The 57,671-nt window shown below is 72.7% G+C and carries 48 protein-coding genes, 3 rRNA genes and 6 pseudogenes (2 of these 57 cut by a window edge); 38 read left to right on the forward strand and 19 right to left on the reverse strand.

What is annotated here, in order from left to right:
- From infB to rrf, 18 genes and pseudogenes are all read left to right on the forward strand, one after another.
- Positions 1 to 1,408 carry the 3' portion of a translation initiation factor IF-2 gene (infB, locus tag JKP76_RS20825; protein ID WP_242471255.1) on the forward strand. 428 nt of this gene lie to the left of the window's left edge, so only the last 1,408 of its 1,836 coding nucleotides appear in the window; its start codon lies beyond the left edge, outside the window; the stop codon is at positions 1,406 to 1,408.
- A gap of 22 nt (positions 1,409 to 1,430) precedes the next feature.
- A complete protein-coding gene (locus tag JKP76_RS10220) occupies positions 1,431 to 1,733 on the forward strand; it encodes a DUF503 domain-containing protein (protein ID WP_309229830.1) in 303 nt (100 codons plus the stop codon).
- A 48-nt stretch (positions 1,734 to 1,781) separates the two neighbouring features.
- A complete protein-coding gene (gene rbfA / locus JKP76_RS10225) occupies positions 1,782 to 2,339 on the forward strand; it encodes a 30S ribosome-binding factor RbfA (protein ID WP_242471256.1) in 558 nt (185 codons plus the stop codon).
- Entirely contained in the window at positions 2,336 to 2,578 is a 243-nt protein-coding gene (locus tag JKP76_RS10230; RefSeq protein WP_200490737.1) for a hypothetical protein, read from the forward strand. The genes rbfA and JKP76_RS10230 overlap by 4 nt, the downstream gene beginning before the upstream one ends.
- Before the next feature lie 3 nt (positions 2,579 to 2,581).
- Positions 2,582 to 3,589, forward strand: coding sequence for a bifunctional oligoribonuclease/PAP phosphatase NrnA (locus JKP76_RS10235; RefSeq protein WP_200490738.1), 1,008 nt, complete (start codon positions 2,582 to 2,584; stop codon positions 3,587 to 3,589).
- A gap of 8 nt (positions 3,590 to 3,597) precedes the next feature.
- On the forward strand, positions 3,598 to 4,872 hold the full coding sequence (locus tag JKP76_RS10240; RefSeq protein ID WP_242471257.1) for an MATE family efflux transporter: 1,275 nt from the start codon (positions 3,598 to 3,600) through the stop codon (positions 4,870 to 4,872).
- A 33-nt stretch (positions 4,873 to 4,905) separates the two neighbouring features.
- Positions 4,906 to 5,835, forward strand: coding sequence for a tRNA pseudouridine(55) synthase TruB (truB, locus tag JKP76_RS10245; RefSeq protein WP_200490739.1), 930 nt, complete (start codon positions 4,906 to 4,908; stop codon positions 5,833 to 5,835).
- Between the two features lie 29 nt (positions 5,836 to 5,864).
- A complete protein-coding gene (locus JKP76_RS10250) occupies positions 5,865 to 6,203 on the forward strand; it encodes an antibiotic biosynthesis monooxygenase (RefSeq protein WP_200490740.1) in 339 nt (112 codons plus the stop codon).
- Positions 6,204 to 6,313: 110 nt separating this feature from the next.
- Positions 6,314 to 7,453: a branched-chain amino acid aminotransferase gene (locus tag JKP76_RS10255; protein ID WP_200490741.1), complete on the forward strand. Its 1,140-nt coding sequence runs from the start codon at positions 6,314 to 6,316 to the stop codon at positions 7,451 to 7,453.
- Positions 7,454 to 7,481: 28 nt separating this feature from the next.
- Positions 7,482 to 8,441 (forward strand): bifunctional riboflavin kinase/FAD synthetase, encoded by a 960-nt coding sequence (locus tag JKP76_RS10260; protein ID WP_200490742.1) that lies wholly within the window; start codon positions 7,482 to 7,484, stop codon positions 8,439 to 8,441.
- Positions 8,442 to 8,532: 91 nt separating this feature from the next.
- Positions 8,533 to 8,803 (forward strand): annotated as a pseudogene (gene rpsO, locus JKP76_RS10265) (30S ribosomal protein S15).
- Between the two features lie 308 nt (positions 8,804 to 9,111).
- Complete coding sequence (locus JKP76_RS10270) at positions 9,112 to 11,373, forward strand: polyribonucleotide nucleotidyltransferase (RefSeq protein WP_200490743.1); 2,262 nt, start codon at positions 9,112 to 9,114, stop codon at positions 11,371 to 11,373.
- Positions 11,370 to 12,737: a pitrilysin family protein gene (locus JKP76_RS10275; RefSeq protein WP_200490744.1), complete on the forward strand. Its 1,368-nt coding sequence runs from the start codon at positions 11,370 to 11,372 to the stop codon at positions 12,735 to 12,737. The genes JKP76_RS10270 and JKP76_RS10275 overlap by 4 nt, the downstream gene beginning before the upstream one ends.
- Positions 12,737 to 13,108: a VanZ family protein gene (locus JKP76_RS10280; RefSeq protein ID WP_200490745.1), complete on the forward strand. Its 372-nt coding sequence runs from the start codon at positions 12,737 to 12,739 to the stop codon at positions 13,106 to 13,108. Before JKP76_RS10275 ends, JKP76_RS10280 begins: the two co-directional genes overlap by 1 nt.
- Positions 13,109 to 13,157: 49 nt before the next feature.
- On the forward strand, positions 13,158 to 13,955 hold the full coding sequence (gene dapB / locus JKP76_RS10285; RefSeq protein ID WP_200490746.1) for a 4-hydroxy-tetrahydrodipicolinate reductase: 798 nt from the start codon (positions 13,158 to 13,160) through the stop codon (positions 13,953 to 13,955).
- Between the two features lie 336 nt (positions 13,956 to 14,291).
- A 16S ribosomal RNA gene (locus tag JKP76_RS10290) occupies positions 14,292 to 15,810 on the forward strand.
- 421 nt (positions 15,811 to 16,231) lie between these two features.
- Positions 16,232 to 19,350, forward strand: a 23S ribosomal RNA gene (locus JKP76_RS10295).
- A 113-nt stretch (positions 19,351 to 19,463) separates the two neighbouring features.
- Positions 19,464 to 19,580, forward strand: a 5S ribosomal RNA gene (rrf, locus tag JKP76_RS10300).
- The 16S, 23S and 5S rRNA genes sit together here, the layout of an rRNA operon.
- 175 nt (positions 19,581 to 19,755) lie before the next feature.
- On the opposite strand, the gene JKP76_RS10305 is transcribed toward rrf, so the two are convergent.
- Both JKP76_RS10305 and JKP76_RS10310 read right to left on the reverse strand, forming a co-directional pair.
- Positions 19,756 to 20,415, reverse strand: coding sequence for a DUF2461 domain-containing protein (locus JKP76_RS10305; protein WP_200490747.1), 660 nt, complete (start codon positions 20,413 to 20,415; stop codon positions 19,756 to 19,758).
- Positions 20,412 to 21,017 carry a GNAT family N-acetyltransferase gene (locus JKP76_RS10310; protein WP_200490748.1) on the reverse strand — a complete coding sequence of 202 codons (606 nt, stop codon included), beginning with the start codon at positions 21,015 to 21,017 and terminating at the stop codon, positions 20,412 to 20,414. The genes JKP76_RS10305 and JKP76_RS10310 overlap by 4 nt, the downstream gene beginning before the upstream one ends.
- A 63-nt stretch (positions 21,018 to 21,080) precedes the next feature.
- Here JKP76_RS10310 and JKP76_RS10315 point away from each other — a divergent pair, with 63 nt between their 5' ends.
- Positions 21,081 to 22,313, forward strand: coding sequence for a winged helix-turn-helix domain-containing protein (locus tag JKP76_RS10315; RefSeq protein WP_200490749.1), 1,233 nt, complete (start codon positions 21,081 to 21,083; stop codon positions 22,311 to 22,313).
- Here the strand turns inward: JKP76_RS10315 and JKP76_RS10320 are convergent.
- Complete coding sequence (locus JKP76_RS10320) at positions 22,267 to 22,683, reverse strand: YkvA family protein (RefSeq protein ID WP_309229827.1); 417 nt, start codon at positions 22,681 to 22,683, stop codon at positions 22,267 to 22,269. The two genes, JKP76_RS10315 and JKP76_RS10320, sit on opposite strands and share 47 nt — an antisense overlap.
- Before the next feature lie 40 nt (positions 22,684 to 22,723).
- On the opposite strand from JKP76_RS10320, the gene thyX reads away from it, so the two are divergent.
- The 6 genes and pseudogenes from thyX to JKP76_RS10345 all read left to right on the forward strand — a co-directional run bounded on the left by thyX (position 22,724) and on the right by JKP76_RS10345 (position 27,503).
- Positions 22,724 to 23,476: an FAD-dependent thymidylate synthase gene (gene thyX, locus JKP76_RS10325; RefSeq protein ID WP_200490751.1), complete on the forward strand. Its 753-nt coding sequence runs from the start codon at positions 22,724 to 22,726 to the stop codon at positions 23,474 to 23,476.
- Between the two features lie 63 nt (positions 23,477 to 23,539).
- Positions 23,540 to 24,346: a thymidylate synthase gene (locus JKP76_RS10330; protein WP_200490752.1), complete on the forward strand. Its 807-nt coding sequence runs from the start codon at positions 23,540 to 23,542 to the stop codon at positions 24,344 to 24,346.
- A 22-nt stretch (positions 24,347 to 24,368) separates the two neighbouring features.
- Positions 24,369 to 24,509: pseudogene (locus JKP76_RS22345) on the forward strand (dihydrofolate reductase); the annotation flags it as partial.
- Positions 24,510 to 24,603: 94 nt separating this feature from the next.
- Positions 24,604 to 24,885: a dihydrofolate reductase gene (locus JKP76_RS22350; RefSeq protein WP_309232906.1), complete on the forward strand. Its 282-nt coding sequence runs from the start codon at positions 24,604 to 24,606 to the stop codon at positions 24,883 to 24,885.
- 10 nt (positions 24,886 to 24,895) lie between these two features.
- Positions 24,896 to 25,792, forward strand: a complete 897-nt coding sequence (gene dapA, locus JKP76_RS10340; RefSeq protein ID WP_200490753.1) for a 4-hydroxy-tetrahydrodipicolinate synthase — start codon at positions 24,896 to 24,898, stop codon at positions 25,790 to 25,792.
- Between the two features lie 10 nt (positions 25,793 to 25,802).
- Positions 25,803 to 27,503, forward strand: a complete 1,701-nt coding sequence (locus tag JKP76_RS10345; RefSeq protein ID WP_200490754.1) for a ribonuclease J — start codon at positions 25,803 to 25,805, stop codon at positions 27,501 to 27,503.
- On the opposite strand, the gene JKP76_RS10350 is transcribed toward JKP76_RS10345, so the two are convergent.
- The gene (locus tag JKP76_RS10350) at positions 27,478 to 28,008 is read right to left on the reverse strand and encodes a GNAT family N-acetyltransferase (RefSeq protein ID WP_309232907.1); all 531 of its coding nucleotides are present in this window, start codon (positions 28,006 to 28,008) and stop codon (positions 27,478 to 27,480) included. The two genes, JKP76_RS10345 and JKP76_RS10350, sit on opposite strands and share 26 nt — an antisense overlap.
- Positions 28,005 to 29,582: a S9 family peptidase gene (locus JKP76_RS10355; protein ID WP_309232908.1), complete on the reverse strand. Its 1,578-nt coding sequence runs from the start codon at positions 29,580 to 29,582 to the stop codon at positions 28,005 to 28,007. The genes JKP76_RS10350 and JKP76_RS10355 overlap by 4 nt, the downstream gene beginning before the upstream one ends.
- Before the next feature lie 23 nt (positions 29,583 to 29,605).
- Between JKP76_RS10355 and JKP76_RS20830 the strand changes: the two genes are divergently transcribed.
- From JKP76_RS20830 to JKP76_RS10385, 6 genes are all read left to right on the forward strand, one after another.
- A complete protein-coding gene (locus JKP76_RS20830) occupies positions 29,606 to 29,959 on the forward strand; it encodes a hypothetical protein (protein WP_242471258.1) in 354 nt (117 codons plus the stop codon).
- Positions 29,960 to 30,032: 73 nt separating this feature from the next.
- Entirely contained in the window at positions 30,033 to 32,522 is a 2,490-nt protein-coding gene (locus JKP76_RS10360; RefSeq protein ID WP_200490755.1) for a DNA translocase FtsK, read from the forward strand.
- Between the two features lie 65 nt (positions 32,523 to 32,587).
- Positions 32,588 to 34,012 carry a 30S ribosomal protein S12 methylthiotransferase RimO gene (gene rimO / locus JKP76_RS10365; protein WP_200490756.1) on the forward strand — a complete coding sequence of 475 codons (1,425 nt, stop codon included), beginning with the start codon at positions 32,588 to 32,590 and terminating at the stop codon, positions 34,010 to 34,012.
- A 4-nt stretch (positions 34,013 to 34,016) separates the two neighbouring features.
- Positions 34,017 to 35,174 carry a CDP-diacylglycerol--glycerol-3-phosphate 3-phosphatidyltransferase gene (gene pgsA / locus JKP76_RS20835; RefSeq protein WP_309232909.1) on the forward strand — a complete coding sequence of 386 codons (1,158 nt, stop codon included), beginning with the start codon at positions 34,017 to 34,019 and terminating at the stop codon, positions 35,172 to 35,174.
- Between the two features lie 153 nt (positions 35,175 to 35,327).
- Entirely contained in the window at positions 35,328 to 35,744 is a 417-nt protein-coding gene (locus JKP76_RS10380) for a helix-turn-helix domain-containing protein (protein ID WP_200490757.1), read from the forward strand.
- Positions 35,745 to 35,772: 28 nt separating this feature from the next.
- A complete protein-coding gene (locus JKP76_RS10385; protein ID WP_200490758.1) occupies positions 35,773 to 36,291 on the forward strand; it encodes a TetR family transcriptional regulator in 519 nt (172 codons plus the stop codon).
- Here JKP76_RS10385 and JKP76_RS20840 read toward each other — a convergent pair.
- Together JKP76_RS20840 and JKP76_RS10395 are read right to left on the reverse strand one after the other, a co-directional pair.
- Positions 36,264 to 36,749 carry an N-acetyltransferase gene (locus tag JKP76_RS20840; protein ID WP_200490759.1) on the reverse strand — a complete coding sequence of 162 codons (486 nt, stop codon included), beginning with the start codon at positions 36,747 to 36,749 and terminating at the stop codon, positions 36,264 to 36,266. The genes JKP76_RS10385 and JKP76_RS20840 overlap by 28 nt on opposite strands.
- Positions 36,746 to 37,759 carry a PfkB family carbohydrate kinase gene (locus tag JKP76_RS10395; protein ID WP_200490760.1) on the reverse strand — a complete coding sequence of 338 codons (1,014 nt, stop codon included), beginning with the start codon at positions 37,757 to 37,759 and terminating at the stop codon, positions 36,746 to 36,748. The genes JKP76_RS20840 and JKP76_RS10395 overlap by 4 nt, the downstream gene beginning before the upstream one ends.
- Before the next feature lie 134 nt (positions 37,760 to 37,893).
- On the opposite strand from JKP76_RS10395, the gene JKP76_RS10400 reads away from it, so the two are divergent.
- Positions 37,894 to 38,739, forward strand: a complete 846-nt coding sequence (locus JKP76_RS10400; RefSeq protein WP_200490761.1) for a PspA/IM30 family protein — start codon at positions 37,894 to 37,896, stop codon at positions 38,737 to 38,739.
- Positions 38,740 to 38,805: 66 nt separating this feature from the next.
- Here JKP76_RS10400 and JKP76_RS10405 read toward each other — a convergent pair whose 3' ends face one another.
- Positions 38,806 to 39,663: an Fpg/Nei family DNA glycosylase gene (locus JKP76_RS10405; protein ID WP_200490762.1), complete on the reverse strand. Its 858-nt coding sequence runs from the start codon at positions 39,661 to 39,663 to the stop codon at positions 38,806 to 38,808.
- A 96-nt stretch (positions 39,664 to 39,759) separates the two neighbouring features.
- Here JKP76_RS10405 and JKP76_RS10410 point away from each other — a divergent pair, with 96 nt between their 5' ends.
- Positions 39,760 to 40,344: an antibiotic biosynthesis monooxygenase gene (locus tag JKP76_RS10410; protein WP_309229821.1), complete on the forward strand. Its 585-nt coding sequence runs from the start codon at positions 39,760 to 39,762 to the stop codon at positions 40,342 to 40,344.
- 16 nt (positions 40,345 to 40,360) lie between these two features.
- Here JKP76_RS10410 and JKP76_RS20845 read toward each other — a convergent pair whose 3' ends face one another.
- The 3 genes and pseudogenes from JKP76_RS20845 to JKP76_RS20855 form a co-directional block, all read right to left on the reverse strand.
- Positions 40,361 to 41,566 (reverse strand): hypothetical protein, encoded by a 1,206-nt coding sequence (locus JKP76_RS20845; RefSeq protein ID WP_242471259.1) that lies wholly within the window; start codon positions 41,564 to 41,566, stop codon positions 40,361 to 40,363.
- Positions 41,475 to 43,976, reverse strand: coding sequence for a helicase-related protein (locus JKP76_RS20850; protein WP_242471260.1), 2,502 nt, complete (start codon positions 43,974 to 43,976; stop codon positions 41,475 to 41,477). Before JKP76_RS20850 ends, JKP76_RS20845 begins: the two co-directional genes overlap by 92 nt.
- Before the next feature lie 403 nt (positions 43,977 to 44,379).
- Positions 44,380 to 44,964 (reverse strand): annotated as a pseudogene (locus JKP76_RS20855) (DEAD/DEAH box helicase); the annotation flags it as partial.
- Positions 44,965 to 45,083: 119 nt separating this feature from the next.
- Here JKP76_RS20855 and JKP76_RS10420 point away from each other — a divergent pair.
- The 4 genes and pseudogenes from JKP76_RS10420 to JKP76_RS10435 all read left to right on the forward strand — a co-directional run bounded on the left by JKP76_RS10420 (position 45,084) and on the right by JKP76_RS10435 (position 48,523).
- Positions 45,084 to 46,358, forward strand: coding sequence for an MFS transporter (locus tag JKP76_RS10420; protein WP_200490763.1), 1,275 nt, complete (start codon positions 45,084 to 45,086; stop codon positions 46,356 to 46,358).
- Positions 46,359 to 46,428: 70 nt separating this feature from the next.
- Complete coding sequence (locus JKP76_RS10425; RefSeq protein WP_200490764.1) at positions 46,429 to 46,623, forward strand: DUF3046 domain-containing protein; 195 nt, start codon at positions 46,429 to 46,431, stop codon at positions 46,621 to 46,623.
- Between the two features lie 217 nt (positions 46,624 to 46,840).
- Positions 46,841 to 47,873: pseudogene (gene recA / locus JKP76_RS10430) on the forward strand (recombinase RecA).
- 122 nt (positions 47,874 to 47,995) lie between these two features.
- Positions 47,996 to 48,523, forward strand: coding sequence for a regulatory protein RecX (locus JKP76_RS10435; protein ID WP_242471794.1), 528 nt, complete (start codon positions 47,996 to 47,998; stop codon positions 48,521 to 48,523).
- Between the two features lie 143 nt (positions 48,524 to 48,666).
- On the opposite strand, the pseudogene ctaD reads toward JKP76_RS10435, so the two are convergent.
- The 7 genes and pseudogenes from ctaD to JKP76_RS10470 form a co-directional block, all read right to left on the reverse strand.
- Positions 48,667 to 50,428: pseudogene (gene ctaD / locus JKP76_RS24005) on the reverse strand (cytochrome c oxidase subunit I).
- A 196-nt stretch (positions 50,429 to 50,624) separates the two neighbouring features.
- Complete coding sequence (locus JKP76_RS10445; protein ID WP_200490766.1) at positions 50,625 to 51,128, reverse strand: hypothetical protein; 504 nt, start codon at positions 51,126 to 51,128, stop codon at positions 50,625 to 50,627.
- 58 nt (positions 51,129 to 51,186) lie between these two features.
- Positions 51,187 to 52,044 carry a phosphatase PAP2 family protein gene (locus tag JKP76_RS10450; protein WP_200490767.1) on the reverse strand — a complete coding sequence of 286 codons (858 nt, stop codon included), beginning with the start codon at positions 52,042 to 52,044 and terminating at the stop codon, positions 51,187 to 51,189.
- Between the two features lie 130 nt (positions 52,045 to 52,174).
- Positions 52,175 to 53,068, reverse strand: a complete 894-nt coding sequence (locus JKP76_RS10455) for an amino acid ABC transporter permease (protein ID WP_200490768.1) — start codon at positions 53,066 to 53,068, stop codon at positions 52,175 to 52,177.
- Positions 53,069 to 53,138: 70 nt separating this feature from the next.
- Positions 53,139 to 53,717, reverse strand: a pseudogene (locus JKP76_RS10460) (amino acid ABC transporter permease); the annotation flags it as partial.
- A 67-nt stretch (positions 53,718 to 53,784) separates the two neighbouring features.
- Positions 53,785 to 54,678, reverse strand: a complete 894-nt coding sequence (locus tag JKP76_RS10465; RefSeq protein WP_200490769.1) for a glutamate ABC transporter substrate-binding protein — start codon at positions 54,676 to 54,678, stop codon at positions 53,785 to 53,787.
- Positions 54,679 to 54,695: 17 nt separating this feature from the next.
- The gene (locus JKP76_RS10470; RefSeq protein WP_200490770.1) at positions 54,696 to 55,451 is read right to left on the reverse strand and encodes an amino acid ABC transporter ATP-binding protein; all 756 of its coding nucleotides are present in this window, start codon (positions 55,449 to 55,451) and stop codon (positions 54,696 to 54,698) included.
- Between the two features lie 157 nt (positions 55,452 to 55,608).
- On the opposite strand from JKP76_RS10470, the gene miaB reads away from it, so the two are divergent.
- Entirely contained in the window at positions 55,609 to 57,087 is a 1,479-nt protein-coding gene (gene miaB / locus JKP76_RS10475) for a tRNA (N6-isopentenyl adenosine(37)-C2)-methylthiotransferase MiaB (protein WP_200490771.1), read from the forward strand.
- Positions 57,088 to 57,145: 58 nt separating this feature from the next.
- Here the strand turns inward: miaB and JKP76_RS10480 are convergent, their stop codons facing one another.
- Positions 57,146 to 57,671: the final stretch of a DUF349 domain-containing protein gene (locus tag JKP76_RS10480; protein ID WP_309229819.1), read on the reverse strand. The gene runs 1,058 nt beyond the window's last position; 526 of the gene's 1,584 nt are visible here — the last part of the coding sequence; its start codon lies beyond the right edge, outside the window; its stop codon occupies positions 57,146 to 57,148.

Consider the following 57,671-nt stretch of genomic DNA (forward strand, 5'->3'; position numbering starts at 1 on the left):
GCACATCGGCGCCTACCAGATCGTCACCGAGCTGGAGCACAACGAGCGTCCGATCACCTTCATCGACACCCCGGGTCACGAGTCGTTCACCGCGATGCGTGCCCGTGGCGCGAAGGTCACCGACATCGTCGTGCTGGTGGTCGCGGCCGACGATGGCGTCATGCCGCAGACGGTCGAGGCGCTCAACCACGCCCAGGCCGCCGAGGTGCCGATCGTCGTGGCGGTGAACAAGATCGACAAGGAGGGGGCCAACCCCGCCAAGATCCGCCAGCAGCTCACCGAGTACGGCCTCGTGGCCGAGGAGTACGGCGGCGACACGATGTTCGTCGACGTGTCGGCGACGACCCGTCAGGGTCTCGACGAGCTCCTCACGGCGATCCTGCTGACCGCCGACGCCTCGCTGGACCTGCGCGCGAACACCGAGCAGGACCCGCAGGGTGTCGTCATCGAGGGCAAGCTGGACAAGGGCCGCGGCCCCGTCGCCACGGTGCTCGTCCAGCGCGGCACGCTGCGCCAGGGCGACTCGATCGTGGCCGGCGACGCGTACGGCCGCGTGCGGTCGCTGCTCGACGAGCACGGCAACAAGCTCAAGGAAGCCCTGCCGTCGCGGCCGGTCCAGGTCGTCGGCCTGACGTCGGTGCCCCGCGCCGGCGACACCTTCCTGGTCGTCGAGGAGGACCGGGTGGCCCGGCAGATCGCCGACCGCCGCCAGGCCCGCATCCGCAACGCGCAGAACGCCTCCATGCGCAAGCGGATCAGCCTCGAGGACCTCGACGCCGCGCTCAAGGAGAACCGCCAGCTCAACCTGATCATCAAGGGCGACAACTCGGGCACCGTCGAGGCGCTCGAAGAGGCGCTCATGAAGATCGAGGTCGACGACGAGATCTCGCTCCGGGTCATCCACCGCGGCGTCGGTGGCATCACCAAGAGCGACATCGACCTGGCGCTGGCCGACGACGTCATCGTCCTGGGCTTCAACGTCCGGGCCGAGGGCCAGGCGACCGAGCTGGCCAACCGCGAGGGCGTGGACGTCCGGTACTACACGGTCATCTACCAGGCCATCGACGAGATCGAGGCCGCCCTCAAGGGCATGCTCAAGCCCGAGTACGAGGAGGTCCAGCTCGGGACCGCGGAGGTCCGCGAGGTCTTCCGCGTCCCCAAGATCGGCAACGTCGCCGGTTCGCTGGTCCGCACCGGGACGATCGTCCGCAACTCGAAGGCCCGTCTGCTCCGCGACGGTGCCGTGATCGCCGACAACCTGACGGTGGAGTCCCTCCGCCGGTTCAAAGACGACGCGACCGAGGTCCGCGAGGGCTACGAGTGCGGTATCGGTCTGGGATCGTTCAACGACATCAAGGTCGACGACGTGATCCAGACCTTCGAGATGCGTGAGATCCCGCGCGTCTGATCCGAGCAGCAGCAGGGAGGCGGTGAGCGTGTTCACCGGCACGCTCACCGCCGACCTCCTGCTGGGCGACGTCCACTCGCTCAAGGGCAAGCGCGCCGTGGTGCGGCCGATCGTGGCCGAGCTGCGGCGCCGCTTCTCCGTGGCGGCGGCCGAGGTCGGTGACCAGGACCTGCACCGCAGGGCCCAGGTCGGCCTGGCCACCGTCGCCGCGGACGCCGGCCAGGTCCGCGACGTCCTGGACGCCTGCGAGCGGTTGCTGGCCGAACGACCCGAGGTGACGCTGCTGTCGACCCACCGTCAGCTGATCAGCGACACCGACAGCTGACCCCCGTGCCCGCCCGGCGTCCACCGACGCCCTGACCAAGGAGTCCCGATGGCCGACCCGGCCCGCGCACGCAAGCTGGCGGTGCGCATCCGTCAGATCGTCTCCGCCGCGATCGAGACGCAGATCAAGGACCCCCGGCTGGGCATGGTGACCGTCACCGACGCGCGCGTCACCAGCGACCTGCGCGAGGCGACGGTCTTCTACACCGTCTACGGCGACGAGACGCAGATCGCCGACTCCGCGGCCGCCCTCACCAGCGCCACCGGTGTCCTGCGTTCCACCGTGGGCAAGCAGACCGGCATCAAGTTCGTGCCGACCCTGGCCTTCGTCGCCGACATCGTCCCGGACACCGCGCGCGAGCTCGAGGACGCCCTCGAGCGCGCCCGGCACGCCGATGCCGAGCTGGCCCGCGCCCGCGAGGGCGCGCAGTACGCCGGCGAGGCCGACCCCTACCGCAAGCCCGCGGAGGACGACGAGGACGACGACGAGACCCCCGCCGGCCTCGGCGACGGGGACACCGACCAGGACGCCGACGCGGACACCACCGCGGACACCACCGCGGACACCACCGGGGACCTGCCGGCCGGCACGAGGAGCGCACTGTGACCGAGAACGACCCCGACCCGTACGAGCCCGACGAGGGCCAGGGCACCTCCGTGCTGGGCGGCCGCGCCGTCCCCGCCGATGGTGACCCCACCGACGGCGGCAAGCACGGCGAGATCGGCGAGGCGCCGAGCATCGCCTCCGACGAGCCCGGCGACGGCAGCAGCTACCCCGTGGGCGGTGGCACCGTCACCGAGGAGCAGAACGCCCCGCCGGTCGCCGACCCGGGACCGGACGCCTGATCCATGGCTCCGCTCCCTCCCGACGGCCTCGACGCGGTGTCCCGCTCCGTGGCCGGCGTCCTGACCGAGGCCGCCGAGGCCCGGGCCACCGTCGTCCTCTCCGGGCACGTCAACCCGGACGCCGACGCGCTCGGCAGCACCCTGGCCCTCGCCGAGGGGCTCCGCCGCCGCGGGGCGCGGGTGCTGCCGACCTTCCCGGGCGAGTTCACCCTGCCGGCGTCCCTCGGCTGGCTCCCCGGCGCGGAAGGGCTGGTGCCGTCGTCGGCGCTGCCTGGCTCACCCGACGTCTTCGTCAGCCTGGACGCCGCCTCGCCCGGCCGGCTCGGTGAGGTCGCCGCGCTGCTCGACGGCGCGGGCACCTCGATCGTCGTCGACCACCACGCCAGCAACCCCGGGTTCGGCGGCCTGCGACTGGTCGACCCGGGCGCGCCCGCCACGGTGGCCCTGGTGGCCGACCTGCTCGACGACCTCGGCGTCGCCCTCGACCAGCAGCTGGCCACCTGCCTGTACGCCGGGCTGGCGGCCGACACCGGCTCCTTCCGGTTCGGCAACACCCGGCCGCAGACCCACGAGCTGGCCGCCCGGCTGCTGGCCACCGGCATCGACCACGCCGCGATCAGCCGCCGGCTGTTCGACACCGCGCCGTTCGGCTGGCTGGGTCTGCTCTCGGTCGTGACCGGCCGCGCCGTCCTCGAGCCCGGCGTCGGCGCCGGCCTGGTGTGGACCTGGTCGAGCACCGCGGAGGCCGCCGAGCACGGCCTGCCCGGCGAGCAGCTCGAGGCGCTGGTCGACGTCATCCGATCGGCCGAGGAGGCCGACGTCGCCTGCGTGCTCAAGGGCCAGGAGGACGGCTCGTGGTCGGTCTCGCTGCGCTCGCGCGGCGGCACCGACCTGGCCCGCGTGGCCACGACGCTGGGCGGCGGAGGGCACACCCTGGCCGCCGGCTACACCTCGCACCTCGACCGCGAGGGGACGATCGCGGCGCTGCGCGCCCAGCTCGCCCCCCGCTAGGGGCAGACATGGCCATTTCTGCCCCTCAGCGGTCGGTGCTGTCGCTGGCGCTGCCGGCGCTGGTGGTCCTGGCCGCGGAGCCGCTGTACCTGCTGGTCGACACCGCCGCCGTCGGCAACCTCGGCACGGTCGCGCTCGGCGGGCTCGCCGTCGGCGGTGGGCTGCTCGCCTGGTCCGCGGCGCTGCTGAACTTCCTCGCCTACGGCACGACGGCGCGGGCCGCGCGGCGGGCCGGCGCGGGGGACCGGGCCGGAGCCGTCGCCGAGGGCGTCCAGGCGACCTGGCTGGCCGCGGCGCTCGGCGTGATGGTGCTCGTCTTCTTCCAGCTCGCCGCGGGCCCGTTGACCCGGCTGCTGGCCGGCGGTGCCGGGCCGGTGGCCGAGGCGGGGGAGGAGTGGCTGCGGATCGCCTCGCTGGGCCTCCCGCTGCTGCTCGTGTCGCTGGCCGGCAACGGCTGGCTGCGCGGGGTGCAGGAGCTGCGCCGCCCGGTGCGCTTCGTGCTCGCCGGCAGCCTGCTCAGCCTGGTGCTGTGCCCCCTGCTCGTGCACGTGGTCGGCTGGGGCCTGGTCGGCTCGGCGGTCGCCAACGTGGCCGGTCAGTCGGTCACCGCCGCGTTGTTCCTGCGCGCCCTGGCCCGGGAGGGCGCGGCGTGGCGGCCGCGCCCGGCGTCCGTCCTCGCCCAGCTGGTCATCGGCCGCGACCTGCTGCTGCGCGCCGCGGTCCTCCAGGTCTCCTTCCTCGTGGCCGCCGGCGTCGCGGCGCGCACCGGCACCGCCGAGCTGGGCGCGCACCAGATCGCGCTCCAGCTCTTCTTCTTCCTCGCGCTGGTCCTCGACGCCTACGCGATCGCCGCGCAGACGCTCGTCGGCCACGCCCTCGGGGCCGGCCGACCGGCCGACGCGCGGGCCACCGCCCGCCGCGTCGCGCGGTGGGGGCTGGGCACCGGGGTCGCCGTCGCGGCGGTGCTGCTCGCGCTCCGCGGCGTTCGTCCCGCCGCTGTTCACCGACGACCCCGCCGTCGTCGACCAGGCGCAGCTCGTCTGGTGGTTCCTCGCCGCCATGCAGCCGCTGGCCGGGGTGGTGTTCGCCCTCGACGGCGTGCTCATGGGCGCCGGCGACGTCGGCTACCTGCGGACGCTCACCGTCGGCTCGGCCGTCCTCGGCTTCCTGCCGCTGTCGCTGCTGTCCGCGCCGCTGGGCTGGGGGCTGGCCGGTGTCTGGACCGGCCTGTGCCTGTTCATCGCGCTGCGGCTGGTCGGGGTGCTGGCGCGGGTGGCCGGTGATCGCTGGCTGAGCGCACCTGCGACCGTTACCGCGTGAGCCCCCGCACGCCCGACGCCGACGTCCCGCCCGGTCTCCTGCTGGTCGACAAGCCCGGCGGGATGACCTCCCACGACGTCGTCGCCCGCGCCCGGCGGGTGCTGTCGGTCCGCAAGATCGGCCACGCTGGCACCCTGGACCCGATGGCGACCGGCCTGCTCGTCCTCGGCGTCGGGACGGCGACCCGCCTGCTCGGCCACGTCGGCGGGCACGACAAGACCTACGAGGCGACCATCCGCCTGGGGGCGACGACGGTCACCGACGACCGGGAGGGCGAGGTCCTCACCACGACGTCCGCGGCCGGCGTGGACGACGACGGGGTCCGCGCGGCGCTCGCCGCCCAGACCGGCCCGCTGCAGCAGGTGCCGTCGTCGGTGAGCGCGGTCAAGGTCGCCGGCCGCCGCTCCTACGACCGGGTGCGCGCCGGGGAGGACGTCGTCCTCGAGCCGCGCTCGGTGACCGTCCACCGGCTCGAGGTCCACCGGATCCGCCGGCCCGAGCCCGACCTGGTCGACGTCGACGTCACCGTCGAGTGCACCGCGGGCACCTACATCCGGGCCATCGCCCGCGACGCCGGCGCCGCCCTCGGCGTGGGCGGCCACCTCACCGCCCTGCGGCGGACCGCGTCGGGTCCGTTCGCGGTGGCGCAGGCCGCCCCGGTCGAGGACGCCGGTGCCGCGCTGGCCGCGGGCGGAGGCGCGGGCTTCCTGCCCCTCACCGACGCCGCCCGGCTGGTCTTCCCGGAGCGCCCGCTCACCGCGGCCGAGGCCACCGCCGTCGGGTACGGGCAGCGGGTGCCCGCCACCGGCGCGCCCGGCCTGCACGCCGCGGTGGACCCGGCGGGCCGGCTGGTCGCGCTCGTCGAGGACGCCGGGACGACGGCCCGGGTGGTCGTCGGCTTCCCGCCCTCGCCGGCCGGGGGTTGAGCCGGCTCCGCCCCGGGAACGGGGAGCCCATGAGCGTCGTCAAGATCAACGCGATCACCGTCCCGAAGGACAAGCAGGGCCGGTTCGAGGAGCGCTTCCGCGGCCGCGCGGGCGCCGTCGAGTCCACGCCCGGCTTCGAGTGGTTCGAGCTGCTGCGCCCGCTGGAGGGCACCGACCAGTACCTGGTCTACACCCGGTGGAGCAGTCACGAGGCCTACGAGGCCTGGCAGTCGAGCCAGGACTTCGACCGCGCCCACGACGGCGGCGGCGACACCCTGGCGTCGGCGGCCCCGCACTCCGCGCACGTGTGGACCTACGAGGTGCTCGAGTTCGCCGGCCCGGACGCCAACCAGGAGAACCAGGCCTGATCCCGTCCGGCGGCGGTCGGCGTCCGGCCGCCGCCGGACGCGGGGATAGTGTGGGCGCGGGGCCGGTGCTCGCCGGGCCCGCCGCATCGCACGCACTGCAGGTGGGAGCCATGACCGACACGCTCAACGACAGCCGTACCGACTCGCGGATGTTCACCGAGGGCGTGCCGGTCGTCGTGGAGGACGTGCGGCGCCGCACCCCCACCGAGCGCGCCGGCCTGCTGGAGGACCCGGGCTTCGGCCGGTACTTCACCGACAGCATGTTCGTGGCCCGCTACCGGCTCGGCGAGGGCTGGTACGACGCCCGGCTGACCACCTACGGCCCGCTGCAGATGGACCCGGCGACGGCCGCGCTGCACTACGCGCAGTCGATCTTCGAAGGGCTCAAGGCCTACGCCCAGCCCGACGGCAGCGTCGCCACCTTCCGCCCCGAGGCCAACGCCGCCCGCTTCGCCCGCGGCGCCCGCCGGCTGGCGATGCCCGTCGTCCCCGAGGAGTCCTTCCTCACCGCGGTGGACGCCCTCGTCGACGCCGACCGCGACTGGGTCCCGACCGGCCCGGACCAGACGCTGTACCTGCGCCCCTACATGCTGGCCAGCGAGCCGTTCCTCGGCGTGCGCCCCGCCCACGAGTACCTGTTCATGATCATCGCCAGCCCGGCGGGCGCCTACTTCCCGCGCGGGGTGCACCCGGTCTCGGTCTACCTCTCCGAGGACTACATCCGGGCCGCCCCCGGCGGCACCGGCGACGTGAAGTGCGCCGGCAACTACGCCGCCAGCCTGCTCGCGCAGGAGCAGGCCATCGAGGCCGGCTGCGACCAGGTCGTGTGGCTCGACGCGGTCGAGAAGAAGTACGTCGAGGAGATGGGCGGGATGAACCTGTTCTTCGTCCTCGGCTCCGGCGAGGACGCCGAACTGGTGACCCCCGAGCTGACCGGCACGCTGCTGCCCGGCATCACCCGCGACTCGCTCATCGAGGTCGCCCGCTCGATGGGCCACACCGTCACCGAGCGGAAGTTCTCCGTCGACGAGTGGCGCCAGGGCGTGGCCGACGGCACCGTCACCGAGACCTTCGCCTGCGGCACCGCCGCGGTGATCACGCCGGTCGGCGAGGTCAAGGCGCGCACCGGCGACTTCACCGTGGGCGACGGCACCCCCGGCCCGCTGACCATGCGGCTGCGCGAGTCCCTGCTCGACATCCAGCACGGGCGGGTGGCCGACACCCGCGGCTGGCTGCACCGCGTCGGCTGACCGGCCCGGACCGGAGGACGTCGGACACGTGCAGCGCTGGCGAGGCCTGGAGGCCACCCCGGCCGATCTCGGCCGCACCGTGGTCACCATCGGCATGTACGACGGCGTCCACCGCGGGCACCAGGCGCTGATCGGCGCCGCGGTCGCCCGCGCGCGGGCGATGCGCCGGCCCTGCCTGCTGCTCACCTTCGACCCGCACCCGGCCGAGGTGGTCCGCCCGGGTTCGCACCCGGCGATCCTCACCGCGCTCGACCGCAAGGCCGAGCTGGTGGCCGGGCTCGGCGTCGACGCCATGTGCGTGCTGCCGTTCACCCCGGAGTTCATGCGGCTGGCGCCGGAGACGTTCACCCACACCGTCCTGGTCGAGCACCTGCACGCCGCCCAGGTGGTGGTGGGGGAGAACTTCACCTACGGGCACCGGGCGGCCGGCACCGTCGCCACCCTCACCGCCGAGGGCCGCCGGTTCGGCTTCGCCGTCGAGGGCGTCGAGCTGGCCGAGGACTCCTCCGACTCCGGCGACGTCACCATCTCCTCGACCTACGTCCGCGCCTGCGTGGCGGCCGGCGACATGGTGGCGGCCGCGCGCGCCCTCGGGCGCCCGCACCGGGTCGACGGCGTCGTCGTCCGCGGGGACCGGCGCGGCCGCGACCTCGGCTACCCCACGGCCAACGTCGAGAGCCCGCCGTTCACCGCCATCCCGGCCGACGGCGTGTACGCCGGGCACCTCGTCACCCGCGACCCGCGCGGCGGTGCGAGCCGCGAGCGCTTCCCGGCCGCGATCTCCGTCGGCAGCAACCCGACCTTCCAGGGCAGCCGGCGCACCGTCGAGGCCTACGTCCTGGACTACGACGGCGACCTGTACGGCGAGCACGTGGGCGTCGAGTTCGTCTCCCGGCTCCGCCCGATGGCCGCGTTCCCCGACGTCGACGCCCTGCTGGTGGCCATGGCCAAGGACGTCTCGGACACCCGCGGCATCCTCGGCATGTAACCTGGGGGACCGCCGGGGTGACCCGGCGTGTGTGAAGCCTGCCCTCGTGATTCAGACCGAGGGCCACACCTGACCCGCCCCGGAGGCGACCATGGCGCTCGACAGCGCGCTCAAGAAGCAGATCATGACCGAGTTACGCGACGGTCGAGAACGACACCGGCTCGCCCGAGGTGCAGGTCGCGATGCTGACCCGCCGGATCAGCGACCTCACCGAGCACCTCAAGATGCACAAGCACGACCACCACAGCCGTCGTGGCCTGCTGCTGCTGGTCGGCCGCCGTCGCCGGCTGCTGAACTACCTGGCCAAGACCGACATCAACCGCTACCGGTCGCTGATCGAGCGTCTCGGCCTGCGCCGCTAGCACCACGAGGGGGCCGTTCCCGGAAGACTCCGGGACGGTCCCCTTCCTCGTGCGGCACCCGTCGCACGCAGGAGAACCGGCCAGCCGCCGGACGCGTCCCTCGAGGGCCGGTCCTCGGTAGTGGCCCCCGGGCAGGCTCCTCCACGCGAGGAGTGGCTCCCCGCGCCGCGGGGAATCCGATCCCGAGGGCTTCGATCGAGCACCGGTCGCCCCGGACGCAGGACGGCACCCCCGCCACGGGGAACTGGTCGTCAGAGGAGTCGCAGGTCGGCACGAGGCCGCTGCGACGAAAGAAGAGAGAAGGACACGTGTCCGCACCCACCATCACCGCAGAGTTCGACGCCGAGGACGGCGTCACCACCGCCACCGCGGTCATCGACAACGGCAGCTTCGGCAGCCGGTCGATCACGTTCGAGACCGGCCGCCTCGCCAAGCAGGCCGCCGGCTCCGTCGTCGTCACCATGGGCGACACCATGCTGCTGTCCGCCACCACGGCCGGCCGTCAGCCGAAGGAGCAGTTCGACTTCTTCCCGCTGACCGTCGACGTCGAGGAGCGGATGTACGCCGCCGGGCGCATCCCCGGCTCGTTCTTCCGCCGCGAGGGCCGTCCCTCCGAGGACGCGATCCTCACCTGCCGCCTGATCGACCGCCCGCTGCGCCCGACCTTCGCCAAGGGCCTGCGCAACGAGGTCCAGGTGGTCATCACCGTCATGGCGCTGGACCCCACGCACCTCTACGACGTGGTGGCCATCAACGCCGCCTCGGCGTCCACCCAGCTCTCGGGCCTGCCCTTCTCCGGGCCGGTCGGCGCCACCCGCGTCGCCCTCATCAACGGCCAGTGGGTCGGCTTCCCGACGCACACCGAGCTCGAGGACGCCGTCTTCGACATGGTCGTGGCCGGCCGGGTCCTGCCCGACGGCGACGTCGCGATCATGATGGTCGAGGCCGAGGCCACCGAGAAGACCATCGAGCTCGTCGCCGGTGGCGCCACCGCCCCCACCGAGGAGGTCGTGGCCCAGGGCCTCGAGGCCGCCAAGCCCTTCATCAAGGCGCTGTGCGACGCGCAGTCGGCCATGGCCGAGAAGGCCGCCAAGCCGGTCGCCGACTTCCCCCGCTTCCTGGACTACCAGGACGACGTCTACGCCGCCGTCGAGGCCCAGGCCTCCGAGAAGCTGGCCCAGGCCCAGCAGATCCCCGGCAAGGCCGAGCGCGAGGACGCCACCGACGCCCTCAAGGACGAGGTCAAGGCCGCGCTCGCCGGCCAGTTCGAGGGCCGCGAGAAGGAGATCTCCGGTGCCTTCCGCGCGGTGACCAAGAAGGTCGTGCGCCAGCGCATCCTCCGCGACAAGGTCCGCATCGACGGCCGCGGCCTGACCGACATCCGGCCGCTGTCGGCCGAGGTCGAGGTCATCCCGCGCGTGCACGGCTCGGCGCTGTTCGAGCGCGGCGAGACCCAGATCCTGGGCGTCACCACGCTGAACATGCTCCGCATGGAGCAGCAGCTGGACACGCTGTCGCCGGTGACTCGCAAGCGCTACATGCACAACTACAACTTCCCGCCGTACTCCACCGGTGAGACCGGCCGCGTGGGCTCGCCCAAGCGCCGCGAGATCGGCCACGGCGCGCTCGCCGAGCGGGCGCTGGTCCCGGTGCTGCCGGACCGCGAGGAGTTCCCCTACGCGATCCGCCAGGTCTCCGAGGCGCTGGGCTCCAACGGCTCCACGTCCATGGGTTCGGTCTGCGCCTCGACGCTGGCCCTGCTCAACGCCGGCGTCCCGCTGAAGGCGCCGGTCGCCGGCATCGCGATGGGCCTGGTGTCCGACGAGGTCGACGGCAAGACCGAGTACGTCGCGCTCACCGACATCCTCGGCGCCGAGGACGCGTTCGGTGACATGGACTTCAAGGTCGCCGGCACCCGCGACTTCGTGACCGCGCTCCAGCTGGACACGAAGCTCGACGGCATCCCCTCCGACGTCCTCGCCGGTGCGCTGACCCAGGCCCGCGCGGCCCGGCTGCACATCCTCGACGTGATGAACGAGGCCATCGACGCCCCGGACGAGATGAGCCCGTACGCCCCGCGCGTGACCACGGTGCGCATCCCGGTCGACAAGATCGGCGCGGTCATCGGGCCCAAGGGCCAGATGATCAACGCGATCCAGGACGAGACCGGCGCCGACATCACCATCGAGGACGACGGCACGATCTACGTCGGCGCCTCCGACGGCCCGTCGGCCCAGGCCGCGGTGGACCGCATCAACGCCATCGCCAACCCGACGCTGCCCAAGGTCGGCGAGCGGTTCCTCGGCACGGTCGTCAAGACCACGCCGTTCGGTGCCTTCGTCTCGCTGCTGCCCGGCCGCGACGGCCTGGTGCACATCAGCAAGCTCGGTGGCGGCAAGCGCATCGGCAAGGTCGAGGACGTGGCCAACGTCGGCGACAAGATGCAGGTGGAGATCACCGACATCGACGCCCGCGGCAAGATCAGCCTCGTGCCGGTCGCCGAGGGCGACGCCGGTGCGGCCGCTGAGGCCCCCGTGGCCGAGGCCGCCGACGCTCCCGCGGGTGAGTGACGACGTCCGCTGACGTGATCGGGTCCGGGGCGGGTGCTGCTGCACCCGCCCCGGTTCCCGTCGGGGTGACCCGGCTGCTCGACCTGGACGAGGTCGGCGGCCGGGTGGAGCGCACCACGCTGCCCGGGGGGCTGCGGGTGCTGACCGAGACGATGCCCGGCGTCCTCTCGGCGACCGTCGGGATCTGGGTCGACGTCGGCTCGCGCGACGAGACCCCCGGTGTGGCGGGCGCGTCGCACTTCCTCGAGCACCTGCTGTTCAAGGGGACGACGTCGCGCAGCGCGCTGGAGATCGCGACCGCGATGGACGCCGTCGGCGGCGAGATGAACGCGTTCACCGCCAAGGAGCACACCTGCTTCTACGCGAACGTGCTCGCCAGCGACCTGCCGCTCGCGGTGGGGCTGCTCGCCGACCTGGTGACCGACGCGACCAACACCGCGGCCGACCTCGAGTCCGAGCGCACGGTGGTGCTCGAGGAGATCGCGATGCGCGACGACGAGCCGGCCGACGCGGTGCACGACCTGTTCTCCGAGACGCTGTTCGGCGACGACACCCCGCTCGGCCGCTCGGTGCTCGGCACCGTCGAGTCGATCGAGGGCCTGTCCCGCGACGACGTCGACGGCTGGTACCGGACGCGGTACGCGGCGCCGTCGATGGTCGTCACCGCCGCCGGCCGGGTCGACCACCAGCAGGTGCTCGAACTGGTCTCGGCGGCCTTCGGGGACCGGCTGGGCGGCGACGGCGTGCCCGCACCGCTCCGCCTGGGCGAGCCGGGCGTCGAGCAGCCGGCCCGCCCGACCGGCCTCATCTCGCGGCGCACCGAGCAGACCCACCTGCTGCTGGGCGCTCCCGGCCTCGGCCGCCTGGACGACCGGCGGTACGCCGCCGCCGTCCTCGACGCCGCGGTCGGCGGGGGCATGAGCTCCCGGCTGTTCCAGGAGATCCGCGAGAAGCGGGGCCTGGTCTACAGCGTGGGCTCCGCGCTCGGGCACTACGCCGGGACGGGCACCTTCTCCGTCTACGCGGGCTGCTCCAAGAAGCGGGTGCCCGAGGTGCTGCGGCTCATCCGCGCGGGGCTGGACGGCGTGGCCGCCGACGGGCTCACCGCCGAGGAGGTCGCCCGCGCCCGGGGCCAGCTCAAGGGCGGCATGGTGCTCGGCCTCGAGGACACCGGCTCCCGGATGAGCCGGCTCGGCAAGAGCGAGCTCTCCTACGGGGAGTACCTGCCGGTGCGGGAGGTACTGGCCCGCCTGGACGCCGTGGACGAGCAGCAGGTGCGCGAGGTGGCGACCGAGCTGTTCGGCCGGCCCACCTGCCTGGCGGTCGTGGGGCCCTACCGCGACGCGGACCTCGACGGGCTCTGATGGCGTCCCACCCCGCCCTCGCCGTCCACGGCGCGCTCGCCCGCGGCGTCTTCGCCGTGGTCGTACTGCTCTCCCTGGCGGTGCTGTTCGCCCCCGCCTCCGACGTCCCGACGGCGCCGGCGGGGGTGGACAAGCTGGTCCACCTCGGGCTGTTCGCCGCCCTGGCGCTGAGCGGGCGGTGGGCCGGCATCGCCGCCCGGCCGCTGGCGCCGCTGCTGCTGGTGTACGCGGCGGTGAGCGAGGTGCTCCAGGGCCTGGCCGTGCTCGACCGCAGCGTGTCCCTGGCCGACTGGGTCGCCGACGCCGTGGGCGTGCTGGCCGGCCTGGCGCTGTGGGCGTGGCTCGAGCGCCGGGACGCCGCGCCACGCTGAACCGGGGGAGCGTCTTGCGGTTCTGCGGTCGTCCGGGAAACCTGGCCGCGTGACCACCTCCGCACCCGGCCAGCAGCCCGCCCCTCCGTCCGAGGACACCCCCGTCATCAACGTCGGGGTGCTCGGGGCCCGCGGCCGCATGGGCACCGAGGTCGTCCGGGCCGTCAACGACGCCGAGGACCTCGAGCTCGTCGCGATGGTCGACGAGGGGGACTGGCTGTTCGGCCTGGCCGACGCCGGCACCCAGGTGGTCGTCGACTTCACCCGGCCGGACGTCGTCATGGACAACATCCGGTTCTGCATCGACAACAACATCCACTGCGTCGTCGGGACGACGGGCTTCGACCAGGACCGGCTCACGACGATCGCCGAGTGGCTGGAGCCCAAGCCCGAGGTCGGCGTGATCATCGCGCCGAACTTCGGGATCGGCGCCCTCCTGCTCATGAAGTTCGCGCAGGAGGCGGCGCGCTTCTTCCCCTCCGTGGAGGTCGTCGAGCTGCACCACCCGGGCAAGGTGGACGCCCCCTCCGGGACCGCGGTGCGCACCGCGCGGTTGATCGCCGAGGCCCGCCGTGCCGCCGGCCTGCCCCCGGCGCCCGACGCGACGAGCGAGGGTCTGCCAGGGGCGCGCGGCGCCGATGTCGAGGGCATCCCCGTGCACGCGGTGCGGCTGGCCGGGCTGGTCGCCCACCAGGAGGTGCTCATGGGGACGTCGGGGGAGACCCTCACCCTCCGGCACGACTCCTACGACCGCGCGTCTTTCATGCCCGGCGTGCTGCTCGCGGTGCGCGAGATCGGCCACCGGCCGGGGCTGACCGTGGGGATCGAGCACCTGCTGGGCCTCTGACCGGTGGTGTGACCGGGACCGCTCCCCGGGGGGTTGCGCCGAGCCCCTGGAGGGCGTGTATGGTTCTCCATGCGCCGCGCGGAGCTGAGGCTCCGCCGGACCGGGACCCGCCGCTGGTGGGGGCAACGGAAACCGGCGTAGTGTTGGACATCCAGCCGCAGACGGAGCCCGGAAGGGTCGAGTTTGTGCGCGTCCGCTCTTTGAGAACTCAACAGCGTGCCGAAAGTCAGTGCCAAGTAATACCCCGTGCCGGGGGCTTTGTGTTTCCGGCTGGGATTCCTTTGGTTGATTGATATCGAGAGTGCTAGCTCTCGGTTCTCAGCCGGTTCAAATTCATCTACGGAGAGTTTGATCCTGGCTCAGGACGAACGCTGGCGGCGTGCTTAACACATGCAAGTCGAACGGTGAACCCGCTTCGGTGGGGGATCAGTGGCGAACGGGTGAGTAACACGTGGGCAACCTGCCCTCAGCTCTGGGATAACTCCAAGAAATTGGGGCTAATACCGGATGTGACTGCTGACCGCATGGTCTGGTGGTGGAAAGATTTATCGGCTGAGGATGGGCCCGCGGCCTATCAGCTTGTTGGTGGGGTAGTGGCCTACCAAGGCGACGACGGGTAGCCGGCCTGAGAGGGTGACCGGCCACACTGGGACTGAGACACGGCCCAGACTCCTACGGGAGGCAGCAGTGGGGAATATTGCGCAATGGGCGAAAGCCTGACGCAGCGACGCCGCGTGGGGGATGACGGCCTTCGGGTTGTAAACCTCTTTCAGCAGGGACGAAGCGAAAGTGACGGTACCTGCAGAAGAAGCACCGGCCAACTACGTGCCAGCAGCCGCGGTAATACGTAGGGTGCAAGCGTTGTCCGGAATTATTGGGCGTAAAGAGCTCGTAGGCGGTTTGTTGCGTCGGCTGTGAAAACCTGAGGCTCAACCTCAGGCCTGCAGTCGATACGAGCAGACTAGAGTGTTGCAGGGGAGACTGGAATTCCTGGTGTAGCGGTGAAATGCGCAGATATCAGGAGGAACACCGGTGGCGAAGGCGGGTCTCTGGGCAACAACTGACGCTGAGGAGCGAAAGCGTGGGGAGCGAACAGGATTAGATACCCTGGTAGTCCACGCCGTAAACGTTGGGCGCTAGGTGTGGGGCTCATTCCACGAGTTCCGTGCCGCAGCTAACGCATTAAGCGCCCCGCCTGGGGAGTACGGCCGCAAGGCTAAAACTCAAAGGAATTGACGGGGGCCCGCACAAGCGGCGGAGCATGTTGCTTAATTCGATGCAACGCGAAGAACCTTACCTAGGCTTGACATGCACGGAAATCCTCCAGAGATGGTGGGTCCGTAAGGGCCGTGCACAGGTGGTGCATGGTTGTCGTCAGCTCGTGTCGTGAGATGTTGGGTTAAGTCCCGCAACGAGCGCAACCCTCGTTCTATGTTGCCAGCACGTCATGGTGGGGACTCATAGGAGACTGCCGGGGTCAACTCGGAGGAAGGTGGGGATGACGTCAAATCATCATGCCCCTTATGTCTAGGGCTGCAAACATGCTACAATGGCCGGTACAAAGGGCTGCGATACCGCGAGGTGGAGCGAATCCCAAAAAGCCGGTCTCAGTTCGGATTGGGGTCTGCAACTCGACCCCATGAAGTTGGAGTCGCTAGTAATCGCAGATCAGCAATGCTGCGGTGAATACGTTCCCGGGCCTTGTACACACCGCCCGTCACGTCACGAAAGTCGGTAACGCCCGAAGCCGGTGGCCCAACCCTTGTGGAGGGAGCCGTCGAAGGCGGGATCGGCGATTGGGACGAAGTCGTAACAAGGTAGCCGTACCGGAAGGTGCGGCTGGATCACCTCCTTTCTAAGGAGCAACTCGCCGGCAAGCATCAGCTTGTCGGTGCAGAGCCATGCCAGGCCAGGATGTGCCCTCCAGTTTCGGGGTGCGCGGGGTGTCTGGGTGGTGCTCGAGGGTGGAACGCTGACCAGTTCGGCCGGCAGCTGGTGCTGCTCCTAGTACGGCATCTCTTCGTGTTCTTCGGGACGGGTAGGGGTGTGGGGAACGGGGTGGTGGTGGTGGGTTGGTCGTAGGCACGCTGTTGGGTCCTGAGGGCCGGCCCCTCGTGGGGGTGCCGGGTCTGGCGGGTCGTGTGGAGGGTGTCTGGTCGTACGTTGAGAACTGCACAGTGGACGCGAGCATCTTTTTGACTCTTATTTGCATGAGAGTTCTTGTAGGCCCGCACGACGGGTGTCCTTCCGGGCGCTGTTGTGTGGGATTTTTGTGTGGCCAAGTTGTTAAGGGCACACGGTGGATGCCTGGGCACCAGGAGCCGATGAAGGACGTAGGAGGCTGCGATAAGCCTCGGGGAGCTGTCAACCGAGCGTTGATCCGAGGATTTCCGAATGGGGGAACCCCGCACCAGTCATGTGGTGTGACCCGCGCCTGAACACATAGGGCGTGTGGAGGGAACGTGGGGAAGTGAAACATCTCAGTACCCACAGGAAGAGAAAACAACCGTGATTCCGTGAGTAGTGGCGAGCGAAAGCGGATGAGGCTAAACCGATCGCATGTGATAGCCGGCAGGCGTTGTGTGGTCGGGGTCGTGGGACCGTTCCGAGTGTTCTGCCGAGCACTCAGGGAGTGAGAAAAGCACGTGTTAGTGGAAGGCCTCTGGAAGGGGTCGCCGTAGAGGGTGAGAGCCCCGTACACGAAAACATGTGCTCTCCCGAGCGTGATCCCAAGTAGCACCGAGCCCGTGAAATTCGGTGTGAATCTGGCGGGACCACCCGCTAAGCCTGAATACTCCCTGGTGACCGATAGCGGACAAGTACCGTGAGGGAAAGGTGAAAAGTACCCCGGGAGGGGAGTGAAATAGTACCTGAAACCGTGTGCCTACAAGCCGTGAGAGCCTTAGGATTTCGGTCCGGGGTGATTGCGTGCCTTTTGAAGAATGAGCCTGCGAGTTAGTGGTACGTGGCGAGGTTAACCCGTGGGGGGTAGCCGTAGCGAAAGCGAGTCCGAACAGGGCGATTCAGTCGCGTGCCCTAGACCCGAAGCCGAGTGATCTACCCATGGCCAGGTTGAAGCGCGGGTAAGACCGCGTGGAGGACCGAACCCACTTAGGTTGAAAACTGAGGGGATGAGCTGTGGGTAGGGGTGAAAGGCCAATCAAACTCGGTGATAGCTGGTTCTCCCCGAAATGCATTTAGGTGCAGCGTCACGTGTTTCTTGCCGGAGGTAGAGCACTGGATGGCTAATGGGCCCCACAAGGTTACTGACGTCAACCAAACTCCGAATGCCGGTAAGTGAGAGCGTGGCAGTGAGACTGCGGGCGATAAGGTTCGTAGTCGAGAGGGAAACAGCCCAGATCATCGGCTAAGGCCCCTAAGCGTGTGCTAAGTGGAAAAGGATGTGGAGTCGCAGAGACAACCAGGAGGTTGGCTTAGAAGCAGCCACCCTTGAAAGAGTGCGTAATAGCTCACTGGTCAAGTGATTCCGCGCCGACAATGTAGCGGGGCTCAAGCACACCGCCGAAGCCGTGGCATTCATGCTTTTCCTGTCGGTCCTTGTGTGGGCCGGCCAGGTGTGTGGATGGGTAGGGGAGCGTCGTGTGGCGGTCGAAGCGGCGGAGTGATCCAGCCGTGGACGCCACGCGAGTGAGAATGCAGGCATGAGTAGCGAGAGGGGAGTGAGAAACTCCCCCGCCGGAAGACCAAGGGTTCCTGGGCCAGGCTAATCCGCCCAGGGTGAGTCGGGACCTAAGGCGAGGCCGACAGGCGTAGTCGATGGACAACGGGTTGATATTCCCGTACCCGCGAAGGAACGCCCATGCTGAACCCAGCGATGCTAACCACCCGATCCACCGGTCCTCACTTGTGAGGCGAGTGTGGGGAGGCTGGGACCCGGACTGGTAGTAGGCAAGCGATGGGGTGACGCAGGAAGGTAGTCCTACCGGTGAGTGGTAGTACCGGTGCAAGGGTGTGGCCCGCGGGGTAGGCAAATCCGTCCCGCATACAGGGTGAGACCTGACGCATAGCCGAATGAGGCGAATTGGATGATCCTATGCTGCCGAGAAAAGCCTCTAGCGAGTTCCGAGCGGCCCGTACCCCAAACCAACTCAGGTGGTCAGGTAGAGAATACCAAGGCGATCGAGCGAACTGTGGTTAAGGAACTCGGCAAAATGCCCCCGTAACTTCGGGAGAAGGGGGGCCATCTACTGTCAACCGCCTTGCGCGGGGTAGCGGTGGGTGGCCGCAGAGACCAGTGAGAAGCGACTGTTTACTAAAAACACAGGTCCGTGCGAAGTCGTAAGACGATGTATACGGACTGACGCCTGCCCGGTGCTGGAACGTTAAGGGGACGGGTTAGCCGTAAGGCGAAGCTCAGAACTCAAGCGCCAGTAAACGGCGGTGGTAACTATAACCATCCTAAGGTAGCGAAATTCCTTGTCGGGTAAGTTCCGACCTGCACGAATGGCGTAACGACTTCTCAGCTGTCTCAACCACAGGCTCGGCGAAATTGCACTACGAGTAAAGATGCTCGTTACGCGCGGCAGGACGGAAAGACCCCGGGACCTTTACTATAGCTTGATATTGGTGTTCGGTTCGGCTTGTGTAGGATAGGTGGGAGACTGTGAAGCGGGCACGCCAGTGTTCGTGGAGTCATCGTTGAAATACCACTCTGGTCGAATTGGATGTCTAACTTCGGTCCGTGATCCGGATCAGGGACAGTGTCAGGTGGGTAGTTTAACTGGGGCGGTTGCCTCCCAAAATGTAACGGAGGCGCCCAAAGGTTCCCTCAGCCTGGTTGGCAATCAGGTGTCGAGTGCAAGTGCACAAGGGAGCTTGACTGTGAGACCGACGGGTCGAGCAGGAGCGAAAGCTGGGACTAGTGACCCGGCACCGGCATGTGGAAGCGGTGTCGCTCAACGGATAAAAGGTACCCCGGGGATAACAGGCTGATCTTCCCCAAGAGTCCATATCGACGGGATGGTTTGGCACCTCGATGTCGGCTCGTCGCATCCTGGGGCTGGAGTAGGTCCCAAGGGTTGGGCTGTTCGCCCATTAAAGCGGTACGCGAGCTGGGTTTAGAACGTCGTGAGACAGTTCGGTCCCTATCCGCCGTGCGCGTAAGAGACTTGAGAAGAGCTGTCCCTAGTACGAGAGGACCGGGACGGACGAACCTCTGGTGTGCCAGTTGTACCGCCAGGTGCACTGCTGGTTAGCTACGTTCGGCAGGGATAACCGCTGAAAGCATCTAAGCGGGAAGCTCGCTTCAAGATGAGGTCTCTCACCGGGTCAACCGGGTAAGGCCCCCGCCCAGACCAGCGGGTTGATAGGCCGGAAGTGGAAGCACCGCAAGGTGTGGAGCTGACCGGTACTAATAGGCCGAGGGCTTGACCACACACACCCACTCGGGCTGTCGTGCCAGATCAAGTGTCAACTGACGAAGAGTGCTTCGCGTCCACTGTGCGGTTCTGAACGCACGAACCAGACGATGGTTCAAGTTCACAGAGTTACGGCGGCCATGGCGAGAGGGAAACGCCCGGCAACATTCCGAACCCGGAAGCTAAGCCTCTCAGCGCCGATGGTACTGCCCTGGAGACGGGGTGGGAGAGTAGGACGCCGCCCGGACAACCATTCCCGAAGGGGCCCCAGCATCCGCGCTGGGGCCCCTTTCGGCGTCCCCGAGAAACGCCGCTCGTCCCGGGAGGAGCAGACGTGTGTACTGCGGAAACGAAGCCCTGGCTTTCCGCGGAGAAGCGGGCCGCCTCTCCGCGGACCGGCAGCCGGCTTCTGTAGGGGTAGGTCAGCGGCGGGGTTCCTTCGTGGTGGCGCCGACGTTGTCGGCGAGCCACGCGTTGAGGGTCGCCAGGTCGCGCCACGCGTCGCGCACGCGGTCCAGGGCGGCCGGGGTGTGCAGCCAGTCGGTCGGCGTCCAGTTCCGCGTGGCGTGCAGCGCCTTGTGCTTGAGCAGCTCGATCCGCTCGTCGTCGGCCGAGTAGCCGGCGGGCACGCGGACCAGCCGGTCGCCCTCGATCGCCCAGCCGGCGGCGCGCAGTCGCTCGACCTCCGCCTCCAGCAGCGGGCCCTGCACCGGGTCGGCGACGGCTCGGCGGTAGCGGGCCACCTGGTCGCTCTCCAGCCGCCAGCTCCCCCCGGACACCAGCAGGCCGTCGGCGGAGATCTGCACGTACCAGGAGCCGGCGCCGCGTCCCTCGGGCGTCACGACTGCCCCCTGGTGCGTCTTGTACGGCGTCTTGTCGTGGCTGAACCGGACGTCCCGGTAGGGGCGGAACACCTTCGCGGTCCCGAACTCGGCGCTGAGCTCCTCGAGCAGGGCCAGCACGGGTGCGCGGACGAAGGTGTCGTACTCCGCCTTGTGCGCCGTCCAGAAGGTCTTGCTGTTGTCCGCCTCGAGGCCCTCGTAGAACACCAGCCCCTCGTCGGGGAAGCCTGCGAAGCTCACCTGCGGTCTCCTTCGTCGAGGTCGTCGTCCAGCAGTGCGTGCCAGCGGAGCTCCCGCAACGGCGCAGCCCCGGTGTCCAGCGTCCGTGCCCAGCCGTCGGGTGCCCAGCCGGCGGACTCGAGGAAGGACGCCGAGGTCCGGTCCTGCTCGGGCAGCCAGGTGCGCAGCTCGGCCACCCCCTGTGCCCGGGCCAGGTCGACGACGGCAGCGAGCAGCCGGCTGCCGTGGCCCCGTCGCCCCCAGCGCGGCTCCACCAGGAGGGTCGAGATCTCAGACAGCGGACCGGCGTGCGACCGCTGCTCGTCCTCGTCCTCGTCCAGCTCGGCGGGCGCGACGGCGGCGAACCCCACCACCGTCTCGCCCTCGAGCGCCACCAGCACGAGGTGCCCGGGCGTCGGCGGGGACGCGACGGCGGCCCGCCAGGACTGCGCCGCGGAGTCCTCGTCCCAGGTGTCCAGCACCTCGGGAGGCAGCAGCGTCCGGTAGGCCGTCCGCCAGGCGAGCGCCTGCACGCGGGCGATGTCGGCCGCCTCCGCCGGCCGCGCGGGACGGACCTGCACGTCGGCGGTGCCGGTCAGTCGGGGGAACGGCGGCAGGGTCACGCCCGCGAGCCTAGGCAGCCCCAGGGGCGCGGGCTGTCGGTGGCTGACGGCAGGATCTGCTCCGTGACCGGCCCCGAGCACCTCCCGGCCCCGCTGGCCCGGCGCATCGCGCTCGCCGCCCAGGGCTTCGCGGTGCCGCGCCCGGCCACGCCCGTGGGCACCCGTCAGCTGCGGGCGACGGCGGAGCGGCTGGCCGTGGTGCAGATCGACTCGGTCAACGTGCTGTCGCGCTCGCACTACCTGCCCTTCTTCAGCCGGCTCGGTCCTTATCCGCGGGCCGCGCTGGACGCGTTCACCGCCGGCCGCGGCACGGTGTTCGAGTACTGGGCGCACGAGGCGTCCTTCCTGCCGGTGCGGCTGCACCCCTACCTGCGCTGGCGCATGGCGGCCGCCGACTCGCAGGCGTGGGGCTCCATGACGCGGGTCGCCCGCGAGCGCCCCGAGTACCTGTCCGCCCTGGTCGAGCGGATCCGCCGGGACGGGCCGCTGCGCGCGGCCGAGCTCGGCGAGACCCGCCCCGACCGCCCGGGCAGCATGTGGAACTGGCACGAGGGCAAGGCAGCCCTGGAGTACCTGTTCTTCACCGGGGTCCTCACCACGCGCGGGCGCACCGCCGGGTTCGAGCGCGTCTACGACCTCACCGAACGCGTGATCCCCGCCGCCGTGCTCGCCCAGCCGGTGCCCGAGCGGGCCGACGCCGTCCGCGTGCTGGTGCGCACCGCCGCCCGTGCGCTCGGCGTCGCGACCGAGACCGACCTGCGCGACTACTTCCGGCTCTCCCCGGCGGACGCGCGCACCGCGATCGCGGAGCTCGCCGACGCCGGCGAGCTGCTGCCGGTCGAGGTGGCCGGGTGGGGGCGGCCGGCGTGGCTGGACCCGGCGGCGCGGCGGCCGCGCTGGATCCGGGCGCGGGCGCTGCTGAGCCCCTTCGACTCCCTGGTCTGGGAGCGACCGCGGGTGGAGCGCATCTTCGGCTTCCGCTACCGGCTGGAGATCTACACCCCGGCGCCCAAGCGGGTGCACGGCTACTACGTGCTGCCCTTCCTGCTCGGCGACCGGCTGGTCGCCCGGGTCGACCTCAAGGCCGACCGGCGGGCCGCGGTGCTGCGCGTGCAGGCCGCGCACGCCGAGGACGGCGTCGACCCGGTCGAGGTGGCGCGCGAACTGGCCGCGGAGCTGCGGCTCCTGGCCGACTGGCTCGAGCTCGAGGCCGTGGAGGTGGTCGAGCGCGGGGACCTGGCCGCGGAGCTCAGCCGCGCGGTGCACCCGCTGCCGGCAGCCCGGCCAGCCGTCTGACCAGCGCGAGCCCCGCAGGACTCCCGGCCCAGTGGCGGGCCAGCGCGTCGTCCCCGGCGCGGCGGACCACCGCGCGCAGCGCCCACGCCACGACGACGACGTCGTCGGCGTAGCCGAGGACGGGGACGACGTCGGGGACCAGGTCGATCGGCGAGAGCAGGTACCCGAGCAGCAGCCACAGCCGGACGCGGACCCCGCGGGGGAGCGAGCCGTCCGCGGCCAGCCGGCGGACCAGGCGGACCAGGTCGGGGAGCAGACGCAGCGCCTCGCGCGGCGCCAGGGTGCGGGAGCGCCACAGCAGGAGCAGCAGCAGGAGCCAGAGCAGCACCAGGCCGCCACCCACGGCGACGAGCACCCGCAGCGGCTCCACGCGGCCAGTCTGCCCCCGCCCCGGCCGTACGCTCGGCGGCGTGCCCGACATCGTGCCGCTGAAGGTCCAGGTCGTCGCCCAGACCCAGTTCACCCCGCCGGCCGACGTGCCGTGGGAGACCGACGCCGACGGCGGGCAGGCGCTGGCCGAGTTCGCCGGTCGGGCCTGCTACCAGTCCTGGGACAAGCCCAACCCCGCGACGGCCACGAACGCCGCCTACCTCCGGCACCTGCTGGAGGTCGGCCACCTCTCCGTCCTCGAGCACGCCTCGGTGACCATGTACCTCACCGGGGTCTCCCGGACCCTCACCCACGAGCTGGTGCGGCACCGGCACTTCTCCTACAGCCAGCTCTCGCAGCGGTTCGTCCCCGAGCAGGACGCCGCCGTGGTCGAGCCGGCCGCGATCGCCGCCGACCCGGAGCTGCATGCGCTGTTCGAGGCCGCCACCGGTGCGGCGGCCGAGGCCTACGAGCAGCTGCGGGCCGGGCTGGAGCGGCGGGTCGGGGACGGGCCCGGCGCGGGCCTGAGGCGCAAGCAGGCGCGGCAGGCCGCGCGCTCGGTGCTGCCGGCCGCCACGGAGACGCGGATCGTCGTCACCGGCAACTACCGGGCCTGGCGGCACTTCGTCGCGATGCGCGCCAGCGAGCACGCCGACGTCGAGCTCCGCGCGCTGGCGATCGCCTGCCTGCGCGAGCTGCAGCGGGTGGCCGGCAACGTGTTCGGCGACTTCCGGATCAGCGCGCTGGCCGACGGCACGCACGTCGCGGCCAGCCCGCTCGTCGGCGAGGGCTGAGGCCCGTGGGGCGTCTGCGACGGCCCCGCCCGCCGGTCGGTCCCCGGCCGTAGTCTCGGGTCCGTGGCAGCGGCGATCGACACCCAGTACGAGGACCTCCTGCGGCGGATCCTGGAGCAGGGCACGCCCAAGCAGGACCGCACGGGGACCGGCACCCTGAGCCTGTTCGGGGAGCGGCTCCGGTACGACCTGTCGGAGACCTTCCCCCTGGTGACGACGAAGAAGGTGCACTTCAAGTCGATCGCCGTCGAACTGCTGTGGTTCCTCCGCGGCGAGAGCAACGTGGGCTGGCTGCGCGAGCAGGGCGTGACCATCTGGGACGAGTGGGCGTCGCCCGAGGGCGAGCTGGGCCCCGTCTACGGCGTGCAGTGGCGGTCCTGGCCCGCGCCGGACGGGCAGCAGATCGACCAGATCGCCGCCGTCCTCGACACGCTGCGCTCGGACCCCGATTCCCGCCGCATGGTCGTCTCGGCCTGGAACGTCGGCGCCCTGCCGGAGATGGCGCTGGCGCCCTGCCACGCGCTGTTCCAGTTCTACGTCGCCGACGGCAAGCTCTCCTGCCAGCTGTACCAGCGCAGCGCTGACATGTTCCTCGGCGTCCCGTTCAACATCGCGAGCTACGCGCTGCTCACCCGCATGGTCGCCGCGCAGGTCGGCCTGGAGCCGGGTGACTTCGTCTGGGTCGGCGGCGACTGCCACGTCTACAGCAACCACGTCGCGCAGGTCACCGAGCAGCTCTCCCGCGACCCGCTGCCGTTCCCCACGCTGGAGCTCGCGCCCGTGCCCTCGCTGTTCGACTACACCTACGACCACTTCACCCTCGGCGGCTACCGGCACCACCCCGCGATCCGCGGCGCCGTCGCCGTCTGATCGGCCGCTGCCGGTGATCGGGATGGTGTGGGCCCAGGGGCGGGGCGGGGTGATCGGTGCCGACGGCGGCCTGCCGTGGCACCTGCCCGAGGACCTGGCGCTGTTCCGGCGGCTCACCACGGGGTCGACGGTCGTCATGGGCCGGCGCACGTGGGAGTCGCTGCCCGAGCGCTTCCGCCCCCTCCCCGGCCGGCTCAACGTCGTCCTGACCGGCGATCCGGCGTGGTCGGGCCGACGGGGCGCGGACCGCCGCCTCGGTGGAGCAGGTGCTCGCCGAGCACCCGTCGTGCTGGGTGATCGGCGGGGGAGCGGTGTACGCCGCGTTCCTGCCGCACGCCGGTCGCCTGGTCGTCACCGACGTCGACGTGGCGGTCGAGGGCGACACCTGGGCGCCGCCGCTGGACGAGGGCTGGACCCGCACCGCACGCACCCCCGACCGGGGCTGGGCGGAGTCGACGTCGGGCGGGCTGCGCTACGCGGTGTCGGAGTACGAGCGCGCCGCCGTGGGCGGGCCGGTGCCCGATCGCGCGGATCGGTAGATTCAGACCCATGACCACCGACCCCGCCCGACCGTTCGGGCGCGTGCTCACGGCGATGGTCACGCCGCTGGCCGAGGACGGGTCGATCGACCTCGCCGGCGCGCAGGAGCTGGCCGCGCACCTGGTCGACCGCCAGTCGCACGACGGGCTCGTGGTGACCGGGACGACCGGCGAGGCGCCGACCCTCAGCGACGGCGAGACCAACGCCGTCCTGGAGGCGGTGATCGACGCGGTCGGCGACCGCGCCACGGTCATCGCCGGCGTCGGCACGAACGACACCGCCCACTCGGCGGAGCGGGCGCGGGCCGCGGAGCGGCTGGGCGCCGACGGCCTGCTGGTCGTCACCCCGTACTACAACAAGCCCCCGCAGGCCGGCCTGCTGCGCCACTTCACGACGGTGGCCGACAGCACCGACCTGCCGGTGCTGCTCTACGACATCCCGCACCGCTCGGTGATCCCGATCGAGGTCGAGACGCTCGTCCGCCTCGCCGAGCACCCGCGGATCGTGGCGGTCAAGGACGCCCGCGGCGACTTCGGCGCGCTGGCCTGGACCCGTGCGCGCTCCGACCTGGCGTACTACAGCGGCGACGACATGCTGAACCTGCCGATCCTCGCGATGGGCGGCGTCGGCGTGGTCAGCGTGGTGGGCCACCTGGCCGGGCCACGGCTGGCCGAGCTGGTGGCCGCCGTCGAGGCCGGTGACCTGGCCCGGGCCCGCGCCGTGAACGACAGCCTGCTGCCGGTCTACACCGGCATCTTCCGCACCCAGGGCGCGATCCTGGTCAAGGCGGCGCTCAACGCTCTCGGCCTGCCGGCCGGCCCGCTGCGGCCGCCACTGGTCGAGGCGACCGACGAACAGCTCGCGCAACTGCGCATCGACCTCGCCGACGGAGGCATCGACCTGTGAGTGACACCCGATGAGTGGCGTGGTCACCCAACCGCACCTGGACCTCAAGGCCCCGCCGCCGCTGCCCGAGGGCGGCCTGCGCGTCATGGCCCTGGGCGGCCTGGGCGAGATCGGCCGCAACATGGCGGTCCTGGAGTTCGACGGGCAGCTGCTCGTCATCGACTGCGGCGTGCTCTTCCCCGAGGCGGAGCAGCCCGGCGTCGACCTGATCCTGCCGGACTTCGGCGTCATCGAGCACCGCCTCGACGACATCACCGCCGTCGTCCTGACCCACGGCCACGAGGACCACATCGGGGCGATCCCGTACCTGCTGCGGCTGCGCGAGGACATCCCGCTGGTCGGCTCCCGGTTCACCCTGGCGCTGGTCAAGGCCAAGCTGCGCGAGCACCGCATCGACCCCGTGCTGGTCGAGGTCGCCGCCGGGGACGACCACCTGGCCGGCCCGTTCCACTGCGAGTTCATCTCGGTGAACCACTCGATCCCCGACGCCCTGGCCGTCGCGGTGCACACCCCGGCCGGCCTGCTCGTGCACACCGGCGACTTCAAGATGGACCAGCTGCCGCTCGACGGCGTCCTCACCGACCTGGGCGCCTTCGCCCGGCTCGGCGTCTCGGGCATCGACCTGCTGCTGGCCGACTCGACCAACGCCGAGGTGCCCGGCTTCGTCACCCCCGAGCGCAGCATCGGCCCGGTCCTCGACGACGTCTTCGCCCGCGCGACGCAGCGGCTGATCGTCTCCAGCTTCGCCAGCCACGTGCACCGCATCCAGCAGGTGCTCGACTGCGCGCACAAGCACAACCGCAAGGTGGCGCTGGTGGGCCGCTCGATGGTCCGCAACATGGGCGTCGCCCGCGACCTCGGCCTGCTGCACATGGCACCCGGCCTCATGGTGTCGCTCGACGACGCCGCCAAGATGCCGCCCGAGCAGGTCGTGCTGGTGAGCACCGGCTCCCAGGGCGAGCCGCTCTCGGCGCTGGGCCGCATGGCCCGCGGCGACCACCACCAGGTCACGATCGAGCCCGGCGACACCGTCGTCCTCGCCTCGTCGCTGGTGCCGGGGAACGAGACGGCCGTCTACAAGGTCATCAACGGGCTGTCCCGCCTCGGCGCCACCGTCGTGCACAAGGAGACGGCGAAGGTGCACGTCTCCGGGCACGCCCCGGCCGGTGAGCTGCGCACCCTGCTCAACGTGGCCAAGCCGCGCTACCTGATGCCCGTGCACGGCGAGTGGCGGCACCTGCGCGCCCACGCCAAGCTCGCCGAGGAGACCGGCATGCCGGCCGACCGCGTGCTGCTCGCCGAGGACGGTGTGGTCATCGACCTGGTCGACGGCAAGGCCTCGATCGTGGGCAGCGTCCCCATCGGCGACGTCTACGTCGACGGGCTCAACGTGGGCGACGTCGGCGAGGAGTCGCTGCAGGCGCGGCGCATCCTCGGCGACGAGGGCTTCGTCGCCCTCACTGTCGTCGTCGAGCCCTCGACGCGCACCATCGTGCGTCCGGTGCACCTGTCGACCAAGGGCTTCTCCGATGACCCGTCGACCTTCGACGAGGCGCTCCGCCTGGTCGAGGACAACCTGCGGCGCGCGCTGCAGGACGACGACGTCGACGCGCACCGCCTGTCGCAGATCATCCGCCGGACCGTCGGCAAGTGGGTGTCGGACAAGCACCGCCGCCGCCCGATGATCATCCCGACGGTCCTCGAGGTCTGATCTCGCGCCGCATCGCGGCGCGGGGCCAGCGGTCGAGGCCGTGCGCGGCCTCGACCCGGCGGATCTCCCGCAGGCCCGCGGAGAGCTCCGCGGGGTCGACGGGGGAGAAGCCCAGCCGGCGGTAGTACGGGCCGTTCCACGGCACGTCCACGTAGGTGGTGAGGGTGACCGCGGGCAGCCCCCGCTCCCGGGCCCAGGTCGCGAGGTGCTCGACGAGCGCCCGGCCGTGGCCGTGCCCCGCGGCGTCGGGGTGCACGCTCACCTGCTCGAGGTGCGCGCAGCCGTCGACGACGTCGGCGAGCAGGTAGGCCACCGGCCGGTCGTCGTCGTCGGTGCGGACCCACGCCCGGCCGGCGTCGGCGTAGCCGCGCAGCTCCTCGAGCGCCGGCGGCTCGTCGTCGGCGACCAGGTGCATGCCGAGCCCGGCGAACGCCCGGCCGGCGGCGCGCTCGATCTCCCGCAGGCGCGGCAGGTCGGCGACCGTCGCCGGCCGGATGACGGTCACAGGGCGACGACGTCGATCGGGGTGATGTCCTCGTCCGCCGGGAGGTCGAAGCCCCAGACCTGGGCGTAGAACGACAGCTCGCCGTCCAGCGCGGCCCGGATGTTGGCCGCCTGGCGGAAGCCGTGCTGCTCGCCGGCGAAGAGCAGGTAGGCGTGCGGCACACCCTTGGCGCGCAGCGCCGCCACGATCGCCTCGGCCTGGTCGGGCGGCACGATCGCGTCCTCGTCGCCCTGGAACACGGCGAGCGGGGTGTCGAGGGCGTCCACGTGGTTGATCGGCGAGCGCTCCGCGTAGACGTCGGCGCCCGCAGGCCACGGCGCCACGAGCCCGTCGAGGTAGCGGGACTCGAACTTGTGCGTCTCGGCGGCCAGCGCGCCGAGGTCGGCGACGCCGTAGTGGCTCGCGCCGGCGGTGAAGACCCCCGGGCGCATGGAGAGGGCGGCCAGCGTCGTGTACCCGCCGGCCGAGCCGCCGCGGATCGCCATGCGCGCGGGGTCCACCCGGCCGGCGTCGGCCAGGTACCGGGCGCAGGCGACGACGTCGTCTAGGTCGACCACGCCCCACCGGCCCTGCAGCGCGTCCCGGTACCGGCGGCCGTAGCCGGTGGAGCCGCGGTAGTCGACGTCGGCGACGCAGAACCCGCGCGAGGTCCAGTACTGCACGGCGAGGTTGAGCACCGGGGAGGCGGCCGAGGTGGGGCCGCCGTGGACGAGCACGAGCAGCGGGGGCAGCGCGCCGTCGGGCGCGGTCACCTCCGGGTTGGCCGGCGGGTACACGAGGGCGTGCGCGACGCCGATGCCGGTGCCGCCGTCCTCGGTCGGGAAGCTCACGTGCTCCGGGCGGGAGAACCAGGCCGGGTCCAGCCCGAGGTCGCGCGCCGGGCGCAGGACCACCGGGGCGTTCCCGTCCAGGGGCACCCGCAGCACCACCGGCTCGCTGTCCGGGCCACCGGCGACGCAGACGACGTCGTTCCCGGCCGCGACCAGGTCGCGCAGCGCCGCGTAGGCCAGCTCGACCTCGCGCAGCCCGCCGTCGGGGGAGCGGACCACCAGCCGGTCGCGGCCCTCGCGCCCGTGGGCCAGGACGATCCGGCCGTCGTCGAGCAGGGCGAAGCGGCTGGCGCCGAACACCCACTGCGGCCCGGCGATGTCGCTGCCGACGTCGAGCACCAGCTCGGCCGCGGCACCCGCGCGCCACCGGTACAGCGACCAGACGTCCGTGCGGTCGCAGAGGAACCACAGCGCGCCGTCGGGCGCCCACACCGGCTGCACGACGGACTCGCCCGGTCCGCCCGCGACGACGGTCTCGCTCCCGTCGGCCGCCCGGACCACGAGCTGCGCGGCGTCCCACGGCATGTGCGGGTGGTCCCACTGCAGCCAGGCCAGCTCGCCGCCGGGCCCGGGCCGCGGGTCGGAGACGAAGTCGGGGCCGCTCACCAGCACCTCGGCGCCGTCGGGGCCGATGCGCACCACCTCGTTCACGACGTCCGCGGCGGGGGCGTGCTCGGCGGGGTGGTGCTCGCGGACGGCGAGCACGCCGCCGGCGACGGCGGTCAGGTCGGCGTGCCGGGACACCGGCGCGCACCGCGGGCTCCGGCGTGACGGCGACGGGGGAGGCGCTGCCCGGGTCGAGCCGGTACAGCCGCTGGTCCGAGAACTCGGTGAACCACAGCGTGCCGCCGGCGACCGTCCAGGCCCCGCCGCCGTACTCGTGCACGCGGGTGCGGGCGTTCCACGGCGCGGGCAGCACGTCGCTGACCGCGCCGTCGGCAGCCCGCCGCACGATCACCGACCGGCCGCCCTCGTCGGGCCGGGACTCCGACCACCAGACGTCGGCGCCGTCGACGACGACCTCGCCGATCCGGGCGGCCGCGCGGACCACCAGCTCCGAGGTGATCGGGGTCGGCCAGCTGCCGGGGGTGCGCGTCGGGCTCATGCCTGTGACGTTATGAGATGGGTCGCCGGTGCGGGACACGACGCTCTGCCTGCCCGTTCGCGGCCTCCGAGCGGATTACCGTTCGACGCATGCCTGCCCGCACCACGTCGAGCCGCCCGGCGTCCTCCCGGAGCCGCTCGGGTTCGACCGCTGCGAGCAAGAAGCGCCCGGCCGCCCAGCGCTCCGGCAACCGCCGCCCGGCCGCCAAGAAGAAGCAAGACAGCGGCTTCAACCTGTGGCGTGCCGCCAGCGGCACCTGGGGGCTGCTGGCCCGCGGCGCCGGCGGCCTGGCCCGCTCGGTCGCCCGGCCCGAGGAGGCCGAGCCGCTCGCCCCCGAGCACCGTCGCGACGGCGTCGGGCTGGCGTTCCTCGGGCTGGCCGTCGTCCTCGGCGCGGCCGCCTGGAGCAACGGGATCGGCCCGGTGGGGGAGGCCCTGACCGACGGCGTGCGCTGGGTCATCGGCGCCCTGGTCGTGGTGCTGCCCGTCGTCCTGTTCTTCACCGCGCTGCGGCTGCTGCGCAGCGGACCGCGTCCGGAGGCCCGGGGCCGGCTGGTCATCGGCTGGCTCTGCACGATCGCGTCGGTGCTCGGTATCGCCCAGGTGGTCGGCGACCCGGCCGACCCCGAGGCCGGCCTGCCCGGCTCGGGCGGGCTCGTCGGCTGGGCCGTGGGCACGCCGCTGGTGGCCGGCCTGGGCAGCGCGGTCACCATCGTGCTGCTGTCGCTGCTGGCGTTCTTCGGGCTGCTGGTCATCACGGCCACCCCGGTGCACCAGATCCCCGAGCGGATGCGCGAGCTCGCCGACCGGCTGCTGGGCCGCAACGACTACGACGACGAGTACGACGACGACGAGTACGACGAGGAGCCGCCCGCCCCGGCGACGCGGCGGTCCCGCCGGAAGCTGTCGGAGGACCTGCTCGCCACCGGCCCGATCGACCACGGGGCGATGGCCGCGGCCGTCGACGCGACCCTCACCACCGAGCCCGAGCACACCGAGCTGCGCCCCGCCCCGCCGCGCCCGCCGGTCGTCGACCGCACCTCCCCGCAGGAGGAGCTGCCGCCGATCACCGAGCCGGAGCAGCTGTCCATCCAGCCGGTCGAGGGCGACTACGTCCTCCCGGCGCTGTCCATGCTGCGGCCCGGCGATCCGCCCCGGGCGCGATCGAAGGCCAACGACGTCGCGATCGAGGCGATCAGCGGCGTCCTCGAGCAGTTCAACATCGACGCCGCGGTCACCGGCTTCACCCGCGGGCCGACGGTCACCCGGTACGAGGTCGAGCTCGGCCAGGGCGTCAAGGTCGAGAAGATCACCCAGCTGACCAAGAACATGGCCTACGCGGTGGCCAACGACAACATCCGCATCCTGGCGCCGATCCCGGGCAAGTCCGCTGTCGGCATCGAGGTGCCCAACACCGACCGCGAGAAGGTCAGCCTCGGCGACGTCCTGCGCTCCGGGGCGGCCAAGCAGGACCCGCACCCGATGCTCGTGGGGCTGGGCAAGGACATCGAGGGCGGCTTCGTCTGCGCCAACCTGGCGAAGATGCCGCACCTGCTGGTCGCCGGCGCCACCGGGGCCGGCAAGTCCAGCTGCGTCAACTCGATCCTGACCTCGCTGCTGCTGCGGGCCACGCCGGACCAGCTGCGGATGATCCTGGTCGACCCGAAGATGGTCGAGCTGACGCCGTACGACGGCATCCCGCACCTGATCACGCCGATCATCACCGACCCGAAGAAGGCCGCCACGGCGCTGGCCTGGCTGGTCGAGGAGATGGAGCAGCGCTACCAGGACATGAAGTCCACCGGCGTGCGGCACATCGACGACTTCAACCGCAAGGTCGAGAAGGGCGAGATCACCGCGCCCCCCGGCAGCGAGCGGGTCTACCGGCCCTACCCCTACATCCTGGCGATCGTCGACGAGCTCGCCGACCTGATGATGGTCGCGCCGCGCGACGTCGAGGAGCACATCGTCCGCATCACGCAGAAGGCGCGTGCGGCCGGCATCCACCTGATCCTCGCCACGCAGCGCCCGTCGGTCGACGTCGTCACCGGTCTGATCAAGGCCAACGTGCCCTCGCGGCTGGCGTTCTCCACCTCGAGCCTCACCGACAGCCGGGTCATCCTCGACCAGCCGGGCGCGGAGAAGCTCATCGGCATGGGTGACGCGCTGTTCATGCCCATCGGCGCGGGCAAGCCGATGCGCGTGCAGGGCGCGTTCGTCACCGACGCCGAGATCGAGGCGGTCGTCGAGTTCAGCAAGCGCCAGGCCGAGCCGGAGTACCGCGAGGAGGTCTTCTCGGCGGGGTCGACCGGCGAGAAGAAGGAGATCGACGAGGACATCGGCAACGACCTGGACCTGCTGCTGCAGGCGGTCGAGCTGATCGTCACCAGCCAGTTCGGATCCACCTCGATGCTGCAGCGCAAGCTCCGCGTCGGGTTCGCCAAGGCCGGCCGGCTCATGGACCTCATGGAGAGCCGCGGCATCGTCGGCCCGTCCGAGGGCTCCAAGGCCCGCGACGTGCTCATCAAGCCCGACGAGCTCGAGGCGACGCTGTTCACGATCCGGGGCGGGGCGGACTGACGCGGACGACGGGGATCACTCCCGGGAGCGGGGAGGGCGGCGGTCCGGGCGACTACGATGGCCCGGTGACAGCTGCGCCCTCCCCTGCCCGGACTGTGGCGGTGGTGACCCTCGGGTGCGCCCGCAACGAGGTCGACTCCGAGGAACTGGCCGGCCGGCTGGCCGCGGGTGGCTACGAGCTCGTCGAGGACGCCGACGCCGCCGACGCCGTCCTGGTCAACACCTGCGGGTTCATCGAGTCGGCCAAGAAGGACTCCGTCGACGCGATCCTCGCGGCCACCGACTCGGGCGCCCCGGTCGTCGCCGTGGGCTGCATGGCCGAGCGCTACGGCTCGGAGCTGGCCGGCGCGCTGCCCGAGGCCACCGTCCTCGGCTTCGACGACTACGCCCAGATCGGCGAGCGGCTCGACGACGTGATCGCCGGGCGCCCGCTGGTGCCGCACACCCCGCGCGACCGCCGCACCCTGCTGCCGATCAGCCCGGTGCAGCGCACCGCGGCGACCGCCGCGGCCGACGCGCCGGTCATCCCCGGCCACGACTGGCTGCGCCGCAAGCGCCTGGCCTCGGGCCCCATGGCCGCCCTCAAGCTCGCCTCGGGCTGCGACCGGCGGTGCGCGTTCTGCGCCATCCCGACCTTCCGCGGCGCGTTCGTCTCCCGGCCGCCGGCCGAGGTGCTGGGCGAGGCGCACTGGCTGGCCGAGCAGGGCGTCACCGAGCTCGTGCTGGTCAGCGAGAACTCGACCTCCTACGGCAAGGACCTCGGCGACCTGCGCTCGCTGGAGAAGCTGCTGCCCGAGCTGGCCGCCGTCCCGGGCATCGTGCGGGTGCGCGTGGCCTACCTGCAGCCGGCCGAGCTGCGCCCGGGGCTGCTGGAGCTCATCGCCACGACCCCGGGTGTGGCGCCCTACTTCGACCTGTCGTTCCAGCACTCCTCGCCGACCCTGCTGCGCCGCATGCGCCGGTTCGGCGGCACCGACGACTTCCTGCGCACGATCGAGCGCGCGCGCAGCCTCGCGCCGGGCGCCGGCTTCCGCACCAACGTCATCCTCGGCTTCCCGGGGGAGACCGAGGAGGACGTCGCCGAGCTGGAGCGCTTCCTGACCTACGGCCGGCTCGACGCGGTCGGTGTCTTCGGCTACTCCGACGAGGAGGGGACCGAGGCCATCGGCCTGCCCGGCAAGCTGGACCAGGCCGAGATCGACGCCCGCGTCCGCCGGATCACCGACCTGGTGGAGGAGCTGACCGCGCAGCGCGCCGAGGACCGCATCGGCGAGCACGTCGAGGTGCTGCTCACCGAGGACCTCTCGGCCACCGACGGGCCGGGCACCTGGCTCGGCCACGCCGCGCACCAGGACCCCGACGCCGACGGCACGACCACGGTCACCGGGGTGCCCGAGGGCGCCGTGGCGGGGCAGCTCGTGCCGGCGACCGTGGTGGGCACCGAGGGCATCGACCTGCTGGCCCGCGCCGCCGAGCCGGCCGGCCGGTGATCCCGTGAGCGAGGTGCTGCCCGACCCCGCGGCGACGCCGCCGCAGACGGCACGCCTGGTGAACCTGCCCAACGCCCTGACCGTGCTCCGCCTGGCCGTGGTGCCGGTGTTCGCCTACCTCCTGGTGAAGGACGACGGCCTCGACGACGCCGGTCGCTACTGGGCGACGTTGGTGTTCGCGCTGGCGATCATCACCGACCGGTACGACGGGATGATCGCCCGCCGCACCGGGCAGGTCACCGAGTTCGGCAAGCTCGCCGACCCGATCGCCGACAAGGCGCTCACCGGCACCGCGCTCATCGGGCTCTCCGCGCTGGGGTTGCTGCCCTGGTGGGTGACCTGGCTGATCCTCGTGCGCGAGATCGGCGTCACCGTGCTGCGGTTCTGGGTCATCCGGCACGGTGTCATCGCCGCCAGCCGCGGTGGCAAGGCCAAGACCGTCGCGCAGGCGCTGGCCATCGGCGCGTACATCCTGCCGCTCACTGGGGCGGCGGCGACCGCGCGCTGGTGGGTGATGGCGCTGGCGGTGGTCCTCACCGTCGTCACCGGCCTGGACTACGTCGTCCCGCGCGCTGCGGCTGCGCCGGACCAGTGCCCGCGCGATGAAGGCCGCGGCCGCCCGCCGGTCGAACGCGGGCAGCGCCGGGGCCACCGGCACGCGCACCGACACCGCCGCCTGAGCGGGCGCCCCGTGGCCGACGACCGGACCGCCCGGCTGCACGCCGCGCTGCTGGCGCGCGGGGAGACGGTGGCCGCGGCCGAGTCGCTGACCGCCGGGCTGTTCTGCGCCCGCCTGGCGGAGGTGCCCGGCGCGAGCGCGACGCTGCGCGGGGGAGTGGTCGTCTACGCCACCGACCTCAAGACCGCGCTCGCCGGCGTGCCCGCCGACCTGCTGGCCGCGCACGGCCCGGTCAGCCCGGAGACCGCCGCGGCGCTCGCCGAGGGGGTGCGCGTGCGGTGCGCCGCGACCTGGGGCGTCGGGCTCACCGGGGTGGCCGGCCCGGCCCGCGTCGACGGGCACGGCCCGGGCCGGGTCTACCTCGGGCTCTCCGACGGCGCGCGCACCGACGTCCTCGAGCTCGACCTCGCCGGGGACCGCGCCGCGGTGCGGTCGGCCGCCGTCGACGCGGCCACCGACGCCCTCCTCGCCCGCCTGGCCTGAGCCGCGGGAAGGGCGGCCCGAGCGGCGGCGTTACGCCGTGAGAGGACGCGAGCCGGGTGGGCCAGCCACCGGGCGAGGCGCCGCGTACCGTGAGCGCACGGCGCCTGCGAAGGGTGCCGGTGCTTCCCCCGCTCGCAGGACAGGAGAGTGGCCATGTTGCTGCTGCGTACCCAGCTCGGGAGCACCCTGCGGGGTCACCGGTTGCGTCAGCACCGGACGCTGCGCGACGTCTCCGGCGCGGCGAGGGTCAGCCTGGGCTACCTCTCCGAGGTCGAGCGCGGGCAGAAGGAAGCCTCCTCCGAGCTGCTCGCCTCCATCTGCGACGCCCTCGACGTCGAGCTCGCCGACCTGCTGGCCGAGGTGAGCCTGGAGCTCCGCGTCGCCGGTGCCGGCGGCGTGCGGGCGCTCGCGCACCCCGTCCCGGACGAGGCCGCCGACGCAGCCGCCGCCGAGGACCGGCCCGCGGCCGAGGAGGCCGGCGTGCCCGTGGCCGAGCCCGCGCTGGCCCTGGTCGGTGCCCCCGCCCGCGGGGCCCTGCGCCGCGGCGAGGCGGTCTCGCTCGCCGCCTGATGCGCCCGGGCGCGCTCCGGGCGGGGTCGTGAACCCCACCCGGCGCGGCCTGCTCGAGGGCGCCGCCCGCGCGTTCGCCGAGCACGGGCTGCGCCGCAGCACCATGCAGTCGGTGGCCGCGGCCGCCGGCGTCGCCAAGGCGACGCTGTACAACCACTTCCGGACCAAGGACGAGGTCGCCCGCGAGCTGCTCGGCCTCGAGCTCGACCGGTTGACCGACCTCGCGGCCGAGCGGCCGGCGGCCGAGGCGCTCGCCGTGCTCTCCGACCAGCTCGGCGGCCACCCGGTGCTCCGCCGGCTCGCCACGACCGAGCCGGAGGTGCTCGCCGGTTTGCTCGCCGTCGACGCCAACCGGTGGGGGGCGCTGCGGGACCGGCTGGCCGCCGCCCTGGGCACCGACGACGACGGCGCCGAGCTCGCCGGCCGCTGGCTGCTGGGCGTCGTCGTCCAGCCGGGGCGGTCGATCGACCGGCACCGGCAGGCCGCCCGCCTGGCGACCGTCCTCGGTGGGCCGGCGGCTCAGCCGCGGCGCAGCGGCAGCGTGTAGACCGTCCGGTCGGCACCCGGGCCGGCGTGGCCGGGAGAGGGGGCTGCCACGGCACCGCAGTGCTCGGCCAGTCCGCGCGCGGCGACGTCGTCGGGTCGCGCGACGGCCTGGACCACCCGCGCCCCGGCCCCCGCGGCGAGGCCTGCGAAGCGCTGCAGCAGCCGGCCGGCCAGCCCGCGGCCGCGGTGGTCGGGGTGGACGGCGACGGCGTGCACAACGCCCAGGCGGTCGGCGCTCACCACGCCGAGCAGGTAGCCGGCGTCGGCGTCGTCCTGGGTGAGCGCGACCGCGCCGAAGCCCCCGAGCTGGTGGAAGAACAGCGGGTCGTGCAGCGCCAGCAGCTCCTCGTCGGTCAGCACGCTTCCGGACCAGAACGAGCCGCGGCGCGCGAGCAGGCGGGCCCGCAGGACGCCGGCGGAGAGCTCCTCGAACCCGACGAGGCGCAGGGCGGCGCTCACCGGGCGGCGCGCGCCGCGTCGAGCTCCGCACGGGTCGGCGGGTCGGCGCCGACCCGCGTGCAGTTCAGCGCGGCGACCAGCGCGGCGTCGTCGACGATCGCCAGCAGCCGCTCGTCGTCCAGCCCCTCGAGCGCGGCGCGGTCGGTCACGCCCGCGGCGAGCAGCCCGCTGAGCAACCCGGCCGCGAGCGAGTCGCCGGCGCCGACGGTGTCGGCCACCTCGACCCGCGGCGGCTCCCGGTGCTCAACCGGCCGGCCGGGCCGCGCGACCCGCAGCGGTGCGCCGCCGTCGGTGAGCAGCACGAGCCCGGGCCCGCGGGTGGCCCAGCGGCGCGCGGCGTCGTCCAGGTCGGTCGTGCCGGGCTCGAGCCAGGCGAGGTCCTCGGCGCTGACCTTGACGACGTCGGCCTGCGCGACCAGGCGGTCCAGCCGCGCGGTGACCCCGGCGCGGTCGTTGCCGAGGGAGGCACCGACGGGCCCGTCGGCCAGCGGAGGCCGGATGTTCGGGTCGACGCTGAGCAGGACCGTGCCGGCCAGCCGCTCGACCAGGCCGGCGACGGCGCCGGCGCCGGGCTCGGTCCAGCTGGAGATCGAGCCCACGTGCAGCACCGCCGTCCCCTCCGGCACCGCGCGGGCCAGCTCGTCGTCCGTCCACTGCCAGTCGGCGGCGCCGAGCACGTGGAAGCCGTAGTCCGGGGAGCCGTCGGGGAGCAGCCCGATGACGGCGAGGCTCACCGGCTCGGCGGCGGCCACGAAACCCGAGACGTCCACCCCCGCCAGCTCGGCGTGCCGCCGCAGCGCGGCCCCCAGGGGCCCGGTGCCCAGGCGGGCGACCAGCGCCACCGGTGCGCCCAGCCGGCCGGCGGCGACGGCGGCGTTCAGGGCGTTGCCGCCGGGGCGCGCGACGTACTGCGGGGCGGTGCCCTGGGGACCGGCCCCGGCCCCGGGGACGGGCAGCAGGTCGACCACGAGCTCGCCCAGGACGCACAGCTTCGGGATGGGTGCGGACACGGGCCCACCGTAGGTCGCCACGTCCGGGGTGACCGCGTTGGCTACGAGGGGCGGTCACCTGGGACGATGGGGTGACGAACATCGCCGCGCCGGCCACCCACCCCCCGGCTTCGGTGCCGGAGCAGGAGGAAGCAATGCCCAACCCGTTCGTGAAGCTGTGGAAGTACCTCACGGCGTCGGCCAACGCGCAGATCGACCAGCGGGCCGACCCGAAGATCCAGATCGCGCAGGCGATCGAGGCCGAGCAGCAGCGGCACCAGTCGCTGGCCAACCAGGCCGCTGCCGTCCTCGGCAACCAGCGCCAGCTGGAGATGCGCCTGAACCGGCAGCTGGGGGAGGTCGAGAAGCTCCAGGCCTCAGCGCGCCAGGCGCTCGTCCTCGCGGACAAGTCGCGCGCCGGTGGCGACGCCGCCAAGGCCGCCGAGTACGAGAACGCCGCGCAGGCGTTCGCGACCCAGCTGGTCGCCGCCGAGCAGTCCATGGAGGACCTCAAGCGCAGCCACGACGAGGCGCTCCAGGCCGCCGAGCAGGCGCGCGGTGCGGTCGAGCAGAGCCGCATGCGGCTGCAGACGACCCTCGCCGAGCGCACCAAGCTCATGAGCCAGCTCGAGCAGGCCAAGATGCAGGAGCACGTGGCGAGCTCGCTCAAGCAGGTCAACGAGCTCTCCGCGCCCGGCAACACCCCGAGCCTGTCCGAGGTCCGCGACAAGATCGAGGCCCGCTACGCCAACGCCCTGGGGCAGGCCGAGCTGGCCCAGACCTCGGTCGAGGGCCGGATGCTCGAGGTGGAGAAGGCCACCCTGGACGTCGCCGGCGCCTCGCGGCTCGACGCGATCCGCGCCTCGATGAGCGGTGGGACGCAGGCCGTCGAGGCCGGCAGCCCGGCCGCCGCGCTCGAGCAGGGCACCCCGGCGGTCGGCCAGCCGGCCACGGAGCAGCAGGAGGCCCAGCCGGTCGAGCGGCCCGGCCAGCAGGGCTGACGCCCCCTCTCGCACGACGACGCGGCGGTCCCCGGTTCCCGGGGGCCGCCGCGTCGTCGTTCCGGGTCAGCTGGGGGTGGACACGGGCCGGGGCCGCCCCGGTTCGCCGGTGCGGGCCAGCGGGTCGACGGAGGCGTCGGTGGCCTGGCAGCGGGGGCACCAGAAGGTCACCCGCTCCTGCAGGTGCGGCCCCTGGTCGCCCATGAGGATCGGCGTCCCGCACCGGCGGCACGGCTTGCCCTTGCGGCCGTACACCCAGTGGTCCCGGCCGCGGCGGGTGTCACCGGTGGTGCTCTGCTCGGGGTGGTCGCGGTTGGCCAGCATCAGCGTCCTGGCCCGCGTCACCAGCGGCTCGAGCTCGGCGTCGACGTCCGCGACCCGCGCCCACGGGTGCACGCCGCAGAGGAACAGCGACTCCGCCTTGTACAGGTTTCCGGGGCCCGCCAGGTTGCGCTGGTCGAGGATCGCGACGCCGATCTGCTCGTCCGGGTGGCTGCGCAGCCGGCGCAGCGCCTCGGCCAGGTCCCAGTCCGGGCCGAGCACGTCGGGCCCGAGGTGACCGACGAGGCGGTCCTCGTCGCTCGTGGGCAGGATCTCGACGTCGTGCAGCCGGTAGCCGACGCACTCCCACTCGTCGCTGGCCAGGACGACCCGCACGTCGTGTGCCGGCCCGCCGCGCCACCGCGCCCCCGGACGGTAGATGTGCCAGCTGCCGTCCATCCGGTAGTGCGTGCGGAGGGTGCGCTCGTCGCCCAGCCGGATCAGCATGTGCTTGCCGCGGGGTACCACCTCGCGCACCGTGGCCCCGGTGAGGTCGAGCGCGGCCAGCTGCGGCAGGCGGAACTCGCCGCGGCGCAGGGTGGCGCCCGCGAGTGCCTGGTTCATCCGCTTGGCCGCCAGCCAGACGGTGTCTCCCTCGGGCACGGCTCCAGTGTCCCCGGTGGTCGTCGGCCCTGCTCTGCGGTGTGAGCCCGCCGACAACCGGGATGCCCGCACCGGTCGGGTGCGCTGTCGGCTCCTGTGATCGGAACCCGGCGACGTCGTGCCCGCACCGGCCCGCGCACCCCGGGTGGGCGGCCGGTCACCGTGACGGTGGCCCGGGTGGTCCCGTCGGATCGGCGGGCGGCCTTCGAGCGGTGGGCCGACGACGTGCTGCAGGTGGCGGCCGGCTTCCCGGGCAACCTGGGTGCGTCGCTGCTGCTGCCCGGACCGGACAGCGCCGAGTACCACCTGGTCTACCGCTTCGCGGACGACGAGGCGCTGGCCGCCTGGGAGGGCTCGGCCGAGCGCCGCGCCGCCCTGGCCCGGGCCGAGGAGCTGGCGCCCGAGGTCCGTTACGCCCGCGTCGACGGCCTGGAGAACTTCCTCCCGCGGTCGGCCCCGGCGGGCCCGCGCTGGCGGCTGACCCTGGTGACCATCGCCGCCGTCTTCGCCATCACGTCGTTGTTCCAGCTGCTCGTGACCCCGCACCTGGGCGGGTGGCCGGTGGAGGTGCGGCTGCTGCTCTCGGCGACCGTCGTGGTGCTGCTCCTCGGCCACGTCGCCATGCCCGCGCTCACCCGGCTGCTGGGCGGCTGGCTGCGCCCTGCGGAGAGCCGCCGGTAGGCAGGACCGCTCCCGATCACCCGCGCAGCCGCAGGCCCCGCGGGGTCGCGCTGAACCCGGCCGCCTGGAGTGCTGCGGACAGCGGCGTGGACTCGTGGACCGAGGCGCCGTCGGCCTTCTGCACGATCATGCGGCCCAGCGCCCCCGCCCCGACCGCGCCGGAGAGCGCGGTGGCCGCCTCCTTGAGCGTCTGTTCGTCCTCGGTCCAGGACAGCAGCGTCTTGCCGCCGCGCTCGACGTAGAGGACGAGCTCGCCGTCGACGAACACGACCAGCGCGCCGGCCTTGCGCCCGGCCCGGTGCCCGCTGGCCTTGCGGGTGCTGCCGGTGCCCTCGCCGAGGTCGACGGCGTCGGTCTCGGTCGCGGACGGCCGCTCCGGCCACGGCAGCGCGGCGCCGTAGACGTTGGCCGGGTCGGTGGCGGCCAGGACCACGGCGCCGCCTGGCACCCGGTCGGGGGCGGCGAAGCTGCGCAGCCGGTCGACCGAACCGGGGGTGCCGAACTGGGCGGCGCCCAGCGTCTCGACGAAGTAGCCGCGCCGTGCCCGGCCGTTCTCCTCGAAGGCGCGCAGCACCGGGTAGACCGCCGGGAAGCCGCCGGCCACCTGCTCGGCCATCACCGCGCCGCGGGTGAGCACGCCGTGCCGCTCGATGAGCGCCTCGGCGCGGGCGGTCGTGCGCCGGGTGGCGTTGGGCTCGCGGTCGGGGAGCCGCGACCACCGGCCCGCGACCGTGGGCGGCCCGGTGCGGGTCGGCATCGCCGGGCGGCCCAGCCGGGTGCGCCCGGCGCGACCCCGGTCCAGCCGGGCCCGGGGCGGTGCGGGCGCACGCTTGTGGGTGCCGCCCCCGCCCAGCCGGGTGCGCAGCGGCGCGAGGGTGTCGTTGGTGAGCGCGCCGGACCACACGAGGTCCCAGACCAGGTCGGCCAGCGCGGTGTCGTCGGTGGCGCCGAGGAGGTCGGACAGCCCGCGGAAGAACAGCGCCTGCCCGCCCGCGAGCAGGTCCAGCAGCGGGGCGCCGGCCTCGGGCGGGTCCAGCGGCTCGGGCAGCAGCAGCGGCGCCAGGTCGGCCGGCACGAGGCTGATCCAGCCGTCGCCGCCGGGCAGGCCCCCGGCCCCGGCCCACAGCACCTCACCGGCGCTGGTGAGCTCGTCGAGCATCGCGGGGGAGTAGTCGCGCACCCGGGTCGGCAGCACCAGCGACTCCAGCGCGCTGGCCGGCACGAGCGCACCGGGCCAGCTGCTCGACCACCGCCAGCACGCCGTCGGTGCCGCGCAGCCGCCCGCCGATTCCCTGCCAGGACGGCGTGAAGCGGGCCAGCGTGCCGATCGGCACCGGCTCGACCTCCTGGCGCAGCTTGGCCAGGCTGCGGCGGCGGATCGAGCGCAGCACCTCGGCGTCGCACCACTCCTGGCCGGTGCCGCCGGGCCGGAACTCGCCGGCGACCAGCCGGCCGGACGCGGTGAGGCGCTGCAGGGTCGCGGTGACGACCGCGACGCCCAGGCCGAGCCGGACGGCGACCTCGGCCGGCTGGAACGGGCCGTGGGTGCGGGCGTACCGGCCGACGAGGTCGCCGAGCGGATCGGTGACGGGCTCGGTGAAGACCTCGGGCACGCCGACGGGCAGCGCGGTGCCGAGCGCGTCCCGGAGCCGCCCGGCGTCCTCGATGGCGACGTGCCGTTCCTCCCCGGCGATCCGCACCCGCAGCGCCCGCCGGGCGTCGACGAGCTCGTCCAGCCACGCCTGCGGCACCCCGCGGGCAGCCGCCTCGGCCACGCTCAGGTCGCCGAGTCCGCGCAGCAGGTCCGAGGCGCCGTCCACGTCACGCGGGTGCCGCTGCTCGGGGAGCCGCTGGAGCTCGGACTCGATCTCGGCCATCGCCTCGCCGTCGAGCAGCTCGCGCAGCTCGGTGCGGCCGAGCAGCTCGGCCAGCAGCCCGGTGTCGAGCGCCAGGGCCTGGGCGCGGCGCTCGGCCAGCGGGGCGTCGCCCTCGTAGAGGAACTGGCCGACGTAGCCGAACAGCAGCGACTGGGCGAACGGGGAGGCGGTGTCGGTCTGCACGTCGACCACGCGCACGCGGCGGGACCGGACGTCGCGCATCAGCTCCACGAGCCCCGGCACGTCGTAGACGTCCTGCAGCACCTCGCGGGCGGCCTCGAGGGTGATCGGGAAGGAGGAGAACTCGCTGGCGACGGAGAGCAGCTGGGCCGCGCGCTGGCGCTGCTGCCACAGCGGGGTGCGCCGCCGCGGGTCCCGGCGGGGGAGCAGCAGGGCGCGCGCCGCGCACTCGCGGAACCTGCTGGCGAACAGCGCCGAGGTGCCGACCTCGGCGGTGACCTCGCGCTCGACGTCGTCGGGGTCGAGGACGGCGAGGTCGGCCTCCGGCGGTTCGCCGGTGGTGTCCGGGAGCCGCAGCACGATGCCGTCGTCGGAGTGCATGCTCGCCACGTCGACGCCGTAGCGCTCCCGCAGCCGGGCGGCGAGGACCAGCGCCCACGGGGCGTTCACCTGCGCGCCGAAGGGGGAGTGGACGACCAGCCGCCAGTCCCCGAGCTCGTCGCGGAACCGCTCGACCAGCAGCGTGCGGTCGTCGGGCAGGTGGCCGGTCGCGGCCTTCTGCTCGGTCAGGTAGGCGGCCAGGTTCGCCGCGCCCCACTCGTCCAGCCCGGCCGCCCGGGCGCGCTCCAGGCCGGCCTCCGGCGTCGCCGTCCCCACCTCGCGGAGGAAGGCGCCCAGCGCCCGGCCCAGCTCGAGCGGGCGGCCCGGCGCGTCGCCGTGCCAGAACGGCATCTTGCCGGGCTGGCCGGGCGCCGGGGTGACCAGGACGCGGTCGTGGGTGATGTCCTCGATCCGCCAGGAGGAGGAGCCGAGCAGGAAGACGTCGCCCACCCGGGACTCGTAGACCATCTCCTCGTCGAGCTCGCCGACCCGGCGCCCGCCGGTGCCCTCCGAGCCGACGAGGAAGACGCCGAACAGGCCGCGGTCGGGGATCGTGCCGCCGCTGGTGACCGCCAGCCGCTGCGCGCCGGCCCGTGCGGTGAGGGTGTCGGTGACGCGGTCCCAGGTCAGCCGGGGCCGCAGCTCGGCGAACGCGTCGGAGGGGTAGCGGCCGGCCAGCATGTCGAGGACGGCGTGCAGCGCGGAGTCGGGCAGCGAGCTGAACGCCGCGGAACGCCGGACGAGCGAGGCGACCTCGTCGACGGTGCGGGGGCGCTCGGAGACGATGGCGACGATCTGCTGGGCCAGGACGTCCAGCGGGTTGCGCAGGTAGCGGATCGACTCGATCGCGCCGGCCTTCATCCGCTCGGCGACCAGCGCGCACTGCACGAGGTCGCCGCGGTACTTGGGGAACAGCACGCCCCGGCTGACCGCGCCCACCTGGTGGCCGGCGCGGCCCACCCGCTGCAGCCCGGCGGCCACGGTCGGCGGGGACTCGACCTGGACGACGAGGTCGACCGCGCCCATGTCGATGCCCAGCTCGAGGCTGGAGGTGGCGACGACGGCCGGCAGCCGCCCGGACTTCAGCGCCTCCTCGACGATCGCCCGCTGCTCCCGCGAGACCGAGCCGTGGTGCGCGGCGGCGACCGGCTGGAAGCCCTCCGGCGTGCCGCCACCGGACCCCGCCTGCGCCATCAGCGCGGCGGCGTTGGTGCCGGGCGGGACGGGCTCGCCGGTGGCCCGCTCGTAGGCCAGCTCGTTCAGCCGGCTGGTCAGGCGTTCGGCCAGCCGGCGGGAAGTTGGAGAAGACGATGGTGCTGCGGTGGGCCTCGACCAGGTCGAGCACCCGCTCCTCGACCGCCGGCCAGATCGAGCTGCGCGGCTGGTTGCCCGCGGCCGAGCCCTCCAGCTCGCCGGTCGGCTGCCCCAGCTCGCTCATGTCCTCGACCGGCACGACGACCGAGAGGTCCCACTCCTTGGTCGAGGGCGGGGCGACGACGCGCACCGGCCGGCCGCCGGTGAGGAAGGTGGAGACCTCCTCGATCGGCCGGACGGTGGCCGAGAGCCCGATCCGCTGGGCGGGCCGCTCCAGCAGTTCGTCGAGCCGGTCCAGCGTGACCGCGAGGTGGGCGCCGCGCTTGGTGTGCGCGACGGCGTGCACCTCGTCGAGGATGACCGTCTCGACGCCGCGCAGCGCCTCGCGGGCGGCGCTGGTCATCAGCAGGAACAGCGACTCGGGCGTGGTGATGAGGATGTCCGTGGGCCGCTTCGCGAACGCCCGCCGCTCGTCGGCCGGGGTGTCGCCCGAGCGGATGCCGACCCGGATCTCCGGCCGCGGCAGGCCCAGCCGGGCCGCCGCCTGGCCGATGCCGGCGAGCGGGGCGCGCAGGTTCCGCTCGACGTCGACGGCCAGCGCCTTGAGCGGGGAGACGTAGAGGACCCGGCAGCGCGACTGCTCGTCGACCGGCTCGGTGGCGGTCAGCCGGTCGAGGGACCAGAGGAAGGCGGCCAGCGTCTTGCCCGAGCCCGTGGGGGCGACGACGAGGGCGTGCTCGCCGCTGCTGATCGCGTCCCAGGCCCCCTCCTGCGCCCCGGTGGGCTGCTGGAACGCGCCGGTGAACCATGCGCGGGCGGGCTCGGAGAACCGGTCGAGCGCGGAGGTGGAGGAGGGACGGCGGGCCACGCAGCCAGTGTCCCCGCGGGGTACGACACTCCGCCGGTCGGAGCGGCCCCGACCACCCGCTCGGGCGGCCGGGTACCGGGCGCCCCCGCGACGTCGCCGGGGTGCGGCAGACTTCCGGCATGCGCCCGGAGGCCGGATCCGCCGTCACCGACGTGGCGCCGGTGCAGCGCCGGACGGTGCGCGTCCTCAGCGGCAGCGTGGCCCTCGCCGGGCTCGGGGTGACCGTCGGCATCACCGCGGGCGGCCTGCTCGCCCGGGACGTCGCCGGCACCGACAGCGCCGCCGGGCTCGGGCAGACCGCCGGGGTGCTGGGCGCGGCCGTCCTCGCCGTCCCGCTGGCGCGGATCAGCGCCGTCGCCGGCCGCCGGGCCGGGCTGGCGGTCGGCTACCTGGTGAGCGTGGTCGGTGCGCTCGTCACCGTCGCAGCGGCTGCCGCGTCCTCGCTGCTGCTGCTCGTCGCCGGGCTGTTCCTGTTCGGCGCCGCGACCGCCTGCGGCCTGCAGGCCCGGTACGCCGCCGCCGACCTGGCCACGCCCGAGCACCGGGGGAGGGCGCTGTCGCTGGTCGTCTGGGCGACGACGGTCGGCTCGGTCCTCGGGCCCAACCTCGCCGCGCCCGGCGCGCGCCTGGGCACCGCGCTCGGGCTGCCGGCGCTCGCCGGGGCGTTCGTGGTCTCCGGAGTCGTCTTCGCCGTGGTCGCGCTCGTGCTGGCCGCCCTGCTGCGCCCGGACCCGCTGCTGCTCGCCCGCCGGCTCGGCGGGGGTGCGGGCGGCGCGCCCCCGCGGACCCCGACCGGCACGGCGCTGCGGGCGGTCTGGTCCTCGCCCGCCGGCCGGCTCGGCCTGGTCGCCGTGGTCGTGGCGCACGCGGTGATGGTCGGCGTGATGGTCATGACGCCGGTGCACATGGGCCACGCCGGCGGGGCAGAGGACGCCGTCCTGCGGGTCGTCGGCCTGGTCATCAGCGTGCACGTCGCGGGCATGTACCTCTTCTCCCCGCTGGCGGGCGCGCTCGCCGACCGCATCGGCGCACCCGCGGTCGTGGCGCTGGGCGGGCTGCTCCTGCTGGCCGCGACCGCCGTCGCCGGGACGGCCGGCCCCGCGCAGTCGGTCCGGCTCGGGACCGGGTTGCTGCTGCTGGGCCTGGGCTGGTCCTGCGGGCTCATCGCCGGCTCCACCCTCGTCACCGGCGCGGTCGACGCCGACCTGCGGCCCACCGCCCAGGGCGGCACCGACCTGCTCATGGGGCTGGGGGCCGCCCTGGCCGGCGTCGTGGGCGGGCCGCTGCTGGCGGCCGGTGGTTTCGGGCTGGTCAGCGCGGTCTCGGCGGCCCTGGTGCTGCCGCTGGCGGTGGTCTGGGCCACCTCCACCCGCGCGGCCGCGCGGACCAGGTAGGACGGGCCGGGCGCCACCGGCGTCCGGACGGCCGCGGCGGGGAGGGCCCGGGGCGCGCTAGCGTCGGGGCGTGCGCCTGCAGGAGTTCTGGTCCCGGCTCGACGAGCGGTTCGGGCCGATGCGCGCCCAGAGCATGACCCGCGACCACCACTTCTCCAGCCTGGGCGGGCGCAACGCCGTGGAGGCCATCGACGCCGGCGTGCCGGTGCGGAAGGTCTGGCTGGCGATCTGCGACGCCTACGACGTACCGCTCAAGGAGCGCTGAGCACCCGTCCCGGGCGCGCGCCGGTGACCCGTGGGACCGGTGGGCCGACGGCGGCAGGAACCGGGCGTGTCGACCTGGCAGTCGAACAGGTGTTCGGCCTACAGTGGCGTCCACAGGCGACCGGGATGTCCACAATCCCGGTCGAGATCCGAGAACTGTCGGTGGCTCGTCCTAGCGTCGGTCCCGACCCGCTTCCCGCGAACCGAAGGTGACCACCATGGCGACACTCGACCGCGACAAGGCCCTCGACATGGCCCTCGCCCAGATCGACAAGCAGTTCGGCAAGGGCTCGGTCATGCGGCTGGGTGACAGCCCCGAGGTGGCCATGAAGGTCATCCCGACCGGGTCGATCGCCCTCGACATCGCGCTCGGCATCGGGGGTCTCCCGCGTGGCCGCGTGATCGAGGTCTACGGCCCGGAATCCTCCGGTAAGACGACCGTGGCCCTGCACGCCGTGGCCAACGCCCAGGCCGCCGGCGGCATCGCCGCCTTCGTCGACGCCGAGCACGCGCTCGACCCGGAGTACGCCCGCGCCATCGGCGTGGACACCGACGCCCTGCTGGTCAGCCAGCCGGACACCGGTGAGCAGGCCCTCGAGATCGCCGACATGCTGATCCGCTCCGGCGCGCTCGACATCATCGTCATCGACTCGGTGGCCGCGCTCGTGCCGCGCGCCGAGATCGAGGGCGAGATGGGTGACAGCCACGTGGGTCTGCAGGCCCGCCTGATGAGCCAGGCGCTGCGGAAGATCACCGGTGCCCTGAGCAACTCCGGGACGACGGCGATCTTCATCAACCAGCTGCGCGAGAAGGTGGGCGTCGTCTACGGCTCGCCGGAGGTCACCACCGGTGGTCGCGCGCTGAAGTTCTACTCGTCGGTGCGCCTCGACGTCCGCCGCATCGAGACCCTGAAGCAGGGCACCGACGCGGTCGGCAGCCGCACCCGCGTCAAGGTCAGTCAAGAACAAGGTGGCCGCGCCGTTCAAGCAGGCCGAGCTGGACATCCTCTGGGGTCAGGGCTTCAGCCGCGAGGGCGGGCTCATCGACGTGGGTGTCGAGCAGGGCTTCGTGAAGAAGTCCGGCGCTTGGTACACCTACGACGGCGACCAGCTCGGGCAGGGCAAGGAGAACTCGCGCAACTTCCTGAAGGACAACCCCGACCTCGCCGACGAGCTCGAGAAGAAGATCAAGGAGAAGCTCGGCATCGGTCCGGCGCTGGACAAGCCGGTGGCCGACGCCGTCGACTTCTGAGCCGCTCGATGACCGAGCGATCGGCCGGACGCCGCCGCGCGCCCCAGAGCTCCTGGGGCACGCGGCGGCGGCCCTCCACCGCGGGCGGTGCGGAGGGCGCCGACGGTGTCGAGGCCCGGCCGATGAAGGACCCCGAGGCGGTCGCCCGCGACCTCTGCCTCCGGGCGCTCACCGGCGCCCCGAAGACCCGCCAGCAGCTGGCTGATCTCCTGGCCCAGCGCGAGGTGCCCGAGGACGCCGCGGAGACGGTGCTGGACCGGCTCACCGAGGTCGGCCTGATCGACGACGAGGCCTTCGCCCAGGCATGGGTCACCTCCCGCCAGGCCGGTCGCGGCCTGGCCCGCCGGGCGCTCAAGGCGGAGCTGCGCGCCAAGGGCGTCGACGACGAGGTCGCGGCCATCGCCGTGGAGGCGGTCGACGACGACGACGAGCGGGAGACCGCGCGGCGGCTGGTGGAGCGGAAGCTGCCCGCCATGCGCCGGCTCGACCGGGCCACCGCCACCCGTCGGCTGATGGGCGTGCTCGCCCGCAAGGGCTACAGCGGCGGCCTGGCGGCCGGCGTGGTGCGCGAGGCGCTCGACGCCGACGGCGCCGACGACGACGCGGTCCCCGGTGTCGACGAGCTCGACCAGGACGCCCTGCTGCCCTGACGCCGGCCGTGCGCCACCCGGCGTCTCCCCGGCGGAAGTGCGCCGGCCGTGAACGGACGAGGCCCGGAACCGGTGCGGTTCCGGGCCTCTCCCGTGCTGCGCCGTGCTGTGCCGTGCTGGGCCGTGCCGGCGCGGCGGCCGGCTCAGGTGGGGTCGGGGTCGTTCGGTCCCTGCCGCGGGCCCGCGCTGACACCGATCTCGCTGACCCCGCCGTACGGCTCGTGGCGCCTGCCGGCGTGCGCCTCGTCCTGCAGCCGGCCGGCCAGGTGGGGGTAGTGCGCCTCGAAGGCGGGGCGCTCGGAGCGGATGCGGGGGATCTCCACGAAGTTGTGCCGCGGCGGCGGGGACGAGGTGGCCCACTCCAGGGAGTTGCCGTGGCCCCAGGGGTCGTCGCGCAGGGCGAGCTGGCCGTACTTCCAGGAGCGCACCACGTTGTAGAGGAACGGGATGATGGAGGCGCCCAGGACGAAGCTGAAGATCGTGGAGATCATGTTCAGCGTGGTGAAGGTGTCGGTGGGCAGGTAGTCCACGTACCGGCGCGGCATGCCCTCGTTGCCCAGCCAGTGCTGCACCAGGAAGGTGCCGTGGAAGCCGACGAAGGTCATCCAGAACTGCAGCTTCCCGAGCCGCTCGTCCAGCATCCGGCCGCACATCTTGGGGAACCAGAACGCGATGCCGGCGTTGGCCGCGAACACGACGGTGCCGAAGACGACGTAGTGGAAGTGGGCGACCACGAAGTAGGAGTCGTGCACGTGGAAGTCCAGCGGCGGCGAGGCCAGCAGCACACCGGTGAGCCCACCCAGGAGGAAGGTGACCATGAAGCCGATCGACCAGAGCATCGGCGTCTCGAAGGTCATCTGACCCCGCCACATGGTGCCGATCCAGTTGAAGAACTTCAGCCCGGTCGGCACCGCGATGAGGTAGGTGAGGAAGGCGAAGAACGGCAGCAGCACCGCGCCGGTGGCGAACATGTGGTGCGCCCAGACGGCCAGCGAGAGGAACCCGATGGCCAGGGTCGCCCCGACCATGCCCTTGTAACCGAACAGCGGCTTGCGAGGCGAACACCGGGATGATCTCGGTGACGATGCCGAAGAACGGCAGCGCGATGATGTAGACCTCGGGGTGGCCGAAGAACCAGAACAGGTGCTGCCACAGCATCGGCCCGCCGTTCTCGGCGGAGTAGATCAGCGCTCCCAGGTTCCGGTCCAGCAGCAGGCCCATCAGCGCCGCGGTCAGGATCGGGAAGACCAGCAGCACGAGCAGGCTGGTGACCAGCGCGTTCCAGGTGAAGATCGGCATCCGGAACATCGTCATGCCCGGGGCGCGCAGGCAGACGATCGTGGTGACGAAGTTGACGCCACCGAGGATCGTGCCCAGGCCGCTGACGGCCAGGCCACCGATCCACAGGTTGCCGCCCACGCCCGGGGAGTGCGCGACATCGGACAGCGGCGTGTAGGCCGTCCAGCCGAAGTCCGGCGCGCCACCGGGGGTCGCGACGCTGGACAGCACGATCAGCGAACCGAAGAGGAACAGCCAGAAGGACAGGGCGTTCAACCGCGGGAACGCGACGTCCGGCGCACCGATCTGCAGCGGCATGATCAGGTTGCCGAAGGCGAAGAACAGCGGTGTCGCGAACATCAGCAGCATCAGCGTGCCGTGCATCGTGAACAGCTGGTTGTACTGCTCCGGGGACAGGAACTGCAGTTCCGGCCGGGCCAGCTCGGCCCGGATGAGCATGGCCATCAGGCCGCCCACGATGAAGAACGTGAACGCCGTGACCAGGTACATCAGGCCGATGGTCTTGTGGTCGGTGGTCCGCAGCAGGTTCGACAGCCGCGAGCCCTTCGTCGGAACCGCGACGGGGCCGGGCCGGCTGATGATCGGCCGCGGGGCGATGGCGGTCACGCGGCGGCTCCGGTGCGGGGCCGGGCGGAGGCCCGTCGGTCGGTGATGCGCAGTCCGGACATGGTCGCCCCTGGAGGTCGATGACGCGGTACGGACGCCGCCCGGGTGCTGCGAGCGGCGGCACAGCCATCGTCGCCCACCGGGGCGGAGAGGGAAACCCGGGGCGGAGCGGAACCGGTGCGATCTGCCCGGGCGGTCAGGACACCGCGCGCCACGCGCTCAGGTCGACGGCCACGCCGTCGGGGGCATCCGCGTCCGGGACCAGCCAGGCGTCGTCCCGCAGCTGCCCGCTTGCCAGCCAGCGGGTGATGTCGAGGTCGAACCCGGGCTGCGCGCCGTCGGACGGGCGGCCGGCGGGGCCGAGGAACGTCACGTCGGTCTGGCGGCCGTCGGCCTGCCGCAGCACGACGCGGCAGCGCGAGCGGCGGTGGCGGGCCGGGGGGACGACCTCTCGGACGACGGCGGACTCGGCACCGGCGGCGACGGCGAACCCGGCCGCGGCACCGCGGAGGCGGGCGACGAACTGCTGGGCGGCGTCGTCGGCACGCTCGTCGCCGGCCGCGAGCGCCAGGGCGAGGGCGCCGGCGCTGGCCACGGTCTCGAGCGGCATGTCGCCGTCGATCGCGGTGCGCGGAACGGGGGGCAGGCTGCGGCGCCGACCGGCGTGGATGGTCTCCATGGTGACGGTCAGTCTCGCCACGGCTCCGGCCTCGTCGAGGGAGGGCGCGCCGAGCCGTGCGACGGGTGGGACGGGCGGGTCAGGCGGCGGTCGGGACCGCGTCGTCTGCGTCGTGGTCCACGGCGTGCAGCGGCTCCGGCGCGCGGCTCCGGGTGGCGGCGGACGAGGCCAGCAGGACCACGGCCGCCCCGGCAGCCAGCACGAGCACGCCGCCGACGACGTCGAGCAGGTAGTGGTTGCCCGACCCCAGGACCACGAAGAAGGTCGTCGCCGGGTATCCGGCACCCACGAGCCGCAGCCAGGTCCACCGGGCGTGCAGCACCAGCACCAGCCCGCACCAGACCGCCCAGGCGCAGTGCAGCGAGGGCATGGCGGCGAACTGGTTGGAGATCGCGTCGGACCCCGGCGTCCCCGACGACGGCCACCAGCCCCACGACGAGGTCTGGCTCATCACGTCGACGAAGCCCTCCTCGCCGAGCAGCCGCGGCGGAGCGGTCGGCAGCCAGTAGAAGCCGATGAGCGCCAGCGCGGTCGTGACCACGAGGACGGCGCTGCTCACCCGGTACCGCGTCGGCCGGCGGAAGAACAGCCAGACCAGCACCGCGGGGGTGACCAGGAAGTGCAGCGTCGCGTAGTGCAGCGCGACCGCGGCGGAGACCACGTCGTTGTCGTGCACCCACCGGTTGAGCCCGCGCTCGACGGCCAGCCCCCAGCCGTCCTCCAGGGCGAGGATCTCCCGTCCGTTGGCGTATGCGCGGGCCACGACGTCCCCCACGCTGTTGCGCACCAGCGAGTAGACGGCGTAGAGCGCGCCCACGACGGCGAACTCGACCCACCAGCGCGGTCGCGCGGGGGTGCGGGACGCCGGGTCGCCGGCGAGGCCGTCGGCCGGGATCGGCGCGGCAGCCGGGCGGGGGGAACCCGTCGTCACGGTCACGGTCGCGCTCGCCTTTCCGGTGGGGGAGTGCCAGGGTCTCCCATCGGGCGCCGGAGCAGGGCTCTTGAGGCCGGGCGTGGCGAGATTCTGGCCGGTGGGCGGCCCGGACCCCCGGTCGGGTCCGGGCCGGTCAGACGGTTCCGCCGCCTCCACCCATCTGGACGTCGGCCGGCAGCTCGAGCTCCTCGGTCGCGGCCGTCTTGCGGTTCGTGCGCGTGCGCCGCTCGACGTAGCGCGCCAGGAGCGACAGCAGGACGTTCACGACGATGTAGATGACCGCCGCGGCGACGTAGATCTGGAAGGTGTACCGGTCGCCGAACCGGAAGTTGAAGAACTCCACCAGGCTGCGCGCCTGACGGAGCAGCTCGAAGTAGCCGACGATGAAGCCGAGCGAGGAGTCCTTCAGCAGGACGACCAGCTGGGCGATCAGCACCGGCAGCATCCGCCGCACCGCCTGCGGCAGCAGGACCAGCGTCATCACCTGGTACTTGCGCATGCCGATCGCGAACGCGGCCTCGCGCTGCCCGCGGTCCACCGAGAGGATGCCGGCCCGGAAGATCTCGGCGAGGACGGCCATGTTGTAGAGCGTCAGGCCGAGCGCCAGCGCCCCGAACGGGCCGATGTCCAGGCCGACGGTGGGCAGGTACAGCAGGCAGAACAGGATCAGGATCAGCAGCGGCACGGCGCGGAAGAACTCGATGACCGTGGTGACCGGGACGCGCACCCAGGCGTGGTCGGAGAGCCGGCCGACGGCGAGCAGCGCCCCCAGCACGGTCGCGGCGACCATGCCGACCGCGGCGACCTGGAGGGTGTCGACCAGGGCGCGGCCGAAGGCCTGCGGAACGCCGCTGCTCGAGTCGAACAGCACCGCCCAGCGCTCGGCTTCGAGCTGGCCGTTGGAGCCCAGCCGCCACAGACCCAGGCCGATGAGCGCGAGGACGACGAGGCCGCCGACGAAGGTGCCGATGCGGTGACGCCGGCGGGCGCGCGGCCCGGGGATGTCGAAGAGGACGTTGGCGGTCATCGCAGCACCGCGACGTCCGCCGCTCGATGACACCGATCAGCCAGGCGGAGGGGAGGGTGATCACGAGGTACCCGCAGACGATCGCGAGGAAGACGACGAGCAGCTGGTCGGCGTTCTGGTTGGTCAGCCGCTGCAGCGCCGCGGTCAGGTCGGTGACGGCGAAGCCCGCGGCGATCGAGGTGTTCTTCGCCAGCGCGATCCACACGTTGCCCAGCGGCGGGACGACGGTCCGGAACGCCTGGGGCAGGACGATCGAGGTGAGCGTCTGCCGGAAGTCCAGGCCCAGGGCGCGGGCGGCCTCGGCCTGGCCCGGGGGCACCGAGTTGATGCCCGAGCGCAGCGCCTCGGAGACGAACGCGGCGGTGTAGAGGGACAGGGCCGCCACGGCGGTGATGAACCGCGAGGGGAACTGCAGGTCGATCTGGACGATGCCGAACGCGAGGAAGAAGAACACCACCGTCAGCGGGGTGTTGCGGAAGACCTCGACGTAGAAGCCGGCCGCACCCCGCAGCGGGGCGACCGGGCTCACCCGCATCGCGGTGAGCAGCGTGCCGATCACGAGGGCGCAGATGCCGCTGACCACAGCCAGCGACAGGGTCGTCAGGAACGCGTCCCGCAGGAGCGTGAAGTTGTCGGCCAGGAAGGACATCTCGCCCCCTCTCGGTCAGGCAGCGCGGATGGGGAGCCGGGTGCACCGGCTCCCCACCCGGCGGCGGTCAGTAGCGGTCGACCTTCGGCGGCTCGGGGGCCTCGGTGCCGCTGATGGCGCCCGCGGTGCGGTCCCACGCCGCCTCCCAGGTGCCGTCCTCGAACGCGCCCTCGAGGACGTCGTTGATGAAGGCACGGAACTCGTCGTCACCCTTCTTCAGGCCGATGCCGTAGGGCTCGGCCGTGAACGGGTTGCCGACCAGCTCGAAGGCGTCGGGGCTGCCGGCGACCAGGCCGGTGAGGATGACGTTGTCGGTGGTGACGGCCTGGACGTTGCCGTTCTTCAGGTCGTCGGCGCACTTGGAGTACACGTCGTAGGTGACCAGCTGCGCCTCCGGGTAGTTGTCCCGGATGTTCTGCGCCGGCGTCGAGCCCTCGACCGAGCAGACCGTCTTGCCGGCCAGGTCGTCCGGGCCCTCGATGCCCTCGGGGTTGTCCTTGGCGACCATGATGTCCTGCCCGGCCTCGTAGTACGGCCCGGCGAAGTCGACGACCTGCTTGCGGGTGTCGTTGATGGTGTAGGTGGCGACGACGATGTCGACCTGGCCGTTCTGGATGAACGGCTCGCGGTTCGCCGAGACCGTCTCGGTCCACTCGATGTCGTCGGCCTCGATGCCCAGCTCGGCGGCGATGATCTTGGCGATCTCGACGTCGAAGCCCTCGGGCTGCTGGGTCTGCGGGTTGAGCAGACCGAAGCCGGGCTGGTCGAACTTGGTGCCGATGGTGATCGAGCCGGCCTCGTTCAGCCGGGCCATGGTGGAGCCCTCGGGGAACTCGACGTCGGTCTCGACGGCGGCGGTCTCGTCGGCGGCCTGCTCGTTCTCGTTGCCGGCGTCGCTGGAGCAGGCGGCGAGCGCCAGGCTCAGGAGGGCCGCGGTGGCGGCGTAGCGGGTGATGCGCATGGTGATCCCTTCGGTGGTCAGTGGTTGAGGATCTTGGACAGGAAGTCCTTGGCCCGGTCGGACTGCGGGTTCGTGAAGAACGACTCCGGGTCGGCGGACTCGACGACCCGGCCGCCGTCCATGAACACGACGCGGTTGGCCGCGCGGCGGGCGAACCCCATCTCGTGGGTGACGACGACCATCGTCATGCCGTCCCGGGCCAGCGAGGTCATCACGTCGAGGACCTCGTTGATCATCTCGGGGTCCAGCGCCGAGGTCGGCTCGTCGAAGAGCATGACCTTGGGCTCCATCGCCAGCGCCCGGGCGATGGCCACCCGCTGCTGCTGGCCGCCGGAGAGCTGGGCCGGGTACTTGTCGGCCTGCGCCCCGACGCCTACGCGGTCGAGCAGCTCGCGGGCGCGCTTCTCGGCGTCGGCCTTGGAGTGCTTGCGCACCTTGATCGGCCCGAGGCTGACGTTCTCGAGGATCGTCTTGTGCGCGAACAGGTTGAAGCTCTGGAACACCATGCCGACGTCGCTGCGCAGCCGGGCGAGCTGCTTGCCCTCCTCGGGCAGCCGCTGGCCGTCGATGGTGATCTCGCCCTGCTCGATGCCCTCGAGCCGGTTGATGGTGCGGCAGAGGGTCGACTTCCCGGACCCCGAGGGGCCGATGACCACGACGACCTCGCCGCGGTCGATGGTCAGGTCGATGTCCTGCAGCACGTGCAGGTCGCCGAACCACTTGTTGACGCCCGTGAGGCGGACGAGGGGTTCTCCCTGAGGACGGCTGGTCACCCCGGGAGACTAGAGCCGGGAGGGCCCGGATCCCGAACCGTGGGATCACGAAGGGGTAACGAACGACCGGTTCCACCCGTGCGGGGCACCGGGCGGTGGCCGGGGAGCGGCTCGCGCGGCCGGCCGCCGGCACCCGCGCCGTACGCTCGCTCCTGTCATGGAGAGCGCAGTGGAGAGCCCCGAGCGCACCTACCGGGTGCGCACCTACGGGTGCCAGATGAACGTGCACGACTCCGAGCGGCTCTCGGGGCTGCTGGAGCAGGCCGGCTACCGGGCCGCCGCCGAGGGGGACGAGGCCGACGTCGTCGTCCTCAACACCTGCGCGGTCCGGGAGAACGCCGACAACCGGCTCTACGGCAACCTGGGTCACCTGCGCCCGGTGAAGGACGCCCGCCCGGGCATGCAGATCGCCGTCGGCGGTTGCCTGGCGCAGAAGGACCGCGGCGAGATCGTCCGGCGCGCGCCGTGGGTCGACGTCGTCTTCGGCACGCACAACGTGGGCTCGCTCCCGGCGCTGCTGGACCGCGCCCGGCACAACGCCGAGGCGCAGGTCGAGATCGTCGAGTCCCTCGAGGTCTTCCCCTCGACGCTGCCCGCGAAGCGGGACTCCGCGCACTCCGGCTGGGTGTCGATCAGCGTGGGCTGCAACAACACCTGCACGTTCTGCATCGTCCCGGCGCTGCGCGGCAAGGAGAAGGACCGCCGCCCGGGCGAGATCCTCGCCGAGGTGCAGGCGCTGGTCGACCAGGGCGTGCTCGAGGTGACCCTGCTCGGGCAGAACGTGAACGCCTACGGCGTGGAGTTCCGCGAGCGGGGCGCCTTCGCCGACCTGCTCCGCTCGGCCGGCCGGATCGAGGGCCTGGAGCGGATCCGCTTCACCAGCCCGCACCCGCGCGAGTTCACCGACGACGTCATCACCGCCATGGCCGAGACGCCCGCGGTGTGCCACCAGTTGCACATGCCGCTGCAGTCGGGGTCCGACGACGTGCTGCGCCGGATGCGCCGCGGCTACCGGCAGGACCGCTACCTGGGCATCATCGAGCGCGTCCGCGCCGCGATGCCCGACGCCGCGATCACCACCGACATCATCGTGGGCTTCCCCCGCGAGACCGAAGCCGACTTCGAGCAGACCCTCGAGGTCGTGCGGCAGGCCCGCTTCGCCAGCGCCTTCACCTTCCAGTACTCCAAGCGCCCCGGCACGCCGGCCGCCGAGATGGACGAGCAGCTGCCCAAGGAGGTCGTGCAGGAGCGGTACCTGCGGCTGACCGCCCTGCAGGACGAGATCAGCTGGGCGGAGAACCGCGCGCAGGTCGGCCGGCGGGTCGAGCTGCTCGTCGCCGCCGGCGAGGGCAGCAAGGACGCCGCCACGGGCCGGCTCTCCGGCCGGGCGCGCGACGGTCGCCTGGTCCACTTCACCGCCGCGGACGGCGTCCGGCCCGGCGACGTCGTCGAGACCGTCGTCACCGATGCCAAGCCGCACTTCCTCGTGGCCGACGGGCTGCTGCTCGCGCACCGGCGCACCCGGGCCGGCGACGCGGCCGAGGCGGGCACCCGCCCGACCACCCCGGGCGTCTCGCTGGGCATGCCGCGGATCGGCGTCCCCGCTCCGCTGCCGGTGCTCGCCTCCGGCTGCTGATCCCGCGCGCGAGAAGGGCCCCGTCCGAACCGGACGGGGCCCTTCCGCGTCGTGGCCGTTACCGGCGGGCGGACTTCTCCGCCTCGGCCAGCCACTCGCGGCGGGTGGCCAGGTTGGCCTGCGCCTCGGCGATGCGGCGCTGGTCGCCGGCGGCCTCGGCCTTCGCCAGCTGCTCCTCGGCCTTGGTGACCGCGGCGCGCATCGAGGTGACCATCGGGTTCTCCGCGGCGGCGCGCGGGCGGCCGGCGTCGGCGGCGCCGCGCACCTTCTGCTCCACGGCCTGCATGCGGTCCTCGAGCTGCCGCATCACGCCGCGCGGCACGTGCCCGATGGCGTCGTAGCGCTCCTGGATCTTGCGCAGCGCGTTCTGCGCCCCGCGCAGGTCCTTGGCCGGGTCGAGCTTCTCCGCCTCGGCCAGCAGCTCCTCCTTGAGCGCCTGGTTGGCGGTCTCCTCGCTGGTCCGGGCCTTGTCCGACTCGGCGCGGGCGGCGAAGAAGACGTCCTGCGCGGCGCGGAACTGCTTCCACAGGTCGTCGTCGCCGTCGCGGCCGGTACGGGGCACCGCCTTCCAGCGGTCCATGAGC

This window comes from Blastococcus sp. TML/C7B, assembly GCF_016612845.1.
Lineage (GTDB): Bacteria > Actinomycetota > Actinomycetes > Mycobacteriales > Geodermatophilaceae > Blastococcus.

What these genes read in the sequence shown, in the direction of transcription:
- JKP76_RS10380 (WP_200490757.1), top strand. Translation starts at nt 35,328, where the DNA reads ATGTTGCTGCTGCGTACCCAGCTCGGGAGCACCCTGCGGGGTCACCGG.
- JKP76_RS10420 (WP_200490763.1), top strand. Translation starts at nt 45,084, where the DNA reads ATGCGCCCGGAGGCCGGATCCGCCGTCACCGACGTGGCGCCGGTGCAG.
- JKP76_RS10360 (WP_200490755.1), top strand. Translation starts at nt 30,033, where the DNA reads ATGCCTGCCCGCACCACGTCGAGCCGCCCGGCGTCCTCCCGGAGCCGC.
- JKP76_RS10250 (WP_200490740.1), top strand. Translation starts at nt 5,865, where the DNA reads ATGAGCGTCGTCAAGATCAACGCGATCACCGTCCCGAAGGACAAGCAG.
- miaB (WP_200490771.1), top strand. Translation starts at nt 55,609, where the DNA reads ATGGAGAGCGCAGTGGAGAGCCCCGAGCGCACCTACCGGGTGCGCACC.
- JKP76_RS10240 (WP_242471257.1), top strand. Translation starts at nt 3,598, where the DNA reads ATGGCCATTTCTGCCCCTCAGCGGTCGGTGCTGTCGCTGGCGCTGCCG.
- JKP76_RS10400 (WP_200490761.1), top strand. Translation starts at nt 37,894, where the DNA reads ATGCCCAACCCGTTCGTGAAGCTGTGGAAGTACCTCACGGCGTCGGCC.
- dapA (WP_200490753.1), top strand. Translation starts at nt 24,896, where the DNA reads ATGACCACCGACCCCGCCCGACCGTTCGGGCGCGTGCTCACGGCGATG.
- rbfA (WP_242471256.1), top strand. Translation starts at nt 1,782, where the DNA reads ATGGCCGACCCGGCCCGCGCACGCAAGCTGGCGGTGCGCATCCGTCAG.
- JKP76_RS10255 (WP_200490741.1), top strand. Translation starts at nt 6,314, where the DNA reads ATGACCGACACGCTCAACGACAGCCGTACCGACTCGCGGATGTTCACC.
- JKP76_RS10345 (WP_200490754.1), top strand. Translation starts at nt 25,803, where the DNA reads ATGAGTGGCGTGGTCACCCAACCGCACCTGGACCTCAAGGCCCCGCCG.
- JKP76_RS10435 (WP_242471794.1), top strand. Translation starts at nt 47,996, where the DNA reads ATGAAGGACCCCGAGGCGGTCGCCCGCGACCTCTGCCTCCGGGCGCTC.
- JKP76_RS10280 (WP_200490745.1), top strand. Translation starts at nt 12,737, where the DNA reads ATGGCGTCCCACCCCGCCCTCGCCGTCCACGGCGCGCTCGCCCGCGGC.
- JKP76_RS10465 (WP_200490769.1), bottom strand. Translation starts at nt 54,678, where the DNA reads ATGCGCATCACCCGCTACGCCGCCACCGCGGCCCTCCTGAGCCTGGCG.
- JKP76_RS10235 (WP_200490738.1), top strand. Translation starts at nt 2,582, where the DNA reads ATGGCTCCGCTCCCTCCCGACGGCCTCGACGCGGTGTCCCGCTCCGTG.
- JKP76_RS20850 (WP_242471260.1), bottom strand. Translation starts at nt 43,976, where the DNA reads ATGGCGCAGGCGGGGTCCGGTGGCGGCACGCCGGAGGGCTTCCAGCCG.
- JKP76_RS10455 (WP_200490768.1), bottom strand. Translation starts at nt 53,068, where the DNA reads ATGACCGCCAACGTCCTCTTCGACATCCCCGGGCCGCGCGCCCGCCGG.